Consider the following 51,895-nt stretch of genomic DNA (forward strand, 5'->3'; position numbering starts at 1 on the left):
GGGGGCAACCCAGTTCTTCGGCTTCTACCATCTGGGTGCCAAAGAGCACCTGTCAAAGTACTTCAATTTCCGAGCACTACGCAAAGGCCCAATGGGCCTGATTGATGTTGTCGTTGGGCTGTTGGAGATTATCTCCGAAGCTGCGCGTATCATTTCCTTCTCCTTCCGTCTCTTTGGCAATATCTTCGCTGGTAGCCTTGTGCTGGCCGCGTTTGCCTTTATCCTGCCATTCGTTGCCGCGATCATCTTTATTCCCTTTGAGATCTTTGTCGCGGTAATGCAGGCCTTGATCTTCTCCCTGTTAACCCTGGTCTTTATGGAGATCGGCACCACCAGCCACGAGGCTCATGAAGAGCACCTTGTCGAAGAGGAGCAGAAGGTACTACAAGGGGAGAAGGCCGCCGCGTAGTGCCTGCACCTCGCCGTCTGCGAGCCTCCTCAGCCGCCTGGCCTGGCCGGGGAGGTTCTCTTGTGAACGCGCCCGCCCGATTACTCTGAGTGCCGCGGGTTCACTCTGGCGCGGGTGCAGAACAGGCAGAGCGAGGAGGCGCCGCTTGTCTGGCCGAGCGCGGCAGCAAGGCAGGCGCCCTTGGATTGCTTGCTACCGTTCAATTCATACGTACTTTACCTGCCCGCTTGACATCAACAAACAAACAGGAACGAACCAACGAAGCTTTGTCCTTAAAGGAGGATATTCAGCTATGTCGCAGTTAGCTGTCGCATTGGCTATCGGTCTGGGGGCCATTGGCCCGGGTCTGGGTATTGGTATCGCTGCCGGTCAGGCGGCCTCGGCCATCGGGCGCAATCCCGAGGCGGAGCCGCAGATCCGTATCAATATGATCCTGGGTCTGGTCTTCGCCGAGGCCATTGCCATTTACGCCCTGGTTATCGCCATCCTGCTCCAGTTCGTGAAGTAAGGCAGCAGGGACAGGTGAGGACGAGCCGAGCACGCACACCCCTGCTCGGCGCCGGGTCTGTGCTTCGGCCAGTGAGAAGCAGTTGCGACCAGGTCTCGTTGCACATCGCTGGCGCCCGGCGCCGTTCATGGTGCCTGGCGGGCAGCTCGTCCCGCCTGCCGGAGTACATCCAGTGAGCCTGATGATGCGGGTACGTCCAATGCGTAGCGCGCGTATCAACAGCGTGACATCAGCTCTTTCCGAGAGCTATGATATTCGACAGGATCTTTCTGATCAGTCTCTCCGCTGGCTTACCCGCATTGAGGGCGCGAACCGAACGCCTTGAAGAAAGAAGGAGGGGGTCGGCGTGACTTTGATTCTCGCAGCGAGTCCGCTGGAGGGCCTGGGTATCAATACCTTTGCTTTCCTCTCGCAGCTCGTTAGCTTCATCATCGTGCTGATTCTTCTGCGCAAGTGGGCTTTGCCCATTGTTCAGCGCATGCTTGATAGACGCGCCGCCATTATCCGCGAGGGCATCGAGAACGCCGAGCGAGCGCGGGAGGAGTTGAAGAATGCCACCGCCCGCGCAGAGCAGCTGCTGGCCGAAGCGCGTCGCGAGGCCCAGGAGGTCATCGCTAACGCCCAGCGCGCCGCTGAGCGCGAGGCCCGCCGCATCGAGGAGGAGGCTCTGGCGCGCGCTCGCCAGATTGAGCAGCAGCAAATTGAGCATATCCGCCAGGAGGCCGCCCGCGCCCGCGCCGACCTGGGCCGCCTAGTGGTAAATCTCTCTATCGCTGCTGCCAGTAAGGTGATCAGTAAGTCCGTCGATAGCAGTGATAACCGCCGCCTGGTTGAAGAGTTCGTCAACGCCAGCCAGGCTACGAAGGGACAGTAATGCTTAAGGGAGCGATCGCACGCCGCTACGCTGAAGCTATCTTCAATATCGCGCGTCAGCAGCAGACGGTTGATCGCACTCTCGATGAGGTGCGTTCAATCGCAGAGCTGTTTGCCCAGCGCAAGATGGCCTATCTGCTGAGCGAGCCAAAAATTCCACTCGCGCGCAAGGAGCAGGCGCTGCGTCAGGCGCTTGCGTCGCGGGTTCTGCCGACGTCGCTCAACCTCGCATTGCTGGTGGTTCAGCGTAATCTGGTCGAGCTGATGCCGAATATCGCGCGCGAACTTGAGCAGCTCGTACTGCAGTATAAGAACCAGGCCATCGCTGAGGTGATCACGGCGGCACCTCTCGACGAGGCCGCGCTTCAGCGCGTGAAGCAAGCGCTAGAGCGAAGAACAGGGAAAGAGATTATCCTGCAGACAAAGGTTGACCCGGAGATTCTGGGAGGCATCATCGCCCGCGTTGGCGATGAGGTCATTGATGCCAGCGTTCAGCATCGGCTGGCAACGCTCCAGCAGCGCTTGCTGCAAGAGACTGCCGCCCATAGCGCTGAGCTGTTGGCTTCGCTGGAGCTTCCCGCTGAATTGGCGACGGTCAACGATCCGCCTGTCCAGGACCGCGCTGAGCCGACGCGCACTCAATAAGGGCTGCGCCTGTTCTCGTCTGGCGCGCTGGAGATCTGCTGTGCGGCACGCCAGCGCTCGCTATATATATCCTGGCGGCCAGATCTCTGATCTCCACTACCATCTTTTATCGGTTTGCTTATTCGTTTACTTCTCATTGGCTAGCTAGCTAACTTTTGTACGTACTGTAGCGCTTTGCCCATCGCTCTCTCTCGCCCGTGACGGGCCGGCTGCCCTGTCTATTGGCTTTGTCTTGATTGTCTGTCTAGTTGTCGCCTGTCTTGTTGGCGGGGGTCGACACAGCAGGCTTACTGTCAGGCTAGTCTCTGCACACCTGTTCGCTGGACCCTGTATGGATGACGTGCGGTGTGCATCTAGCTGTTCTTGTTTCGGCTGGCCTCTATGGCGAGGGGAGATTACCTGAGGAGGAAAGACGATGGCATCGTGGGCAGATGAAATTAGTGCCATCATCGAACGCAATATCGTTGGCTTCGATCAAAGCCAGCCTGCCACGGCCAGCGTTGGGACTGTGATCGCTGTCCAGGACGGCATCGCCCGCGTCTATGGCTTGCAGGATGTGAAATATCTGGAGTTGGTGGATTTCCCCCGTACCGGGCTGAAGGGGATGGCCTTTAACCTGGAGGAGGAAACTGTCGGTATCATTATCCTCGGTGACTATACGCAGCTCCGCGAGGATGATGAGGTGCGCACGACCGGTCAGGTGATTTCGGTCCCTGTCGGTGATGCCTTGATCGGGCGCGTGGTCAATGCGCTCGGAGAGCCGATCGATAATAAGGGGCCAATCATTACTAATAAGCGGCGTCCGATTGAGCGCGTCGCTCCGGGTGTGATTACGCGCCGCTCGGTGAATACGCCGGTCCAGACCGGTATTAAGGCCATCGACGCGATGATCCCCATCGGGCGCGGCCAGCGCGAGCTGATCATTGGCGACCGCCAGACCGGTAAGACGGCCATCGCCATCGATACGATCATTAATCAGAAGGGGAAAGATCTGATTTGTATCTATGTGGCCATCGGCCAGAAGAATTCTTCGGTGGCGCGCACGATTGCGACATTGGAGAAGTATGGGGCGATGGAGCATACGATTGTGGTGGTGGCCGGTGCCTCGGAGCCGGCTCCGATGAAGTATATCGCTCCTTACGCCGGCTGTGCGATGGGCGAGGAGTTCATGGAGTCTGGCCGCGATGCTCTTATCGTCTACGACGATTTGACGAAGCATGCTGAGGCTTACCGTAACATTTCGCTGATTATCCGCCGCCCGCCAGGCCGCGAAGCGTATCCCGGCGATGTCTTCTACCTGCATTCGCGCTTGCTGGAGCGCGCTGCTCGCCTGAATGATGACTACGGTGGCGGCTCGCTGACCGCTCTGCCGATCATTGAGACGAAGGCCAACGACATTTCGGCCTATATTCCGACCAACGTCATTTCGATCACTGACGGTCAGATCTTCCTGGAAACAGACCTCTTTAATGCCGGTATCCGCCCGGCCATTAACGTTGGTATCTCTGTCTCTCGCGTAGGCAGCAGTGCCCAGACGCGCGCAATGCGCCAGGTGGCTGGCTCGTTGCGCCTGGATCTGGCCCAGTTCCGCGAGTTGGCCGCTTTCGCGCAGTTTGCTTCCGACCTCGATAAGGCGACGCGCGCTCGCATCGAGCGTGGTCAACGTCTGACGGAGATCCTCAAGCAGAAGCAGTATCAGCCGCTTGAGGTGGAGAAGCAGGTGATGATTATCTATGCTGCTACACAGGGCTATCTGGATGATGTGCCTCTGGAGCTGATCCAGGAGTGGGAGGCAGCTTTCCACCGTTACATGGAGGCCAACCATCCTGAGATCGGTCAGGAGATCATTGAGAAGTCGGTGAAGCAGCGCAATAATATGTCCGAGGACCTGCTGGCACGCCTGCGGGCCGCTATTGAGGAGTTCAAGAAGACCGCCGCGCCGCAGCCGCAGAAGGCTCAGGCTGCTGCCAGCTAGCCAGGAGGCGGAGAGAGCTATGCCATCAACTCGCGAGATTCGGCGACGCATCCGGACGGTGAAGAATATTGCGCAGATTACACGCACCTTCCAGATGATCGCCAGCAGCCGTATGCGGCGGGCCCAGGAGCGCGTGCGGCGGGCACGTCCTTATGCGGAGCAGATTCGAGAGCTGGTCTCGCGCCTGGCAACGGTGGCCGGCGAGGATCTGGGCAATGAGGTTGCTTTGCTGCGCAGTCGCCCGGTGAAGCGCATTGGCATTATTGTGATCTCGCCCAATCGTGGCTTCTGCGGTGCGCTGCCAAGCAATATTAACCGTAAGGCGGCCTCGACGGCTCTGGAAGTCCAGGAGGAGATCCTGCGGGCCGAGGGCCAGCGCCCCGGGGTCTCCTTCGTGGCTATTGGTCGCAAGGGTCGCGATTTCATTGTGCGGACACAGCAGCACCTGCTGGCGGAGTTCACGCAGTTGAGTGATAACCCGTCGATGAACGATGCGTCGGCGGTGGCTCAGGTGGCGATGGACGCTTTTCTGTCCGGCGAGGTAGATGTCGTCTACCTGGTCTATGCTCGCTTTGTCAGTACGACTTCGCAGCAGCCGGTCGCGATCCAGTTGCTGCCAGTGCAGCCGCCTCAGAGCGAGGGCAGTAGTGAGCGTCAGCGTATTGACTATATCTATGAGCCGGACCCGCGGGCGATCTTCGAGGCCCTGCTGCCGCGCTATGTAGATATTCAGGTCTATCTGGCGCTCCTCGAGGCGCGGGCTAGCGAGGAGTCGGCGCGCATGGTGGCCATGAAGAATGCCACCGATAATGCGAATGAGCTAGTCGATGACCTGACGTTGGCCTACAATAAGGCGCGCCAGGCCAGCATTACGACGCAGATTCTGGAGGTGGTGGCCGGCGCGGGCGAGCTGTAGCCCCAGGGCTGCAGCATAGGAGAGCTGGCGCCTGGCCCTCCCTCGCAAATGTGGCGCAGTTCTCCGCAGGATAAGCCGCCAGCCATTGCCACAAGTGGCCACAGCCACACACGGCTCTCAAGAAAGAGAAAGAAAAGAAACAGACGCTGAACGGAAGCTGGATGGTGTAGTCTTCCCTGCCTTGCTCAGAGTGACAGAAGGAAGAAAGGGCGAGGACAGCGGCTGCATCCGTTGTCAGGGCTTCCGCAGGAGGCGAAGAGATACATGACGACAAAGACACTTGCCAAGGGGAGGGTTGTCCAAGTGCTCGGGGCGGTGGTTGATGTGGAGTTTCCCCCCGAGCAGCTGCCTCCTATCTATAATGAGCTTGTGGTCCGTCCCGCCGGCTCCGATCAGGAGCTGTCGCTGGAGGTGGAACAGCACCTGGGCAATAACTGGGTGCGCTGTGTAGCTATGGGGCCGACCGACGGCCTGCAGCGCGGTCTGGAGGTCATTGACCGCGGTCAGCCCATTTCTGTCCCCGTTGGTCCGAAGACCTTGGGGCGCATCTTCAATGTGCTTGGTCAGCCTATTGACAATAAGCCACCGGTGACCGATGCGCCTCGCCTGCCGATCCATCGTCCCCCTCCGAGCCTGGAGGAGCAGGCCAAGGAGGTGCAGGTCTTTGAGACCGGCTTGAAAGTGATTGACCTGATCTGCCCCTTCATGCGCGGTGGTAAGGTCGGCGCCTTCGGTGGCGCGGGGGTGGGCAAGACAGTGATTATTCAGGAGCTGATCAATAACGTGGCCAAGGCCCACGGCGGTTATAGCGTCTTCGCCGGCGTCGGCGAACGCACCCGCGAGGGGAATGATCTCTACCATGAGATGCAGGAAGCCGGCGTGATCGACCGCCTGACGATGGTCTTCGGTCAGATGAATGAGCCGCCTGGGGCACGCCTGCGTGTGGCCCTGACCGGCCTGACGATCGCGGAGTATTTCCGCGATGAGGAGGGTAAGGATGTGCTGCTCTTCATCGATAATATCTTCCGCTTCACGCAGGCTGGTTCTGAGGTGTCGGCTCTGCTCGGTCGTATGCCTTCGGCGGTGGGCTATCAGCCGAACCTGGCGGAGGAAATGGGCGAGCTGCAGGAGCGCATCACTTCGACGACACGCGGTTCGATCACGTCGATGCAGGCGGTCTATGTGCCAGCCGACGACTATACCGATCCGGCGCCAGCGACGACCTTCGCGCATCTGGACTCGACGATCGTGCTTGATCGCTCTATCTTTGAGCAGGCCATCTTCCCAGCGGTTGATCCGCTGGCCTCGACGAGCCGCGTGCTTGATCCTCAGTTCGTCGGCCAGGAGCATTACGATACGGCGCGTGGCGTCCAGCGCGTGCTGCAGCGCTATAAGGATCTGCAGGATATTATCGCCATCATGGGTGTTGACGAGCTGTCCGAGGAGGACAAGCTGATCGTCTCGCGGGCACGCAAGATCCAGCGCTTCTGCTCGCAGCCGATGTTTGTGGCTGAGGTCTTTACAGGTCGCCCTGGCAAGTATGTGCCGTTGAAGGAGACCGTACGCGGCTTCAAGGGCATCCTTGAAGGGAAGTACGATCATATCCGCGAGGAGCATTTCTACATGGCGGGTACGATCGACGAGGTAATCGAGCGTCACGAGCGCGAGCAGAGGTCACTCTGATATGGCAGGCAAATTACATGTCGAGGTGGTGACTGCTGAGCGGGCGCTCTACAGTGGCGAGGCGGACCAGGTCAATGCTCCCGGGACGGAGGGTCGCCTGGGTATTCTGCCACGCCACGCGCCGCTGCTGGCTGTGCTGGCCCCGGGTGAGCTGCTGATCCGGTTGGGGGAAGCAGAAGAGCCGATCTTCGTCTCAGGCGGTTTCCTGGAGGTCTTCGAAGATCAGGTTACGGTGCTGGCTGATGCCGCCGAGCACGCGGAGGAGATCGACGAGGCCCGCGCTCAGGAGGCCCGGCGGCGGGCGCTGGAGCGTCTGGCAGAGGCGCAGACGGATGCCGAGCGCGCCGAGTTGCAGGCTGCTCTAGAGCGTGCGGTGAGCCGTTTGCGCGTCGCCGAGCTGGCTCGTCGTCGCCATACGCGGCGCATTCGCCAGAGCTTTGGCGAGGAGGAGTAGCCGCAAGCGGTACGCTGCATCTCTTTTGAAATACTGAGACAGGCAATTCCGAGCGCAGTCGAGACTGTACGAGGGAGAGCGCCCTTAAACAAACCAGCGCTCTCCCTCGTTTTCTCCTCTTCCGCGCTCTGCTGTGCTTCAGAGCGGGGAATGTTAGGATCATCTAGGAATGTTAGCCAGCATCTGGGCAGGCTGGCAGCAGCTTAGCTTTAGAAGCTGCCTCCATCGCCCCCACCGAAGTCTCCACCGCCAAAGTCGCCACCACCACCGCCGCCAAAATCGCCGCCGGCACCACCGCCAAAGTCGCCGCCGCCAAAGTCAGGACCGCCACCTCCTCCAGGGTCACCGGCGAAGCCGGCTTCATGCTGGCGGGCTTCTTCTTCTCCGGCCATCTTGCCTAGCTCATAGCCGATCAGACCGCCGCCAAGAGCACCCAGGCCACCAGCCGCCCAGGGATTCATGCCACCCCCCTGATTGGGCGGGTAGTAGTTAGGTGGATAGCCTCCCTGATATGGGCCTTGATAGGGATAGCCCGGATAGCTTCCCGCTGGGGGAACTTCATACGGCTCAGAGGGTGCAGGCCTATTCCAGCCCCAACCCCAGCCCTGGCCCGAACGCCGGCGTACAACCGCGAAAACAATGCCGCCGATGATGAGCACGAGCAGGCCAATACAGCAGAGTGTACCCAAACCACCCGATAGGAAACCACCTGTTCCAGAGCTTGCCGGTGAGCCCCCTTCATTGCTGCGTGCAGCGGCCAACGAGCTTTCTAGTGAACGAATGGCCGCTAGCGTTGCGCCGGTGTAGTCGCCGTTGTTGTAATTATCTTTGAAGGCGTTGTAGGCATCCTCGGCGGCGCTATGAGAGAGCGGCACCTGCGAGCCGGACTTGATGTACATCCAGTGATGGACGGTGTCAATGGCGATGACGATGAGGCGCGAGTTGGTGACATGGCTCTGTGTACGCGCCTCAAAGTCTGCCTGGCTACCGCTGAAGGAGTTGGTTGTATAGATAGCGAGAGGGTAAGGTAGCTTTGCCCCTTCGCTCTGGACGCGAGCTTTATCCAGGACGCCAGCCCCATCGCTAATGGTTACGCTCTCGGCCAAGACAGTAGTACCTGTCAGCAGGAGCAGTAGACCGGTAAGCAGGAGCGCCAGCAGCGGGCGCAGCCAGCTAAGCCCGAGAAGGCGAGCGCGCTGGACAGCCCCCTCTCTCGACAGCTCAGCCTCTGGTCCACCTAATGGTACTTGTATGAGACTCATGAATGCGTTCCCCTCCTCTTTTTGCCCTATCATGCCGCACATTGTTGCTCCTTGCCACGCTATTTATACGGATTATGTAGCGTCAGGGTTGACAGAGTCGCCCGGTAGCAAGCAAAAAGGAGCGCTCCTATCTCTCAGGAGCTCCCACGCCAGACCTGCGCCACATCCAGTACGCCCCCTGCTTGCCTGCCAGGCTGTTGGTTAGCATCGTCTCATGGTTGACCAGCAACAAGAGAATAAGAAGATAAAATCTAGTCTTTATAGGTACAACAGCTTTACAAGAAGCAGCGATAATTTTTGGCCAGGAGGATAAACTTGGCACTCAGTGCACGATGCTGAAGATGATTCTTGCGCAGTTTTCTCCCTCGAGCACACGGAAAGGAGAGCGTTTCTCGCTATGAGAATGAACGAGTGGAACGCTCTCCTTTCCAAGGCGATCGGATGCTAACGGTGTGCTGGGAAGAATGTGCAAGTATGGGAGGCTAGCAGATGCGTGGAAGTGGATCACCGACTAGCATATCGAGGACGCGCATGCCACCGATCTCAGTGCGCAGAAAGACAAGGCCCGGCGGCTCCGCCTGAACACTGCCGATCATGGCCGCCTCGCGTCCCAGTGGATGCGCGCGCATGACTGCCAGTGCTTCTTCCGCTGCCTCAGATGCCACCACAGCTAACAGCTTGCCTTCGTTGGCAATGGTCAGCGGGTCAAGCCCCAGGATCTCGCAGGCGCCGCGCACTCCGGGATGCACCGGGATCGCCTGTTCATCCAGACCAATGGCGACCTCTGAGGCCAGGGCCATTTCATTGAGGGCGGTGGCCACGCCCCCCCGGGTGGGATCTTTGAGACAGTGCAGACGCTCGCCGACGCTCTCTAACAAGGCCGCTACCAGCGTATGCAGTGGCGCCGTATCGCTCTGAACATCGGTTTCGATGTCTAGCGCCTCGCGCGCCAACATGATGGCAATGCCGTGGTCGCCAGCACTGCCGCTGAGGAGGACAATATCGCCAGGCTGCAGACAGGTTTGCCCCAGCGGCCAGCGTGCGCGTCGCAGACCTACTCCAGCCGTGTTGATGAAGACTCCGTCGCCTTTGCCGCGCTGGACGACCTTGGTGTCGCCAGTGACAATGGCTACCCCCGCATCATTGGCCGCCTGCTGCATGGAGGCCACAATGCGACGTAGATCAGCGATGGGGAAGCCTTCCTCTAGAATAAAGCTCGCCGACAGATAGAGCGGCTGGGCTCCGGCCATCGCCAGATCGTTGATGGTGCCGTGCACGGCCAGCTTGCCAATGTCGCCGCCGGCGAAGAAGAGCGGACTGACGACATAGCTATCAGTGGTAAAGGCCAGTTGTAGGTTGCTCCCATCGAGCGAGAAGACCGCCGCATCGTCGAGCGCATCAAGCAAGGGATTCGAGAAGGTTGGGGCGAAGACGCCCTCAATCAGGTTATGGGTAGCCTTGCCACCGCTACCGTGACTGAGTGTGATGCGCTCATCGCGTAAATAGAACTTATGCCGGCGCGCCTGTCGGACGCGCTCGATTTTCTGCAGGACAGCGTCCAGTCGCGCCGCCTCCTGCTCAGAACTGGGCTTGACCTCCATTTGAATCCACCTTCCTTCCTTGTTCCGCCTGACTTCTCTTTTGCCGGTTGCCCTCAGCGGCTCATTCAAGGACAAAGCTTTGACGACCGATCGACTGACGACGAGGGAATTGGGGATCTCACTCGTGGCTGCTTAGGGCGTCTGCGAGAGGCTACGCAGGTGGTCACGCTCGGCAGCCATCGAGAAGCGACCATAATTGTAGTAGGCTGCGCAGGCGCCTTCGGGCGAAACCATACAGGTCCCAATGGGTGTTTCGGGAGTACAGGCAGTACCAAAGACTTTGCACTCCCAGGGCTTGATGACGCCTTTAAGCACCTCGCCGCACTGGCAAGCTTTGGGATCAGCCACGCGTAGACCCGGTACCTCGTAGCGTAACTCGGCATCCCAGTCGGCAAACTCGGACCGTAGCTTGAGGGCGCTATGGGTGATGAAGCCCAGGCCGCGCCATTCAAAGAAGGGTCGCAGTTCCATTGTGCGGGCCATTGCTTCGAGAGCGCGCACGTTGCCCTCGGGACGCACCACGCGCGTGTACTGGTTCTCGACCTCCGCTCTCCCCTCGCTGATCTGTTTGACCAGCATGTAAACGGCCTGGATGATGTCGAGCGGCTCGAAGCCTGCAATAACCACCGGCTTGTGATGATCACGGGCGATGAAGGTATAGGGACGCATGCCGATGACCATGCTGACATGGCCAGGACCAATGAAGCCGTCCAGGCGCAGATCGGGCGAGTCGAGAATGGCTTTGATGGCAGGGATAATGGTCACATGATTGCAGAAGACGGAGAAATTCTTGATGCCTTCCGCTTTGGCCCGCAAGAGGGTCACCGCTGTCGAGGGAGCCGTGGTCTCAAAGCCGATGGCGAAAAAGACCACCTGGCGCTCGGGATGCTGGCGTGCCAGCTTGAGGGCGTCCAGCGGCGAGTAGACGAAACGTACATCGGCTCCATCGGCCTTGGCGTCGAGGAGACTGCCTTTCGAACCGGGCACGCGCATCATATCGCCAAAGGTGGTGAAGATGACACCATCAGTACGGGCAATGGCAATGGCGTCGTCGATGCGTCCCATCGGCAGTACACAGACAGGGCAGCCTGGCCCATGCACTAGATCGATGCTGCGCGGTAGTACATCCTCGATGCCATGTTTATAGATGGTATGAGTATGACCGCCACAGACCTCCATGAATTTCAGTGGGCGCCCATCGCTGAGGCGAGCGATCTCGGCGGCGATGCGTTTGGCCAATTCAGGATCACGATATTCATCGACGAATTTCATCGCTGTTAGCTCTCACTTTCTCTGCGGCTAAATGGGCCTGCACCAGCTCGAGGAGAGCATGGTAGACGGTGGCCTGTGCCTCCTGAATGCGCGGGATATGATCGCCCGGCGAAATGATGCAGAAGTCCACTGCCGGCGAGCGTCTGGCTTTGCCGCCATCGTAGCCAGCCAGAGCCACGGTGAGTAAGCCCTGTTTTTTGGCCTGCTCGAAGGCGCGCAAGACATTGAGTGAGTTGCCACTGGTGGAGATGCCCACGGCAATGTCTCCCGGGTGCCCGAAGGCGATGATCTGACGCGTAAAGATATTCTCAAAGCCGACGTCATTGCCTATTGCGGTGACGACAGCGATGTCATTGGCGAGGGCAATAGCCGGCAAGGGGCGCCAGTGGGCAACGGGAGGATGGAGCAGATCGGTGACGAGGTCTTGGGCGTCGGTCGTGCTGCCGCCGTTGCCGAAGGCTAGCAGGGTCGCCCCAGCAGCAAAGGCGCGCGCCATCGCCGCGGCTGCCGCCAGCAGCGTTTCACGCGCGGTGGCCAGGGTAGCCCGGCGCAGGGCGATCACATCACGGCACTTCTCCAGGGTAGAATGTTGGACCTGGTTGAGGACCTCGTCAAGGCTGACCCTTCCTCCTGCAAACAGATAGGGATAAAACAGGCGATCGTACTCCGACCCCTGGGTGTCAGTGTCATTGGCCTCGTTATTGGCACGGTCAGTCATGGCTCGCTCGCTTCCTGTGTCATGCTAGCTGCTCTGCTGCCTATCGCGTACGCCTACGCGCTCTTCAGGAGCGCCACAGAACGCAACAGGAACGGGCCAGCGTTGGATAGGGCCAGGCTCTTCTCACTCAGGCAGACCCCGGTGGCTCCTGGCCAGCTTGTCAACGTCAAGGCGCTCCAGTGCGACGCCGCCATGCATGAGTAGGCGATCACCGGGCCGGACCGTGCCTAGCAAGGTGATGTCAACCATGGCCTCGCCCAGTCCAAGGCTGACGCAGGCCATGCCAGCCTCTTCATCGACGCTAAGCACAGTGACCGCAATCGCTTCATCGGCACAGGTAGGACAGTGCCCCTCGGGATCAGGCTGACAGAGCGGTCGCTGCGCTGTCAGCGGTGTCCGCTGCTTCTGTTCAGATTCCGCCATCATTGCAGTAAGCCCTCGTGTTCGAAAAAGACGTGCACTAGCTCCCACAGCACATGATACAGGGTTTCATGAATCTCTTGCACAATGAAGGGGTCATCGCTGGCTACCACAAAGCGATAGTCTACAGTCTCAGTAGTGATTAGCCCTCCATCGCCGCCGAGCATGGCCAGGGTGAGCAGTCCCATACGGCGCGCCTGCTCCAGGGCGGCCTGAACATTGGCACAGCGTCCGTCTGGCGAGAACCCCAGGGCAATATCTGATGGGCGCGCCAGCACACGTAGCTGCTCGCTAAAGGGCATCTCAGGCCGTCCGCCCGCCATCAGGCCGCTGAGGGTCGCGCTGTCGTTGGTGAGCGCCAGCGCTGGCAAGGCGCGCTTGCCCACAATGACCGGATGGACGAACTCCACCGAGACATGTTGCGCGTCGGTGGCCCAGGCCCCATTGCCAAAGGCCAACAGGCGCCCGCCCTGATGGAAGCGGCGGGCCATCGCCCAACAGGCTTCGGCTATGCGCGGCGCCTCGTGCTCAAAGAAGGTCGCTGGCAGGCTTGTACTGAGCGCAAAGCGCTGCTCCAGTATTGCCCGCAGCGGTGCCTGCTCATCGGCTGTCATGCTGCGATTCCCTCTCTCTGCTCATGCTCACTCAATCTGACTGGAGTGTAACAGTTTCAACTCATCGGTGTAGACGTCGCCCATCATCTGGAGCGCCTTGAGGGTTTCCCTCGCTTCGGCTTCATCAATTTTGCTCATGGCAAAGCCGACGTGGATAAGCACCCAGTCACCGGGGGCAATGCCTTCGGAGCGCACCAGGGCGACACTGACGTTGCGCTTGACGCCCGAGACGTCAACGCGCGCAATCGAATTGGCGTCGTCGACAATTTCAAGCACTTGACCAGGAATTCCCAGACACATCGGACTGGCTCCTCTTCTTGTGGTATTGTGGCAATCAGTACAGCACGCTACTCAGCCGCCTAAGCCGATTCGCCCGGCTGAGGACCTCAGTCAAAGGTAGTCGGCGCCATCTAGGCTTACCGCTCAGGCGCGGCGCCCTTCTCCGGCTGCCAGGCGGGCAGCGGCGACGGCCAGTTGTCCCAGACTCAGGCCGCCATCGTTGGGAGGCACACGGCGATTGAGATAGACTGCGAAGCCGCTGGCCTGCAGCTCGCTGACAAGGTCTTCGAGCAGGAGACGGTTCTGAAAGGCGCCGCCGCTGAGAGCCACCTGAGCAAGACCAGTGCGCTCCCTGATTTGTTGACAGAGGTCGGAGAATATGGCTACTAGCGAGCGATGGAAGCGCCGGGCAATGCGCGCTAGCTCATAGCCACGCTGAAGATCCTCGACCAGAGCGGCAAGCAAGGGGGCTACATCAATCTGAAGCGGTCCCTGCGGCGGGCGCAGGATGACATAGGGATAAGACGGCTGTTCGTCAGGTGGAACGCTGCTGGCGAGCATTTCCAGTTCGATGGCAGCCTGGCCCTCGTAAAGCACCTCGTCTCGCAGGCCCAGGATTGCCGCCACGGCGTCGAAGAGGCGTCCGAGGCTGGAGGTGGGCAGCGAGTTGAGGCCTCGGGCAATCATCTGCGCCAGGATGCGCCAGGTGCTGCGGTCGAGACGCCGCGCGAAGGGAATGTCCAGAGTCAGGAAGCGCTCGCCATAGGTACGCGCCAGATAGACAGCGGCCATGCGCCACGGCTGGCGGACGGCCTGCTCTCCTCCTGGCAGCGGCACATAGGCCAGATGAGCCAGACGCTCAAAGCCATAGAGATCAGCAAGCAGAACCTCGCAGCCCCAGATGGCTCCGTCGGGACCATAGCCTGTGCCGTCGGCGGCAATGCCGATCACCGGCCCATTCAGACCGTGCTCGGCCAGCACGCTGGCAATGTGGGCATGATGATGCTGAACGCCGATGCGTGGCTCCAGGCCACTGTCCAGCGCATAGCGGGTCGCCAGATAGTCGGGATGGAGATCGTAGGCCACGGCCTCGGGCACGATGTCAAAGAGGCGCTGGAAATGCTGGATGCCTTCGCGGAAGGAGGCCAGGGTCTCCAGGTTCTCCAGGTCGCCGATGTGGTGCCCTAGGAAGGCTTGCCGCCCCTTACCCAGACAGAAGGTGTTTTTGAGATGGCCGCCGCAGGCGAGCACGGGACGGGGCAGCTCAAAGGCGAGGGGGATCGGCTCAGGGACGTAGCCCCGCGAGCGCCGGAAGAGTTGCTCACCGCCAGCAACCAGACGCGTGACCGAGTCGTCGCAGCGCATGTGGATGAGGCGATTGTGGGTGAGCATGCCGTCCGCAATGGCTGCCAGACGCCGGCGAGCCTCGTCATCACGGTAGGCAATCGGTTCGTCGCTGATGTTACCGCTGGTCATGACCAGTACCGGCAGGCGCCCAGGGGCTATGGCTTGGGCGAAGGCCTGCAGCAGCAGGTGATGAAGCGGGGTGTAGGGAAGCATCAGCCCAAGTGTGCGATAGCCCGGGGCCACAGCAGGCGCTACGGGAGAGTTGGGCCGCTGCTCGAGCAGGACAATGGGACGACGCGGCGACTGCAGGAGGGCCGCCTCAGCTTCGCTGATATAGCAGAGGCGCTGCGCCGTCTCCAGGTCGGGAACCATGAGGGCAAACGGTTTGGCTTCGCGATGCTTGCGCCTCCGCAGCCGCTGGACAGCCTCGGCATTCAGGGCATCACAGGCCAGATGGTAGCCTCCCAGCCCTTTGATGGCGAGAATTGCGCCGCGCGCGAGCAAGCGGGCTACCTGCTCGATCAGCGTGGCTTCCTCGCCTATCTCACCGTTGCTCCTGGCTGCTAGCTCCAGAGCGTGCAGCTCCTCATCCCAGAGTTCCAGCGCGATCTGTGGCCCACATTGCGGGCAGGCATTGGGCTGGGCATGAAAACGTCGATTGGCTGGGTCTTCGTACTCGGCACGACAGGCCGGGCACATGCTGAAGACGCGCATCGTCGTCTGTTCACGATCGTAAGGAATATCCTGAATAATAGTGAAGCGCGGCCCGCAATTCGTACAGTTGATGAAGGGATAGCGATAGCGTCGATCTGCCGGATCAAATAGCTCACGCAGGCAAGCGGTGCAGGTGGCCATGTCAGGTGAGATCAAGGCAGCGCGCTCGTTCTCCTCCCGGCTCTCTGTGATCACAAAGGCCGTCTCCTGGCGCAGCGGAAGTGTTTCGACTGTCACACGCTCGATGCGCGCCAGCGGCGGTGCTTCCATCTGCAGGCGCGCGCGGAATTGGGTCAGCGCCTCCTCCGGCCCTTCGATCTCGATAGTCACCCCGCGGCTATCATTGAATACAAAGCCAGCCAGATGGAGACGTTGGGCCAGGCCGTAGACAAAAGGACGAAAGCCAACGCCCTGCACAAGGCCTTTCACGGTGAGACGCTGCCGCTGCCGTGCCGTCATAGTGGCTGGCGCTCCTCCTGGCACACCCTCGCTCATGATCCTGCGCCTCCCATTATGTATGGGGTCTCACGGGCGGTGGTCACGGAGCGCTTGCTGGTAAAGGCCAGCAGCCAATCACACCAGGCGTCCAATCCCTCGCCACTGCGGCAGCTCAGCGCGAAGATCTGCAGCCCTGGGTTGACGGCCAGCGCCTGAGTGCACACCCGCTCGGGATCGTAATCCACATAAGGCAAGAGATCCATCTTGTTGAGTACCAGCACCTGGGCAGCGGCGAAGATCTGCGGATACTTAGCCGGCTTCTCATCACCCTCGGTCGTGGAGACCACGACCGCCCGCAGGTCCTCGCCCAGGTCCCAGGCCGCTGGGCAGACCAGATTGCCGATGTTCTCGATGAAGAGCAGGTCTAGCCGCTGCAGATTAAGGGTCTCCAGGGCATCACGCACCATATGGGCCTCCAGGTGGCAGGCCCCACGCGTATTGATCTGCACCACCTGCGCTCCGGCGGCCTCGATGCGTTCGGCGTCCAGGCTGGTTTCAATGTCGCCTTCAATTACCCCTACAGCCAGTTGTCCGCGCAGGCGGGCAACGCTCCGTTCGAGCAGGGTGGTCTTACCCGCCCCTGGACCGCTCATCAGGTTGATGCAGCGCACTCCAGCCGCTGCCAGCCGTCGCCGCACATCTGCTGCAATCTCCTCATTGGCCGCCAGTATGTTTCTGGCAATGGTCACTCTGGGCATAAGTGCCGCTCCTCACACGGTGCTCTCCTACTCCTGGCTTCCCTGCTCGCCGTCAGCCCCGACCTCCATATCGAGGATCTGCAGCTCGGTGCCCGAGAGAATGCGCGTGGACCAGGTGCCGCAGGTGGGACAGCGCGCGACGAAGTCCATGACGGTAAAGGTACGGGCACACGGCTCACACCAGGCCCGATGCGGGGTGATTTCGATGGTCAACCGCGCTCCGGTAAGGGTAGGCGAGAGCGAAGCCAGCATCTCAAAGGCGAACTGAAGCGCGTCCACCAAAACCCCACTGGCTTCGCCCACACGCAGATGGACCGCGCGCACCCGCTCTACACCGCACTCTTCCGCCCGGGCTTCCACCGCTTCAATAATGCTCTGGGCAAGCGACAGCTCATGCATGACCGCATCTACTCCTTCATCTCAGCGCTCGCTTCGCCCAGAATGCTCCCTTTCGCCATCGTCCGAGCACCTGCTGACCTGCAGCTCCACACACGGTGGTGTACCCCTCTACATCGAGCGAATGCGCAAATATCGCTGAATATCAGGAAGCTGCTGCCTGAGTATGAGGACAAGCAGAGCCAGCACAACCACGCTCATAATCCATTTGACCATGATCAATACCTCCTTTCAGCTAGCTAGCTTTTCACCAGCATGGGCAGGCTTTGGTGTCAATTAGTAGGGGCTGTACCAGCATAGAGCTGGGCCACAATCGCATCGAGTAGCAGTAGGGCACGCTCGACCGCCGCCTGCACCGGCGGAGTCAGCCCAATCTGTAGCTCTTCTTCAACCGATTCTTCGTCAGGCGGCGTCGGTTCACAGCCCATCAGCAGGGTCGGAATGGCCGGCGCCCCAAGGGCTCGGGCATAAGCCAGCACGCGCACGGGATCAAGACTATGGGCCTCCAGTCCCAGCCTGCCAGCAGCCAGATCGGCCGCCTGGTCCTCCGGCGGCAATAGTGGCTTGAGCAGATAGAGTGTGCCCGGCCTGCCACCACGCGGCACCGCATCAATCATGATCAGCGCCTGGTAGTCATCAAGGAGGGCATAGGCTAGCTCCAGACCACGAATGCCGAAGTCAACCACCTTCACCCCCGGCGGATAGCGTCCGCGCGCTCTCTGAGCCACCACACAGCCGAAGCCGTCATCGCCGAGAAAGAGATTGCCGATGCCGGCCACCAGCAGCCGATGCAGCCCGCCGCGGGCCGCTTGTGCAAAAGCCTCCTCCAGCGCCTGTCGTAACTGCTGCTGCTCATTCCTATCCATACCCATTGCCCACCTCACTCCTCTGCAGCGAGCGGCTCCACTTCTTCTGGGAAAAAGAAGAAGCGGTGACCTGGCAGGATGCGCTCGTCCCATTGTTCTCTACCGGGGTCATCATCGAGGGTCACCACCAGGTAGAGGCGGTTCTCAAAATCCTGCTGGATGACTTCGACGCGCCCGGTGCGCCCGTCCAGCAGCAGATCAAAGGCATCGGCCAGGTGTTCCCGAGGCGCTCGCCCAGGGCAGAGGCGTACACGTGTACCTGCCCTTACCTGATGACCAGCGATCGTAATGGTCTCCGGCGGGCGGGAATCCTCCCCAGGAAAGACCCAGCCATCGTTAGCAGTCAGGCTCATGACCTGCCTCCTCCAGAGAGCGCAGTCCGCGAATGGCGCCGTGGAGCTGTCGCCACTGCTCCGGAGTCATATGCTCGATCTGCTCCAGCACAGCCTGTCCGCGAGCATCGCCACGGCGAATCTGCTCTTTCTCCTCGTCCGTCAGGGTCAAGATACGCAGGGCCAGCAACTCATCGATCTCAGTGCCGTCGAAGAGTGGAGCTGGACTTTCTGGGGCAATCTGTGGATAGTCGTAGAGGATGATTGGCGAGGAGAGCAGGCTATCACGCTGCCCCGGCTCGCCGACCAGAACCGGCCAGGTGCCGCGGTTCTGACAGGAGGCTGCGATCTGGCTCAACGCCTCGGGCGGCTCCATGAGGGAGACAAAGGCGCCTCCTTCTACCTGGAGGATAGTATGCGTCGAGACGCAGGCCGAGAGCAGCGCCTCCTGCGCGCGCAGAGTTTCCGGGGCTTCTACTGCGGTCGTGTTGACCACACTCACACGTAGCTTCCAGAGACCCTGATGTTGCGGTACCGCTTCGGCGGCCAGGCGGACCTCGCCGCTCAGTGTTCGCCCCTCGCGCACGATGCTTCCTGATCGGTCGCTCGCTCTTCCGACTGGCGTCTCCTCTATCAGGCGCCGTGCCGGAAAGGCGAAGGACAGGCGCTGTTCAGCCTGAAGCAGATCAGGCAGCGGCAACCCCATCACGCTCACGCTGCGTTCGATTCCTTCCTCCCACGTATGTTCTAAGGAACTTTGCACCCACAGCGGTGCTCTCTCTTGCGACTGGCCTGGCTCCTCTGCCCCCACGCTCTTCTCAACCTCTGCACGCCAACAGCGCATCAGATGAAGAAAGCGTACAGAGACGGCGAGGCGCGGATCAGCATCTGTCTCGGCCTCGAGCAGACATTCTGTCTGCATGCACCAGGGTTCCACCTCGCCACCCGCCTCACTGTAGGCCCGTGGATAGATGACCCCATAGGTCCAGCGCTGACGGTTCTTGAGCGCCGAGTGACGGTATGGATAGAGCAGATAGCCCTCATAGAGCACCGCTTCGGCAATAGCCTGGATCGCTTCCAGCTTCATCCTTCCCTCTCTTCCCGCTCTGCCACTTCTAGCAGGCGCAGCATGGTTTCATCCCAGGTCGGGAGTCCGTGGGCCAGTTTATAGGCAGCAAGTCGGTCGAGGATCTGGCGCTGCAGGCGAATCCAGGCGCTTCCGGGATAGAAGTGCGCGATCAGCTCTTGCCAGCAGCGCAGTGGCAGCGCAAAGGCCGCCTCCTTTGACCAGGGGACCGGAGCGACCTGGAGACGCCCGTTCTCGCTCTCGTAAAAGATCGTGCCGCTGAAGAGGAAGCGCAGCGGGATCACTCCCTCCTCGCCTTCCAGGGCAGCAAAATACTTGGTGCTGACCACCTCGAAATCGTAGGTGCAAGCGACCGGCAGATCAACCTCTATACGCCCGCTGAAAGCCGGCACGACTGTTCCGGCATGCGCCCAGAGCAGCGAGCGCAAGGTTTCGCCCCAGCGCTCTGGTTCGCCAAAGACCTCCAGCAGGCGCGCCTGAGCCGCAGGGCTGTAGCGCCGGCGCGCGGCCTCAATCTGGATCTGTGCCCGCAAGACAACGCTCTGGATCGCTTCCTCGGCCAGGCGATTGATGAGCTGCAGGCGAAAGAGTAGCATGGGAGCGGCGGCATAGGCTGGCACCTCCGCGCCTACTACGGCAAAATCAAGATCTGGCATAATGTTCCCCCTCCCCAAGGTCCGGCGCCCTTCTAGCCGCCACAATCTCAGCCCTCGCCTGCAGTTCACTGAAAAAGGTCCGCAGCGCCTGCTCCAGCTCCACGCCACCGCTCAGGCCGCGCCAGTTGGCCCGAATCAGGCCCGTCAAGCGATAGCAAATATCGATCGGCACCAGAAAAGTATCGCGCGCCCCGCCTATCCGGTTGATTAGCAGCGCCTCTACATCGGGCAGCAGCTCCTCCAGCAAGGGATAGCGCGCGACCAATCCCTGCCAGCCCTCGAGGCGCAGCAGCGACTCCGTTGCGCCCGCTGGCCCTGGATAGAAGGCCTGCATACGCCCCGCTGGAGTGCTGTAAAAGAGATAGACCAGGTTCACTGGCAAGCCCAGCGCCTCCCACTCGGGATCAGTCAGCACCAGATCAGGCAGCCAGCGAACACGCTCGGGGATCAGGCGATACTGTCCCTGACCTGGCTGGGCCGTGGCACGGAAGAGCAGCGCACAGGGATCACACACACAGAGCACCTGACGCCGTTCGGGGACAAAGAGATGACGATGGTCGGGGAGCAGCGGCGCCCGGCAAAGCTCACAGCGCTCCTGAGGGCGGCGCTGCGGCTGAACTTCGCGCTGTACGAAGCGCCGCAGCGCGCCCAAAGGGAGCGCCAGAGGGACCTGGCGAGTCTGCTGCTCACTCGCGCCGCCCGCCTCCTCACGCCAGGACAGCAGGCCAGGTCCCGACACCAACCCTTTGCCGCCCACACACCTCATCGCTGCTCACACCCCTCTCGCGCTGGTCCCCGGCTTCTGCGTCCCTACCACAGCCGGAGATCCCCCACCACGCCGGCGCGGGATAAAGACCACCGGGACTGGCGTCCCAGCCCGCGCCGGCATCTTAGCCTCCTCATCACCCTCCTCGATCTCCAATCCGCTCAGGTCGGGAGCCACACGATACACCGCCTCTTCGATCCTCTGCCGCAGGTACTGCATTGAGGCGGGACAGCCGCGACAGCTCCCACGCAAGCGCAGCGAGACCACGCCATCGGCTACACGCAGGAGCATCAGCTCAGCGCCATGTCCCCGCACCACAGGCCGCACTTCCTCGAGCGCCCGCTCGACCCTCTCCTCAAGAGGGACAGGATGTAGATCATGTAAGAGCAGCAAACCGGCCACCAACTCATCACTGATCAACAGATCGAGCAGGCGCGACTCGACACCAGGAGACGAAGCACGTGCACTCTCCACAGCCGTCAGCAGCTCCACGATGCGACGTAATCCCGCGCCATAGAGCGCCACCAGCGCCCGGACCAGCTCCTCTGCGCAAGCACGCGCATGGGGATCAGGGAGATGTTCGATCTCGGCTAACAGGCGCTCAATCTCTTGAGCAGGATGAGGCTCCTGGGGCCTCTGGTGCTCCTGCGCACCACCGCTCATGGCCTTCTCCTCCTGATTCGGCAGCCCATCAGGCGGCAATGCAGGCCGATGGGCTGCCCCAGCTCACAGACCGCAACCCCTCCTTGCTGCGACGCCACCATCTTCCTTACGACACACGCCCGAAGGTCGGAGAATGCACGACTTGCAGCTCTTTGCCGCTGCCTAGATACATATGGACCCCACAGGGGAGGCACGGATCGAAGCTGCGCACTGCGCGCATAATATCGATGCCCTTAAACTTGTCGGGGCCATTCTCCTCGAAGATCGGCGTATTCTGAACCGCATCCTCATAGGGGCCTGGCGTCCCATAGATATCGCGCACGCTGGCATTCCAGGGCGTGGGCGGATAGGGGTGATAGTTGGCAATCTTACCGTTCTCGATCACCAGATGATGCGAGAGCACCCCGCGCACGGCCTCATGGAAGCCGCAGCCGATCGCCTCCTTGGGCACCGTAAAATCGCTCCAGGTCCTCGTGCGACCCGCCCGGATCTCCGCCAGCGCCTTCTCCACGCAATAGAGGGCCACCGCCGCCGCATAGGCCTGGAAGTACGAACGGGCCCGATCGCGCTCCAGGGCATTGCTCCACTTCGGAATCTTCCACTCAAACTCGACCTCGGGTTTCAGCGCCGTCTTCGGCAAGCGGATCTTAACACTGTGCCCGGTGGCCTTAATGTAGCCCCCCAGATCGACCAGGCCAGCCAGCGCCGTCACCCACAGGCGCGCCAGCGGCCCCCCGCCGGTATCCAGCGCCAGATACTGCCCCGTGCGCTTATCGTACCAGCGCGGCGACATCACCCAGCTATACTTTCCCTTGAAATCGCGCTTCTGCGGCTTGGGAATCGTCGTTTGGTTCCAGGGATGGCGCCGATCAACCGGATTGCCTAGCGGATCACGATCGACAAAGATGCGCTCGTTCTCCCAATCCTCGTAGTAGGAGCTGCCCAGCAAAATGCGGATTCCCAGATTGATATCGACCAGGCTGGTTGTCACTAGCTCGCCATCGACCACCACACCCGGTGTCACGAACATCGCCCGCCCCCACTTATCCATCGTGCGATAATCGTAATCGCAGACGTCAGGGTCCTGGAACGAGCCCCAGCAGCCCAGCAGAACCCGCCGCTGGCCTACCTTTTCATAGCCAGGCAGGGCCTGATAGAAGAAATCGAAGAGGTCATCGTGTAAGGGGACGACCTTCTTCATGAACTCCACATACTTCATCAGGCGCACTAGATAATCGGTGAAGAGCTGGACCGTCGCCACCGTGCCCACGCCGCCGGGATAGAGCGTCGACGGATGCACATGGCGCCCCTCCATCAAGCAGAACTTCTCGCGCGTCAGGCGACTCATCTGCAGCGCCTCGCGATAGAACTCGCCCGTGAAGGGATTGAGCGCCCGCATAATATCGGCGATCGTGCGATAGCCGTGGTCTTTAGCATGTGGAGCCTCGGTCTTCTGCGCCAGCTCCCAGACCCCGGGATTGGTCTCACGCACCATCTGCTCGCAGAAATCAACCCCGACCAGATTCTCCTGAAAGATGTTGTGGTCAAACATGTACTCCGCCGCCTCGCCGAGGTTGAGAATCCACTCGCCGAGAGCCGGCGGCTTCACGCCATAGGCCATATTCTGCGCATAGACCGAGCAGGTAGCGTGGTTATCCCCGCAGATCCCACAAATGCGGCTGGTGATGAAATGCGCATCGCGCGGGTCCTTGCCCCTCAGAAAGATGCTATAGCCGCGGAAGATCGACGATGTACTGTAGCACTCTACTACCTGTCGCTTCTTAAAATCAATCTTGGTATAGATTCCCAAGCTGCCGACAATGCGCGTAATCGGGTCCCAGGCCATTTCAATTAACTGGCCAGGCTCAGCCGGGGCAGCCTGACGTCGTACCTCAGTGGTCATTGTGCTCTCTCCTTTGCTGAACAGGCACAAGCGAGCCAGAGAGAGGCTGGCCAAACTCTTCTCGCTTCCACTCAATTAGCAAGCGCCCAGACAAGCAAGCAACGCAAGAAGAGACTGCAGAGCACAGAGTGAGGCTCAGCAGGAGCAAGGCGCTGCTGCCTGTCAGAGGATTTCCGCTTGTTCTTCCCTACCAGCGCGGCTGATAACCGGTTACCAACTCCTGGCCCTTACGGCGCCACGAAGGTTCCTTATTGAGCGTCGACCTAGTAATATTGCGCAGAGCACGAATCGCACCGCCGTAGGCGCCAGCGATACCAGTTGACAACTTGGCGCCGGGTGGCTCATCCATGAAGGGCATAAACTTATCGGGGAAGCCAGGCATCGTACAACCAATGCAGATCCCGCCCACGTTAGGACAGCCGCCGATGCCGGCCATCCAACCGCGCTTTGGTACATTGCACTGTACGACTGGACCCCAGCAGCCGAGTTTCACCAGGCACTGAGGGGCCCCATACTCGGTGGCAAAGTCGCCCTGCTCATAGTAACTGCCGCGGTCGCAACCCTCATGAACGGTTTTGCCAAAGAGCCAAGTGGGGCGTCCGAGGTCATCGAGGGGGATCATTGGCGCCAGACCCACCGCCTGGTAGAGCAGGTAGAGGAGCGTCTCCATAAAGTTATCCGGTTGCACAGGGCAGCCAGGAACATTGACAATAGGGATACCGGCCCACGACTTCCAGGAATGGCCCAGGTAGTCAGCCAGGCCCATTGCTCCAGTAGGGTTACCCTGCATCGCATGGATACCGCCGTAGGTAGCACAGGTTCCGATGGCCACCACCGCCCAGGCTTTCGGCGCCAGACGATCGATCCACTCGCAGGTTGTGATCGGCTGACCGGTTGCCGGATCGGTTCCCAGCGCGGCCCAATAGCCTTCTCGCTTGATACGCTCGTTGGGGATCGAGCCTTCAACAACCAGCACAAAAGGATCAAGCTCGCCGCGTTCAGCCTGGTACCACCAGGTCATAAAGCTGTCACCGCCCAACTCATAGGCGAGGACAGGATTGTGCAAATAGACACGGGGAAGTCCCGGAATGGCTCCCAGGATCACATCTTCCAGGCTTGGCTGACTGGCCGCAGTAATGGAAACCGAGTCGCCATCACAGCCCAGGCCCGCAGTGATCCAGACGATATGGACCGCCTCCACGCGCGTCCTGGTCATAGCGGTGCCTCCTTCAACAAGAGCGCACTCACGCGCGCTCGCAGCTAGCTAGGCCAGCTCACTGACTGGCTCTCGGATGAACAACACCAGACACACGCACACACTACAGCCTCTACTGTCTGAGGATGCAGCCCCTTCCGGACTTCCTTGCTCACTGTAGCAGACCGCATCCATCCCATCGACGAAAGCGATCGATCCCTCGTCCCTATATTGAGGATAGCGAGCAGCACCAAATCACGAGCCTCCTCGCCAGCCAGACACTCAAGCACATAGTGATCACCCACCCCGAGAGAGGCGGAGGCACAAAGCACTCTCCTGCGCTGCGAGTTCACAAGACCCGGCTGACTGACTGACCTTGAGCAGACCTCTGGGTGAAAATCCTCTCTTGCAGCCGCGCCTCCCTACAACCCACCATCAGACAGAAGGGACAAGCAGCCCTTTCCTCGAGAGCGCCAGGCGCAGCCTCTCCCTGCCCTCTGAGGCAGCCAGGCAAGCGCAGCCAAAGGCAGCACCGGTCACCAGGGCAAAAGCCAGGCTGGGCGCGGAGAACACTCAGCTCGGATTGGCTTCAGACCAGCTTACAGATAGCGAGAATGAAGGGCGGACACTACAACGACGAAGACAGCAAAGCAAAGGAGCAGGCAAGAGGTTCCGATGTAAGCAGCACAGCCGGAAGGCCCTCAGCCGGTCCGTCGTCTCTCCTCCTGGGCGCAGCACAGGCTAACAACACGACATTCAAGGACCAGCTCTTCCCTGAAGCAATGGGCGTTTCCTTGTTCTGACGAGACTTGTGATAGAGACTTCCGCTCAGGGATGGACTTTCGCTTCTTCAGAAGAATTGTTGAGGTTCATGCCCGGCAAGCATCCCGAGACACAATCAACTATAGCATAGACAAATCATGAGAGTCAAGCTGGAATCCTTGCAAGGCGGACATTGGCGTTGCAGCACAGTTGCATCTGTCTCACATTGTTATACGCTGTTTCACCCAAATGGCATCTAAGATTTTCATACCGGGGGACTTGACAAACGAGCCGTGATCACCTTAGTATATAGAACATGCATTCTAGGCCCACATGGGCCGGCAAAAAAGGGGAAAGTACTCCATGACGATACAGCTTCGTCAGCCGCCCGGGGTGACCAGAAAGAGGCAGGCCATCACCGGGGAGGAGGAGGATGATGCCATCTACCTTGCGCCGCGGCTGCCGAGCAGCACACGCCGCTATCAGCCCCTGCCACCCGCACGCGCGGATGTGGCCGGCCCGTTGAGCGGTATCACTGGCGCACAGTCGGCGGTTTTCATCCAACGGCGGCGCGCCAGTAGTCAGATGAGGCCGGAATATGGCACGACCTCCAAAGCGGTGGTACCCGAGGGTCTGCGTGCGCTCGCTCCGACACGCATCAAGGCCCGGCGTACGGCTCGTTTCTGGGCCTTGCGCCTCTTCCTTCTCGGCCTCCTGCTTACTGCCCTGCTCGGTCTGGGCCTGGCTTACCTCGGCTCCTGGTGGCAGCTCCATCAGGAGGATGTCCAGTTTGGGCGCCCACGCACTTGGCAGATGGACGCCGTGGTCGGGCACAACGATAGCCCGAGCCACCCCACCCATTTTGTTTTTATCAATCTCAATCGACATGTTGAGATCATTGAATTCCCTGGTGGGGACGGCAATAACGCGCGCGTCTACAATGGTCCAGTGCTCTTTGGCTCCAATCAGGACCTGGTCCCAGTTACCGCCGAGGTGCATGATGTGAACGGCGACGGTCGGCCAGACCTGATCGTCCATATTGGCGAGCAGCGTCTTGTATTGCTGAACGATGGCAATACGTTCCGTTCCGCTACCGCCGCAGATCACATCAGTTTCTGAGCCGGGCGCCAGCCACAAGCCGTGGCCTCTGTAGCCCTTTGGGATCTTCCCTTCATTTCATTCAGAGTCAGAGGACAGAAGCAGGCTTTCACTGGCACGTGCTCTGCTACGAGCCAGCTCATCTTGCCTCTGTCCTCTGCTCTTGGCTTTGCCGCTCTCTTCAGGCCTCCGCAGCCTGAGCGGTGCCCGTTCTTTCCTTCAGCCTTCAGCCAGCTCCTGCCTCAGTTGCGGTGAGGAGAGGCTGCCGCCAGGAGTGCACAGGCTTTTGACATACTGCAGATGCCTCCGATCGTGTTCCCAATCTTCACGGTCTTGCTCGTCGCGCTTAATGGGTGTCTCCAGCACAACTGTCAGCGTGGCCAGGCGAGCATCGTTGAGCAGTGCCCGCAGCCCGGCTAGCGGGATCAGCCCCTCGCCTATGCGTGCATGCACATCGCGATGACTGCCGAGCGGCTGCCGACTATCGTTGAGATGAAGCACCTTGAGCCGAGAGAGACCTACCAGCTCCGCAAAGCGCTGCAGTACGGCCTCCACGCCTGCCGGTGAGCCGATATCATAGCCAGCCCCCCAGAGATGGGCCGTATCCAGACAGATGCCCAAGCGCTCTTCTTCCTCTGGCAAGCGGGTCAGCACGTAGGCTAGCTCCTCAAAGCGCTGCCCCAGGGTATAGCCGGCCCCGACATCATTTTCGAGCAAGAGGCGTACGCCGGCTGGCATCTTCGAGAGTACCAGCCGCAAGGCTTCGATCAGGCGCTCGATGCCTTGCTCAAGGCCCGCCCCGCGGTGACTGCCGATGTGCACTACCACATCGGAGGCTTCCAGCAGGGCCGCCCGCTCCAGCGTCCAGGAGAGCAGCCTGATCGAGGCTTGCCAGATCTCCTCACGCGGCGAGGCGAGGTTGATCAGGTAGGGAGCATGCACAATTACTGGAGCCAGGCCCCGCTCCCGCGCAGCCTGCGCAAACTCGCGCGCCGTTTCTTCTCCAGCAGTTGGCGGCTTCCAGCCTGTAGGATTGCTGGCAAAGAGCTGGACTGTCTCACAGCCCAGGAAGCAGGCTATCTCTAGTGCCCGCAGTGGCCTGCCGTTGAGAGGCATATGTCGTCCTATCCGCATCTTGCCCTTTCCTCTGCTGCTTCCAGGTCTCTGCTGCGCCGACTCAGTCTGGAGCTCGTCCTGATCCGGTGCTCTGGCTCCGGCAGGTACGGACCCTATGCTCCTAGCCTAGCCGCCGCAGTCAGGGTGCCGCTCCTCCACTAGCTAGCTAGAAGGAGTACGCTTCTCGGTCTCCGACCTCGGCTCGTGTTGTTCACCCCGCGCCGCAGAGCCTTCGCCCAAGGGCAGCCGCTCTTGCAGAGCCTGAACAGCGCGCTGCACATCCGGCAGGCCATCAATGTGAGGTAGCTCATCCAGGCTGGTTAGCCCAAACTGTTGCAGAAACTCGGGGGTGGTTGCAAAGAGTGCCGGGTGACCCACCGTCGGAGCTCGGCCCACTTCAGCGACTAGTCCATGTTGGATCAGGCTCGCCAGGGCTCGATCGCTGTTGACTCCACGAATGGCCTCGATCTGCGCGCGCGTAATCGGCTGCCGATAGCAAATGACCGCCAGCGTTTCCAGAGCGGCTGGCGTCAGCTTGGCAGTCAATGGCAGACCGAGCAATGCCGCCACATAGCGCGCATTCTCCGGCGCCGTGACTAGCTGCACCTGGCTGCCCAGACGTTGCAAGCGTAGCCCACGTCGCTGCTCTTCCAGAGCACGTGCCAACGCGTGCAGGCCCGCCTGCAGCTCCTCCTCGCTGATACCCAGAACCTTGCGCAGCTCATTCTGCTCCAGCGGGCGCCCTGCGACGAAGAGCAGGCTTTCAATCGCCGCTGCGATGCGCGCCTCATCTCCCTGTAACGCCTGCGGCAGAGTCGCTATTTCTGTCGCACTATTCGGCGCCTCCGCGCTCACCTTGTCCTGCCTCTGCATAGTGAGTGGATGGTGATGGGTGAGTGAGTGAGTGAGTCAACTGCTTGACTTGAGCAATTCGATCGGCTCCCCCCTCTCTGAGGGGATGGAGACGGTGCGGCCATTATACCATAGCCTCCCTATCCAGGATAGCCGCCATTTTTGACGCTCGCCCCAAAACTTTGATAAGATTACACTCAAATCTTCTTGCAATGAGCCACTCAATGTGGTATAGTAACAGACAAGGTAAGATGTTTGCAGACAGGGGGAGACCACAGAGCTATGAAGTTAGAGCGCTTAACCGAGAAGGCCCGCGAGGCCATCACGGATGCGTCAGAGTTAGCGCGTAGCTACAACCATAGCCAGATTGAACCGGAGCATTTGCTCTATGCCCTGCTGGAGCAGCAGGGGGGCATCACGAGCGAGATTATTCAGAAGGCCGGAGGCGATCTTGCGGCGGCGCGGCGCGTGGTGCGCAATGAGTTGGAGCGCATGCCGCGCGTCTATGGTGGCAGCGAGCCAGGTCTTTCGCCGCAACTGCGGCGGGTGCTGGAAGAGGCCTGGCGCCAGATGGGTAGCTTCAAGGATGAATATCTCAGTGTAGAGCATTTACTGCTGGCGCTTTTTGAGGTCGGCGGCGAGACGATTCAGCGGGCTTTCCGCGCCGCCGGCGTGACGCGCGATACGACTTTGCGTGCGCTGAGTGCAATTCGCGGCTCGCAACGTGTGACGGATGAGAATCCCGAAGGAAAGTATCAGGCCCTGGAGAAGTATGGGCGCAATTTGACCGCTCTGGCAGCTCAGGGGAAGCTTGATCCGGTGATCGGACGCGACGAGGAGATCCGCCGCGTGATCCAGGTCCTTAGCCGGCGTACGAAGAATAACCCTGTGTTAATCGGCGATCCTGGTGTGGGTAAGACGGCGATTGTCGAGGGCCTGGCCCAGCGCATTGTACGCGGTGATGTGCCGAAGACACTGAAGGATAAGCAGATCATCGCTCTCGATCTGGGTGCTCTGATCGCGGGCGCGAAGTACCGCGGCGAGTTCGAGGAGCGTCTGAAGGCGGTGCTGCGCGAGATCCAGAATTCGGAGGGGCGCATCATCCTCTTCATCGATGAGCTGCATACGCTGGTTGGGGCCGGCGCCGCTGAGGGAGCGATGGATGCTTCCAATATGCTGAAACCCTTGCTGGCTCGCGGCGAGCTGCACTGCATCGGCGCAACGACTCTCGATGAGTATCGTAAATATATCGAGAAAGATGCTGCTCTGGAGCGCCGCTTTCAGCCAATTATGGTTGAGGAGCCGTCGGTCGAGGATACGATCAGTATCCTGCGCGGCCTGAAGCAGCGCTATGAGGTTCACCACGGCGTCCGCATTCAGGATAGCGCTCTCGTGGCAGCGGCGATGTTGTCAAAGCGCTATATCAGTGATCGCTTCTTGCCAGACAAGGCTATCGATTTGATCGATGAAGCGGCCAGCCGGCGCCGCGTGGAGCTGGATAGTACACCAAGTGAGATCGATGCCCTGGAGCGCCGCATCCGTCAGCTCCAGGTCGAGCACGAGGCTCTCAAGAAGGAGACGGACCCGGCGAGCCGCGAGCGGCGCGAGCGAGTGGAGCAGGAGATCGCGAATTTGAATGAGCAGTTGCATAGTCTGCGCCTCTCGCTGGAGCGCGAGCGCGAGCCGGTGGAGACGCTGCGCCGCCTGAAAACAGAGCTGGAGGAGGCTCAGGTGGCTCTGGAGCGGGCCGAGCGCGAGTATAATCTGGAGGAGCAGGCACGCTTGCGCTATGGAGTCATTCCAGAATTGGAGCGCCGCATCCGCGAGATGGAGGGCAAGCTGAGCGAGATCCAGGGCGCGCGTATGTTGAAGGAGGAAGTTGACGCCGAGGATATCGCAGAGATTGTCTCAAAGTGGACACATATCCCGGTCGCGAAGTTGATGGAGGGCGAGGTCCAGAAGCTGTTGAAGATGGAGGAGCGCCTGCGCGAGCGTGTGGTTGGTCAGGACCATGCCCTGCGCGCGGTCTCGGATGCTATTCGTCGCGCCCGCGCTGGCTTGCAGGACCCCAATCGCCCGTTGGCGAGCTTCCTCTTCCTGGGCCCGACTGGCGTCGGTAAGACAGAGCTGGCCCGCGCTCTGGCCGAGTTCCTCTTCGATAATGAACAGGCGCTGGTGCGCATCGATATGTCAGAGTACATGGAGAAGCACAGTGTCTCGCGCCTGATCGGTGCTCCACCGGGCTATGTGGGCTATGAAGAGGGTGGCCAGTTGACGGAGGCCGTGCGTCGTCATCCTTACAGCGTGGTGCTCTTCGATGAGATCGAGAAGGCGGCGCCCGATGTCTTTAATGTGCTGCTGCAGTTGCTCGACGACGGTCGCTTGACAGATGGCCAGGGCCGCACCGTGGACTTTAAGAATACGGTCATTATTATGACGAGCAACGTGGGCACGAGCTGGCTGCCCGAGCTGGAGGGCCTCGACGAGGAGGAGGTACAGCGCCAGGTTCGGCAGCGCCTGCGTGAGGAGGGCTTCCGCCCAGAGTTTATTAACCGCATCGATGAGATTGTGATCTTCCATCCGCTGACACCCGAGCGGATCAAGGAGATCGTGGATATTCAGATCAATCGCCTGCGCCCGCGCCTAGCTGAGCGCCATATCACTTTGCAGGTGAGCGAGGCGGCCCGCGAGTTGCTGGCGAGTGAGGGTTACGATCCGCATTTTGGAGCGCGCCCGCTCAAGCGGGTGATCCAGCGTGAGGTCGAAAACCGGCTGGCGCGCGCTTTGCTGGACGGGACAATCCGCGAGGGCGATACGGTGCAGATCGATGCCCGCAATGGCCAGATTGTAATTGAGCCAGTGCGAGCGACAGCCCAGGTCTGAGCCAGCAGGCCTCACCGCTGGCTACTGGCTTTGGTTGGGCGGCGCCAGCCGGACCGGACCGTTAGCAGCAGGCTACGGACGGCTGGCCTGCTCTATTTTGGGGGTGCTTGCTATGCTATCACTACCGGCGGAGAGCGCTTACGTCCCTCAGCCTGAATACAGCGCAGACCTCCTTGATACTCTAAGCGCGGTCGCTGTGCAGCTCCGCACCTTGCGCACGCTCTTGAGCAAGCCTCTGACTTCCGAGCAGTTATCTACTGTGAGCCACGGCCTGGCGCTAGTAGAGGAAGAGGTGACCGCTTTGCTAGCTGAGCTGCGTCTGACGGGCGAGGCCTCCGCTAGCGAGGCGCCGGAGCACCAGACGGAAAGACTGACGGAGGCTCTGGGACGGCTAGTGGAGGAGCGTGCTGAGGCCCTTGGCGTGTCGAGTCGGGTTCAGGTGACAGGTGAGACACGACGGCTCGACCCACTGATCGCTGTGCTGCTCTACCGTCTGACGCGCGCTGCTCTCGCTATCGTCGCCCGTCATCGCTCTGTCCAGCATGTGCGCCTGGCCTTGCACTATGGCCGCGAGGGCCTGCAATTGACTCTCACTGATGATGGAGTAAGCGCTGAAGAGGAAACGGACCTGGCGGCGCCGCCTTTTGCTCCTCCTCTTGCTGCTCAAGAAACGCTCGAGGCGCTAGACCAGCAGCTACGGGCCGCCGGGGGCAGGCTGTCTATCAGCGCTGCGCCAGGTCAGGGTCATCAGATCAGCGCCAGTCTGCCCTACGAGCGCCTTCCTGGTGCCCACTTGCCCGCTTTGCGCCCCACCCAGGCTACGTCAGTACCCCAGCAGCGCCTGCGCCTGCTGGTGGTAGCTGGTCAGCCAGTGATGCGCGCTGGTCTGCGCCGTCTTTTAGAGAGCTATGCCGACCTGCAGGTCATCGGTGAGGCAACCAATGGTATCCAGGCCACCGGTGAGGCGCTCGAACTTGGACCGCAAGTCGTGATCTTTGATCTTCCGCGGCCCGATGAGCAAGCAATGGACACGCTGCGCCAGATGAAGCAGCTCAGCCCCGATACCCGCATTCTTGTACTTGCCGCCTCCGATCAACCCGAGCAGCTTGCAGCGGCTCTCCGGGCAGGGGCCGACGGTTATCTGCTCAGAGAAGTGGCTCCCGATGAGCTGGTCCAGGCAATCCGCCTGGTCGCGCAGGGCGAAACTATCGTCCAACGCCAACTAGCGGCCCGCTTGCTTACGCGCCTCAGTCGACCGACCGAGGACACCCTAGCGACAATCTCACTGACAGCGCGTGAACGTCAAGTCTTGTGGCTGTTGGCACGCGGTCTGCGCAATAAAGAAATCGCCCGTCGTCTGCAGGTCAGCGAGAGAACGGTAAACTTCCACCTGGCCAATATTTATCAGAAGCTCCACGTTTCTGGGCGTACCGAGGCACTGAGCCGAGCCTTAGAGGCGGGCCTGCTCTCGCCTGATGCTCTGACCTCGACTGAGGCATAGGACAAGCTGGCGGCTAAGCAGCGGCACGTATCCGTTGTAATCTTTGCTTACCATCGAGCGATGGACCCGGCTTGTCCAGAGTGACAACCGAAACCATCTTCCCATTCACCTTGTACTCTTGCATGAGAATATGCTATCCTCACCCTGAGACTGGAGGCGACTTTTTAGCGCGGCATGGGAGTCCTTTTCGCCCACCGGGAGCACAGGAGGCAAAACCGGCTGCCTCGCTTTTTGCCGCCAGGCCAGACCGCGCGGGCCGCACTGGAAAGGATTACGATGCTGGCATGGCAGAGAGAAAACACCAGAACTGGTTTATTCCCCTGCGTGTACGCCTGCGCAGCGGCAATGAGCCGACACGCCAGGAACGGAGCGTTCATCACGAGACTAACCATGCACGGAGTAGGGCAGCTATGACAACGTTCCCCCCGCTTAATACCTCATCGGAGCGCGAGCGCTCCACCTCACGGCCTCAGTCCGCAGTACCTACGGTGCCCGCCATAAGCTCCACGAGTGCGTCCAGTGCAACTGGCCCTGCGACTCAGGAACAGGCGCTGTATACACGCCAGGTCAAGGAGCTGATCCGCCTGGGGAACATGCTGCGCGCTGAGCTGGGTCTTGAGGAGGTGCTCCAGCAAATTGCGGCCTCAATTACCGCTTGTACCGGCTTCCGTAGCGCGGTGATCAAGCTACTGCAGGAGGACAGTGAGTATCTGAAAGCTGTGGCCTTTGCAGGTATCTCTGCTGAGGATCAGCGCCGCCTCATTGAGCATCCGATGCGGGTGGAGCAGATGCTGCGCCAGATGCGACCAGAGTTCCGCATCAGCCAGAGCTATTTTATTTCGCATGAGCACATTCATGAGTTTGCCGATGTGACTCTGGTCGGCAATATGCCGCTCAGCGACTATCGACCCGGTGGCTGGCATCCGCTCGATATGCTCATCGTGCCGCTCTATAGTCCGCGCAAGAAACAGCTCGTCGGCTTCATCTCCCTCGATGAGCCAGAGGATGGCCAGATCCCTACACTCGAGCGCATCGAGATGCTCGAACTCTTTGCAAACCAGGCAGCCATTGCGATCGATAACGCCCAGGTCTTCGCCCAACAGGAGGCTGAGCATCGCGCTCTGCAGGAGGCCATCGCCGCTCTGCGCTCCGATCTGGAGCCGCTGAGCCGCGGCGATCTGCGGGTTCGTCTGCAGGCACGGCACGCCTCGCTACAGCCGGTGGCAGAGCTGCTAAATGCCTCAATCGACCAGCTTCATGCCATTGTCTCTGAGGTTCAGAAAAGCGCGCGCACTCTGGATGATCAGGCCCATAATCTGCAGCGCAGCACTGAGCTGCTGGTACGCGATGCCGATCAACAGGAGCGCCAGGTCTACCATCTCTCCCATGAAGTTGACCAGCTGACCAGTCTTATTCGCCAGCTAGGCGAACATGCCGGTAAGCTTACGCAGATGACCTCTGAGGCCCTGGATGTGACGGCTAAAGGTCAGGAGACTGTTGACCGTGCCGTGGAGGGCATTCGTCAAGTGCGTGAGGCGACCATGCAGTCGGCGCGCCTTATGAAGCGCTTGAGCGAAAGCGGCCAGGAGATTAATGAGACGGTAACAGCCATCACTGACTTGACGGCCAGTATGAATCTGTTGGCGCTCAATGCGGCGATTGAAGCCGTGCGCGCCAGTGAGTACGGTCAGGGCTTTGCCGTGATCGCTCAGGAGATTCGCACGCTGGCTGTTCGCAGCGCTGAAGCAGCGCGCAAGGTCGCTACTCATATCCGTACAGTGCAGCATGAGACGACGGCTATCTCTCAAAGTGTGGAACGTAATACGCAGCAGGTGATCACTCAGACCGATCTAGTGACGCAGACGGGCATCGAGCTGGATGCCATCCTGACGGTGGCTGAGCAGATCGCCGATCTGGCCGATGTGATCCATGTCGATACAGAGCGTCAGAGCAAAAGCTCTCAGTTGGCCATCGCCTCTGTCGAGGAGATGTCTCGCATGAGCGCGGAGCTTAATGAGCATTTGCAGCGCTGTAAACAGACAGTCGATGCGATGGTAGGCTTGACCGAGAGCCTGCGCCGACGTGTGGCTCCCCTCAAGGTGAAAGAAGAGTTGTGAGACAGGCTTGCTGCCAGTCTGGAGGCTGCTATGAACCGCAATAGAGAAGCGGGCCAGCCCGTTGTAGCCGCATTGAGGGCCAGTTAGCGCCCATCTGGAGATGGTGTCAGCGGGTCAGGAGGGCAGGCCTGGCTCTGGTCCTGACCCCGCCTGAATCGCTGGCTAGCGCAGACAGCGCTGAGGAACGAGGGCCACCCTGCTCAGGCGCCATCTCCTTCCCGGTCAGACCTGGCGATACCAGAACTGGTCCCAGGCTTGCCAAAAGGTGGCCGCCGTTGAGACCACCATGCGTGGCCCAACAATTTCCACTCCCTGTCGGCCCTTAAAGTCGCTCGCGCGATCAGGGGTAGCTAGCTCAACCTTAAAGGTTACTGGCGTTGTGGTCGGCTTGTAGGGCTTGGGCCAGTTGCGTGTACTGAGTGCCCGCGCAACGCCTATCTCGATTAGCGAGCGGGCGTCACGTGGCGCCATATGAACAGCAGAGAAGCGGCCCAGGCCGCGCTTGACTTCGGCAGTGACTACTTGCGGGCCGAGTAGTGCTGTCACTTCGCGACAGGTGGCTACGTCCCCCGAGACAAAAACGGCGGGCACATCCCAGCAGCCAGCGATCGCGGCAAGGATGCCGCTCTCGCCAACGCGTGTCTCATTGATCCAGGCATTGTACCATGACTCAGAAGAGACGGTATGGCAGAGCACTCCGTCAGGTGTGCCGGCCATAGCATGGGCGCCCACAAACAGAATGGCGTCACAGCCACGCTCGAAGGCTTCAATGTAACGTGCCCAGGGGTGGCCCAGGACATATTGCGCCCCCGATTCCAAACGTTCGGGAAGTAAGCTCCTGAAGTTATAGGCCCCACCAGCTCCGTGGCAGTCTACTACAGTGATTTCTGCGGCGCCTGCAGCGCGCGCCCCGCGCACCGCCGCATTGATCTCCTCGGTATAAAGCTGGCGTGCCTCTTCGTAGAGCGGATGACCTGCCGTGACCTGCTCCCAGCTCTCAATGCAGGCCACTCCTTCCATATCACAAAAAATCACGACACGCATGAGGAAAAACTCTCTCTCAGACGATGTTGGAGCCGTTTATATACTCTCCGATAGGTTTGCTGTTTGCGCATAGGCTTCCTCCATCTTAATATGACGTAGCAAGGTATCAAAGGGCAAAAAAATAAGACCATCCCATCTTTCCCCGGCATTCCCCGCCCTCCGACCCGGGTCAGATAAGACATTCTAGCATTCATTCGCCAGCCACCTACTCCTCAGACAGCGCCTCAGAAGCGTCGCCGCTGCCGCTGGGCATATTTGCGCTCTAGCTCTTCTAGACGGCGCCGCTGGCGCGGACTCAACTCATATTCACGGTAGAGACGCCGCCCAATCTTCCAGCCGAAGTAGCCACAGATGCTAGCCGCCACCAGAGCAGCCAGAATCATTACTATTCGTAATAAAGCGCCACTGAGGAAATCAGTGACTGGCGAGCCAATCAGACGCGTGGCTACAGGGAGGGAGAGACTGAGCAGGAGACCGATAGTCACCCCGAGGCAGCAGCCTAACGGCCCCCCGTTGGTTTCCCACTCGGCAGTAGTAGCAGCCGCCGGCGTGGGTTGTCCACCCTCCTCAGTCCGCGCCTCGTGACCACTGGTCTGGGAAGCTGCTCTAGAGACTGTGACCTCCTCTAGAGTTGTCTCCTGACCATCGCTCTTCTGAGCCGCTCCAGAAGCTGGCTGATCAGGTTCATACTTTACATCCGACATCGCGCCCCCCGCCATCCTCCTTCCTTAGAAAGTGCCAAACTGCCGATCGCCGGCGTCACCAAGGCCAGGCAGGATAAAGCCGTAATCGTTCAAGCTCTCATCAAGAGCGGCAATATAAATGTCGATATCTGGATGAGCCTGAGAGAGCCGCAGCAGTCCGTAGGGGGCGGCGATAATGCCCACATAGCAGATACGCGGAATATGACGCTGCTTCAGAATTGCAATGGCATCGATTGCCGAGCCGCCGGTAGCCAGCATGGGGTCGACAGCATAGCAGACCTGCAGATTGACAGTACTCGGCAGCCGATTGTAGTACTCTTGGGCTCTGAGCGTCCGCTCATCGCGCCGCAAGCCCAGATGCCAGACCTGAGCGTCAGGGATGACTTCACGGAACCCCTCCGCCAGCCCCAGGCCGGCACGGAGAATCGGCGTAATACCAATACCGCCGGCCAGCCGCTGACCGATGGTTTTCTGCAGCGGTGTCTCAACTTCCACCGGCTCCAGTGAGAGCGTTGCCGTGGCCTCATAGGCGAGCAAGGCGCCGATCTCCTTGAGCAGGCGATAGAACTCGGTTGGTGGCGTGCGTTTATCGCGCAGCGCCGTCATTTTATGCGCCACCACTGGGTGATTCGATATATGCACACGCGGTAGATGAAGCACCTCTTCTCGGCGAGGCTGCGGCACTCCCTGCATTGGGAGTACGGGCTGTTCTTCGCGCCGGGTACCAACTTCTGTCATGTCGCCTTCTCCTTACATGCTCCTGGCCAAAGAAAAGTGGCCTGTATGGTTGCCTTCATGCATTCTATCAGACATAATTGAGGGCGTCGAGAGTATCCCGTTCCACCCTGCCAATGGCCAGCAAACTGCTCAGTGTTCAGCAGATGATGAGCTGACATCTGGCAAACGGCCAGGCATAGCCAGCGGCTCTGCCTACCCCAAGCTGCTTCGGCCTTGCGTCGTGCACGACAGCGAGGATGAGCATGCGTACAAGCTGCGCCGCACGGGCCTTCCTTAATCCGGCAGCAGCATCTGCGTGAGCCAAAGAGGGGCAGTGAGCGACTGAGGAGACAGCACATCAAGGCGCTATCAGGACGCTTCCCATAGGGGGAATGAGCCAGGCTGGATCGGGAACTTGAGACCGGGATAGTGAACTTGAGCAGATCGCGTTAGCTGACCGACTGTGCTATACTAGCCTCATGGTCGTGGGAGTCTGTCAAATCACATTGCATCTGCCGTCGTGCCACTCGCTCAAGGCCAAACGGCAGGTTCTCAAATCGATCATGGCGCGCGTGCGCAATCAGTTCGAGGTAGCGATCGCCGAGGTGGATGGACATGATCGCTGGCAGATCGCGCACCTGGGGCTGTGCTATGTGAGCACCAGCAGTCAACACGCCGAAGAGGTGCTTGATCATGTCTGGCGCTTCATCGAGGAGACACGCCCCGATGTGATTGTGACCGACGCCAGGACCGAAATTATGAGCTGGTGATGGTGATGCCCGCCCCCGCCAGGCTCGCCTCATCGAGCTGAGCATCAGAGAAGCAAGACAGGCATGATGTCATCACTAGAGCACGTGGCGAGCACGCCTAGCCAGAGCCGGAGGGGAATACGCTCCGTCTCTGTGCTCGGCGTGCGTATCGATCGCGTTACGCAGGAGGAGGCTCTCGCCTTTATTGAGGAGCAGATCCGCCGCCGGCGCGCCAGCGGCAACTGTTTGCCCTGTTGTCAGATCGTGACTGTCAACCCAGAGTTCGTGATGGAGGCGCAGCGTAATCCCGCCTTTCGCAGGGCTATCAATGAGGCCGCTTTGAACGTGCCTGATGGCATTGGCGTGGTCTGGGCCACACGCTACCTGGGCCAGCCCGCCCCGGAGCGCATTACAGGCACTGATCTAATTCCGGCTCTGGCGGAGCGCTGCGCCGCCCACGGTTATCGCCTCTATTTGCTAGGCGCCGCTCCCGGCGTAGCCGAGGCTACTGCCGCTCGCCTCTGCGCGCGCTTTCCCGGCTTACAGATCGCCGGTACTTACGCCGGTTCGCCTGACCCTGCCGAAGAGGAGGCGATTCTGCAGCGTCTGGCCGCCGCTCAGGCTGACCTGCTCTGCGTGGCCTACGGCGCTCCCGCTCAGGAGCTGTGGATCTGGCGCAATCTGTCGCGCTTGCCGGTGGCTGTGGCAATGGGAGTTGGCGGCGCCTTCGATTTCCTTTCGGGCCGTAAGAAGCGGGCACCCCGCGCCTGGCAGCGCCTGGGCCTGGAATGGCTCTATCGCCTCTATCGCGAGCCGTGGCGCTGGCGCCGCATGCTGGCTCTGCCCCGCTTTGCACTGGTGGTCATCTTCACGGGACGAGGAAGGCAGTCACAGGCATGATGCAGCCAGAGCTTGACTCCAGCAGGCTTGAACACCTGCGCTCTCTTATTTCCTCTTTCGCCGGCAAGCGCGTGCTGGTCATCGGCGATATGGTCGCTGATGAGTATTTGATTGGGCGCCCGACCCGCATCGCGCGTGAGGCTCCGGTCTTGATCCTCGAGCTGAGCGAGGAGCGCACAATCCCAGGCGGCGCTACCAATGTAGCCGTCAATGCGCGCGCCCTGGGAGCCGAGGTCTTTTTAGCTGGTGTGGTTGGCGATGATGCCCCCGGCGCCCGCCTTCGCCAGGCAATCCGCGATTGGGGCATCCACCAGGAAGGCCTCTTTACCGATCCCAGTCGCCCAACATCTACAAAGACACGTATTCTGGCCGGCAGTCCGCAAGTAGTGCGTCAGCACATCGTGCGCCTGGACCGCGTCGATACGTCGGAGGTCACAGAACCCTGCAAGAGCCAGATCATCGCTTATATTCAGCGCATGCTCCCCTCGATGGACGCAGTCATGGTCGCCGACTACGAGAATGGCGTCATTAGTCCCGATATCATCGCTGCTTGCTTGCCTTTGGCGCGCGAACTGGGCAAGATTATCGTGGTCGATTCGCATGGCTCGCTTTTCCGCTTCCAGGGTGTCACAGCCTTGACTCCTAACCAGCCGGAGGCCGAGGCCACGCTAGGCATGACGATCCATAATGAGGAGGAGCTGAACGAGGCAGGGCGGCGCCTACTGGAGGGCAGCCAGGCCCGCGGTGTGCTCATCACGCGCGGAAGCGAGGGTATGAGCCTGTTCGAGATCGGCAAGGAGCCGCTGCATTTGCCGGTTTATCGTCTGAATCGCCACAGCAGCGAGGTGGTTGATACCAATGGTGCTGGCGATACAGTGGCCGCAACTTTCACGCTGGCCCTGACCGCTGGCGCCACGATGGCTGAGGCCGCCTTTCTTTCGAACGTCGCCGCCGCACTGGTGGTGCGTCGCCTCGGCTGCGCCAGCAATACACCTGAAGAATTAATGGATGCTTTGCATGAGTAACTGCGGAGAATCCGATCTAACAATCGGCAGTGTCGGCATCCACAGCGCCGCAGGAGCTTCTCACTCTTCTTACGGTACTGGGGCACTGGCGGCAACACAGGCTAAGATTATGGAACGCGAGCAGTTAGCAGCGCTGGTGCATCGGCGTCAGCAAGCTGGAGAGCGCGCCGTTTTCACCAACGGCTGCTTTGATCTGCTCCACCTCGGTCATGTGCGCTATCTTCAGGAGGCTCGCGCTCTGGGTGACTTCCTGATTGTTGCTCTTAACAGCGATGAGAGTGTGCGAACGCTGAAGGGTCCTGGGCGGCCGCTGGTTCCCCAGGAAGAGCGAGCGGAGATCCTGGCTGCCCTGGCTTGTGTCGACTATGTGACTATCTTTGAGGAGCCAACGGCCTGTGACCTGGTGACCCTGCTGCGCCCAGCGATCTATGTGAAAGGAGGCGACTATGCCGCCTCCTCGACAGAGGCTAATCCCGGCCAGCCTGATTTTAGCCGCCTACCAGAAGCCAGAATAGTCCAGACCTATGGTGGCAGCGTGCGCCTGATCCCATATCTGGCACACCACTCGACAACAGAGCTGATCATGGCTATTAAGCGCCTGCCATGACCGCTGATTTTGATCAGTCGATATTGTGCTTGTTGAATTTGCTCGCACTAACCTGGTTAGCTGGCCCACGTTGACCTGAACCACCTGGTTCGGGGTACGCTCCTTAGTCAGCGTAGTCAGTAGCAGACCGCTAGCCCTGACCTACCAGTCGATTGTGCTGTGGCCTGCCAGTTAGCCAAGGCCCAAGTTTTAAATCGCATGGAGATAGGATCGGTCCAACCTATGGCAGATTATGAAGCACAGCAATCTACTCATGCAGAAAACGAAGTTGAGCGATTGCAGGCGCAGAAAGACTCTTTGCCGCTCATCACAGTAGGTATCGGCACATCTGGAACACCAGGCACGCCAGCAGCAGAAGGAGAGCTACCGCTACCAGTGGCGCTAGAGCAGGTAGAACAGCAGAGCGAGGCGAAGGCCGCGCCCGCATCCACCGTGGCAGTCTCCTCTAGCCCTCACGGCCAGGTGGCGCGCGGGGCGTCGTTGGTCATGCTCGGCAACTTGGGGAGCAGCATCATGGGAATGGTGCGCCAGATCGTGATTGCGGCCCTGGGCAAAAGTATCGCCGGGCCATTTTTGGCCGCTAGCGTCTCCATGCAGACCTTTTATGACTTTGTGATTAACGGCGCAGTCGATAAGGCTCTTATCCCTACGTTCAGTGACTACGTTGCCCCCGAGAAACGCCAGGAGTTTCGCCAGCTTGTCTTTACGCTGGTGAATGTTGTCACGCTTCTCATGCTGCTGATCGCCACGGGCTATGCCTTGCTCGCACCATTCTTCGTCAATTTCATTGCTCAGGGCTACACGGGGGCGGAGAGAACACTGACCCTGCACTACTCGCAGATCATTTTCTTCTCCCTGGTTGGCCTGGGACCATTTTCCGTGCTTTTAGCCGCTCTGTATACCTTGCGAGAGTTCGGCTGGCCAGCCTTCGCGACCGCCGCCTTCCACATCGGGATCATTATTGGCGTCATTGTCGGTGCTCTGGTGGGCGAGCAGCACTTTGGCCAGTATGGCATCGCCTGCGGCGTGCTGCTGGGAGCCGCGGGCGAGATCCTCTTGCTTTTACCAGGCATCCGGCGTCAGAAGCTCGGCTATCTCTTCACTTTTCATGTGCGCCACCCAGGCATTCCACGCATTCTAAAGCTCTATGCTCCAGTGGCTGTCAGTTATTTTGTCCTCAATGTGTTGCTGGCTAACTTCGATCTGCATCTGGCCTCGCTGACTCCCGGCGACGGGGCAGCCAATGTCACCGCTTTGCAAAACGCTACGCGCTTGCTGCAGTTTCCGGTCGGGCTGGTGGCCTCGGCCCTGGCCTTTTCGATTCTGCCGCTGCTCTCAGTGCAGGCCAATGCAGGCGAGGAGGAGCAATTCAAAGAGACGCTGATGGCCGGTATCCGCCTGGGCTTGCTGGTCATGATTCCGGCGGCCCTGGGGCTGATCATTCTGCGCCAACCGATCTGCGATCTCATTTATCGCCACGGTCGCTATACTCAGCATGATACCATTCTGGCAGCGACAGCCTTGCAGAATTACGCCTACCAGTTACCCTTTGTGGCTATTGATCAGCTACTGATGGCCGCTTTCTTTGCACGCAAAAATACCGTCGTGCCGGTTGCCGTGGGCTTCATTACGATTTTTGGGTACCTCGCTGTCGCTCTGCCGGGATACAGCACAATTGGCATGCCCGCCCTGGCTTTCGCCAATACGGTGCAAAATTCTTCGCACGCGCTGATCCTGCTCCTGATCTGGCGCATACAGCATGGCTCGCTTCGCCTGCGTAAGACTCTGCCAGCCTTGGGGAAAATCTTGCTGGCAGCCGCCATTATGAGCGTTACCGCCTGGCTGCTACAGATGGGCCTGGGACATCTGCCGCTCTTCTCGTCGGCGACGACTTTAGGCGCCTTCCTGACGGTGGTTGTCACCGGTGGGCTGGCTGTCGCAGTCTACTTTTCCTGTATTCTCGTGCTGCGAGTTGAGGAGATTCACCTACTCACCCGCGCTGTGATGGCCAAGCTGGGAAAGAAATAGGGTTCTTACCAACCTTTCTCTGGCCAGCCTCGCTCAGTCGTGCGCCCCTGCCCGGCCAGCGCGGCCAGAGCCAGCTACAGTGGTCAGGACCAGGGAAACGGGCTGAGCAGGCTCGCCAGCTCTCTCAGCTTGTAGATAACAGCCGCCAGGGATGTAGTGCCAGCAGCTCAGGTGACTCAGTCAATCAGTAAAGGCAGCCGCGCAGTGAGGTTGGCAGAGCTTCAGATCACGTAAATGTTCCCTGCACGCCAGGTATCGACGGCGTGCTCAACTGCCCGAATATAGGCTTTCTCGTCGTTGTGATCGGCAGCCGGTGCATACTTGGGTATGATCTGCTCAATGGTTACAAGCCCCCACTGGGCTACGTAAAGATTGCGAATCAGCTTGTACCACTGGAGGAACCCATCCTCCCAGCTATACATGATGGCAAAACCGTGACCGTCGGGGCTGGTACAGGGGCGAGTAGGAATACAGCGGATGTTGCCGAGCGATTTAGTTTCACGCGCCACTCCCTGGGTGCCAAAGGTACTTTCATGCATAAAGAAGGCCAGCGCGTAGACTGGGTCGATGCCATATTGCACCCCATAATCGTAGAGGGCCTTCCCTTTGCCCGCCGCAGGCGAATGATAGGCCGCCAGCACCTTATTAATAAAGTCGACGGTGATGGTTGGTTTCCCCAGAACCGAGTAGGGACCCGGATGAGAGGGAATGCTTTGTTTGGGAGGCAGCGGGCCGGTACTGGCCTCCCAGGTGTTGAAGGCATCGAAAGAACCCCCAATCTGGACAGGATAGACCTGGCCAGGTACGGTGACAAGATCGAGATGAGCGCTCCTTTCATAAAGGACGGCGCTTAGCATGACCAGCAGACCAAGCACTACAGCGCTCAGGCAGAGTAAAAAAGGCCCAAGCCAGTGCCCGTGCGCTCGTAGCAGCCCCGGAGCCGGGACAGGGCGGCTTTCTGGCAATTGAATGGTGGTCACCGGCATCGGTGATCGCCCCCGTTTATACGGGGGCTCCGTGACTACTCCATCGTCCGAGGGCAGGATGCGCGTCGCCCTGCGCCGCGGCGGCTCAAATAAGAGCGGTTGTTCTTCTGATCGGCTATTGCGTCCGTAGCTGCTCCCGTTAGCCATGCACAGGCCTCTTAGAACTTTTGTTCTTGTCTTGCAATGCAAAGGCGTGGCTATTGTAGCACAGTGCCTCGCACGGATGCAAGGAGTAACTGCATGCTGTGCAGCGATGGGTTGACATCTATTTGTACTTGTCCTGGCACTAGAGAGCATACCATAGACCTGCTAAAAATGCCAGTTGAGGCCCTTGATTACAAGGGAAGAGAGTCACTACTTTCAGGTAACTTCTGCCCTGGCTGTGCTGTCAGTAGGATTGCTGACAACTAGAGGCGCCTGTCCACCGTACTTCCCACTAGGAACTTTGCATTGCGGCAAAGCTTGTAGCCTGAGCTTGGACCAGTCTGCTTGGAGTAGACAGGGTATCAGACCTGGGCGTCTTCTGATAGAGGCCAGCTCAGGTTATGGCGCATCCAGGCGCCGACAAAAGGAAAAAAAGAGGCAAGGGAGTACATTAGCCAGGAGACGAGGAAAGAGGAAAACGGTGCTGGAATTCCTTGGTGCTATTGGCGGTATTGTTCTGATTGACCTGGTACTTAGTGGCGATAACGCTCTGGTCATCGGCGCGGCGGCGGCTCGTTTACCACGGCGAGAACGCTGGCTGGCTATTCTGCTGGGAGGTGGTGGCGCAGTGGTTTTGCGTATCCTTTTTGCAGTGGCTGCGACTCTGCTGTTGACCATACCGCTTCTACAGGCGGTGGGGGGCGCGGTGCTTCTTTACATCGCGCTTCATTTGCTGATGGAACGGATTAATCATCCGGACAAAGATGCAACGCCAGCCAGTCCTCACGGCGCCGCTCAGCCTCAGTCTGGGACCGGAGCGCCAGCGAGGGAAGGTATGCCTTCCCTGTGGCAGGCTCTGCTCACTATCATCATCGCAGATGTCACAATGAGCCTGGATAATGTGATTGCCGTCGGAGCCTTGGCTCATGGCAATCTGCTCTTGCTAGCGGCGGGTATCTTCTTGAGCCTGCTCATTCTGCTCTTTGGAAGCGCTCTGGTTGCAGAGCTGATCGGACGTCTTCCCTGGCTGCTTGATCTGGCGGCGCTGGTGCTGGGCTGGACAGCGGGACATATGATCCTGGGTGATCTGCGCCTGGGGCCATTCCTCAAGCAGGCCTGGTGGAGCGAGTATGTCATCTACGCCCTCTGTCTTGGTCTGGTGCTGGCCGTCGATGTCGCGCTGCGGCTGCGCGCCCGTCGCTCGTCTTCTCCGGTTGCCGTTTCTTCTCCATCTGCGACACCGGCAGGATCGCAGCCCGCAGCAACAGGTACCTCTCGAGATCAGGCGCTCCCCCAGCGAGGGACCAATGAACGATCTTAGCGATAAGGCACTGACCAAGTTAGTGGAGTTCTATGAGCAGTATGGTTATGCCGCCGCGCTGCTGGGAGCCTTGAGTGAGAATACGGCTCTGCTGGGGTTGTTATTGCCGGGCGGTTCCCTGGCTCTGCTGGCCGCTTTCCTGGCTCGCACGGGTCAGCTCGAGATTGTTGGTGTGTTCTTCTGTGTCTGGCTAGGTACTGTGCTCGGCTACCACTGCGACTATCTTGTGGGACGCCTGCTGTTGGTTAAGGCCTTGCATCGCCGTCTCCCCCGCTCTGTTGACCGGCGCTGGCGCCTGGCCGCTCGCTTGCGGTTGGCGCGGCGTTGGCTTCAGCGTCATGGAGGTAAGGCGATCCTGCTCTCCCATCTGGTCGGCCATATGCGCTCATTGACTGCTATGAGTGCTGGTATGCTGGCCATGCGCTACCGGCGCTTCCTGCTGTGGGAACTGCTGGCCGCCGGCTTGTGGAGCCTACTCTACTGCGGCCTCGGCTACCTGCTGGCCAGTGAGTACGCTCTGCTGAGCCGGTTGCTTCAAGGCAGCAGTTGGGCGCTTCTCTTGCTGCTGCTCGGCTTTGGCATGGCCTGGCTCACTGCCCGATCTCTGAGTCAGGGAAGCCGACGAGGTCGCAGGAACAGACAGGTAGGCTCACGCCCTCTCGCCAAGACGGAGCAGCGCTTGCCTTGATCAGTTAACCAGGCCTGGCCCGCCTCCCGTCACTGGATCAAGGGTAGCTTGCCGGTCTGCGGCTCAAGTGGCTCTTACCTGGGCTACCTTTTTGTTCTCCCCGCTTACTATCTCCTGCTCCTCTATCGCGCTCGTCTATCGCTGGCCTCTCTGTGCCAGGTTTCGCTCCAGAACGGCTGCCCTCAACCGGAGCGATGGCTTGCCCCATTTCTCTGGAGTAGACTATAATGAGAGCATAGACCGCGCCAGCCAGCCAGAGGCCAGGTCGTTGCACGAGAGGAGCGGCGTATGCACGTCAGCGAGCCTGCCGAATATGCCATTCTGGGGCTGCTGGAGGCGCGCCCCATGCATGGCTATGAGATGTTCCAGCATTTCCAGGGCGGCACGCTGGGCCAGATTGTCCACCTGGAAATGAGCCAGATGTACGCTTTTCTTAAGAAGCTGGAGCGGCTCAACTATATTGCTGCGAAGCTGGAGCCACAAGGCTCGCGCCCCCCACGGAAGGTTTTTCACCTTACCTCCGCTGGCAGGGATTATTTCCGCCACTGGTTGACAGAGCCGGTCGAGCGCCCGCGCGATATTCGTATCCTCTTCTTACTGAAGCTGTATTTTATCCGGCATGTTTTGCCTGAAGAGATGCCCGCGCTGATCGAGCGCCAGATCGCCGCTTGTCAGGCCTTCCTGCGCCATCTCGAAGAGTTACCAAAGGGCCAGGAGCAGCGCGCACCCGCTCAGGACCTGACCTTCTTCGATCGCGTCGTGCTCCGCAGCCGCATTCATCAGACACGTGCTCTGATCGCCTGGCTGCAAGAGCTGCTGCACGATTATAGTCCCGTGGGGACCTCTTCATAGGTGAAGGGGAGAGAGATCGCCGTAGTTAGACAAGCTGATCGCTGCTTTGCTCCTGGGTGCCTTAGGGCGAGCGGCTTGCGTTCTGACGCCATTCCCGCACCACTATGGTGTGCTCCTCCGTGCCACTTTCGTTCATTTGACGCCCCTCCTCAGCTATGCTACTATCTCTAATAATCAGATCCCAGCCTTACGTTGACCTCTCTTCTTTCCGCGCCTTTGATGCGCGAAAGATGTGGAAAGTGAGACGCATTGAATCAGCCAGACAGTCCTGATATGACATGATCAATGAGGTTAGCGATGCAGCTTTTCATGGTGACGGCCAGTAGCGAGACGGCGGCCTTGCAGGGGCTGGCGACGTTGTCTAAGTATCTTTTCACTACTGGCCTTTGTATGATCGGCGTCATGACGGTGGCCTATCTCTGGTATACGATCGGCACCGCTCGCTTGGCTAAGCAGGTAACCCGCCAGGTGCAGCGTCAACGGAGCAAAGACCAAAGGGTGGCTCAGAGCGCCAAGCAGACTGCTGCCGTCGCTGCAGTGGATGGTGAAGGCAGCGTCGCCACTCTGGTACGCCAGGAGGTTATTCTTAATGAGCAGCCCGACGGCGAAAAGCCGATCCCCCTGAGCCGCAGCTTGATCGCCGTTGGGCGCATTGGCACGACGGTCGGTTGGTTCGCGGCGCTGACCCTGGTTCTTTCACAAGGGCTGCGCACCATTGTAACGGGCCATGCTCCCTGGAGCAATCTTTTTGAGTTCAGCGTCAGCTTTACGGCGGCCCTGCTGCTCTGCTATCTCCTTTTCGAGGCCCGCTTCCATGAACGTGTGCGCGCCTGGGGTCTTTATGTCTGCCTGCTCTCGGTGGTGACCCTGGTTATCGCGATCTATGTCGGCACCACCTATAATCTGATTACTGGTTCGTCGCAGTTGATTCCTGCTCTTCAGGATCAGCCTATTCTGACCCTGCATGTCTCGATGGCCATCTTCGCTTATGCCCTGTTCAGTGTGGCCTTCGGGACTGGCCTGATTATCTTGCTTCAGGGCGGCAGCGGCCAGCGCATCGCCTGGTTGCCCTCCGCAGAGGCCGCTGATGAGCTTGGCTATAAGGCGGTGATCATTGGTTTTCCCTTGCTGGCCCTCAATTTGATCCTGGGCGCCTACTGGGCTAACTATGCCTGGGGCCATTTCTGGAGCTGGGACCCCAAGGAAACGTCAGCCCTTATCACGTGGCTGATCTATGCCGTCTACCTGCATGCGCGCGGCATCCGCGGCTGGCGCGGCAAGCGCATTGGTTGGCTGTTGGTCATTGGCTTCGCCGCTACGCTCTTCACCTACTACGGTGTGAGTTTCCTGGTACCCAGTCTGCATAGTTATGCTAAGTAGCAGCAGGTCATGGCCTAGCCAGTGCGATGGCCTGGCCGTAGCACAGGTTCTCTTCTATCTCCTCTGCCGCTGCTCTGGTCTCGACTGATACGAGACCAGAGCAATTTCGTTGCTGCTCCTCGTTTCTGGCATCCTCTTCAGAGCAACTCGCGCGCAAGTAGCAGCCGATAACGCGGGTTATAGGCTTTGTCGCAGAGACTGCACGAGACAGGACGACTGTAGCGGCGGGCACGCGGGTATTCTTTGCCGCAGTTGGGGCAGACATAAATATAGCGCAGAGGCGCTCGCGCCCGTCGAAGCTGCTCACGACGGGCGCTTTCTTCATGAAGTAGCCGCCTTAGCTCTTCCAGGTCATAGCCAGTGATCGCAGCCTCATCGGCGGCAATGGAATCATAGCCATGATGGCGATGGCGCCGTGGGGTTCCGCGCACGCGATCGGCGAGATGAATCAGCTCGTGAGCGACCGTGACCTCAATGGAACGCGGCTGCATATCCGGTTCAATGAAAATACAGTGCCGATGGCGTGCTAGCTCACTCGCTCCCTCCATGACTGCTGGACGAGAGAGCGACCCTTCGCTAAAGCCCGGCAGTGGGACCATCGCACTCGCACGCCTGCCCTCCGTTTGACCAGGCTTGCAACTGGCACGATCAGCCATGGAAGAGCTGACCTTCCCCGCGAATTGTACATAGCAATAGCAGCCGAGTACCATGAAGTTCAGTCGCTTGCCTGTCCAGCGCTGGTACTCACGACGATCCTGGGTCAGCGCTAACAGCGCTAGCTCGCTCTCTGGCAGCCCTAAGCGCTGCCAGTAGTGCCAAAACCAGCGCTCCACCAGCGGTGTGGCATGCAGAATGGGACCGGCTTGCACAGGCGGAAGGGCCGGCAAGCCGGGCTTGCGTTTCGCAGCCATATGATTCCGTTGCCCTTAAGTGTTTGCGTCTTGGTCAAGGCAGGCGCGCCTGCTCATAACTCGCAGCGTTGCTCTACTCTCTCAGCTAAACAAGCCGAACAGCTCGCTGTGAGCGTTGAACGCAAGCCATGCCCACCTAGTAGCCACATCAAAGCAGGTCTAGTCAGGCTCCACACAGCGTCAGGACCCTTCACCTACAACACGAGAGATAGCCCTACCGCGTTTAACTTGCCCTGCCTGCTTCTCCTTTGCTCCTCTGCGCTGCGGCTAGCTGGCAGAGTCTGACCATCAGCCTTTGCCCAGTATAGCAAGGGGAGCCAAGGGCTGCAAGTTTCCCTGTCTCAAAAGAAAAACACAGGCAGGGCCGGTCAGCCCAGCCCTACCCGCGCCTCAGAACGAGAAGGAGCGAGAAATAAGGGAGGCTTGCTTCTCCTCGCTCGTCTTCACCCTTCTCAGGCCATCGCCTTTGCATCGACCAGGCTGCGAGCAGCCTCATAGATGCGTTGGCCGCTGGGAATGACGGCGCTCTCCAACGGCTCCGAAAAGGGGGGATTGGTACATCGGGTACTCTGAGCTTTCTCATTGGAAGACCCTCACAAAAGCCTCTTTCGGCTCTGACAACGGGCTGCTCTCTGCAAATTGAATGGCCGCTTCCGCCTTCCGCTGTACCTCATCTCGCGATCTCCTCTTTGGCTACACGGAGGACCTCGATAACGTCCCTCCCATCGACAACGTATGCGGGGACATTGAAGCTTTGAGCGCGTTGAAAATGATGGGCTGTAGCGAGGGCCGCCCACTTCGGGGTCGAGTCTGCATAGAGATGGTCTTCAATCACAATCGGGAGGGGCAAGTGGAAGAGGCGAGCAACGTTCGAAGTTTCGGGAAACGTCGCATGCAGCTCTGCACGCAACGACGTGACCTGTAGTGCGCGCTCTTGACTGCAGAGGTACAAGGCCCGAGGATAGCGTGTCTGGCAGGATCACTTTGGCGCAGGGAAAACAGCCAAGCCTCACACACTCGTTCGCTTGCTTCACCGTTCCCAGTCCTCCCCAAGTGAGTTGGCTACGACGAGGCCATCTGGCTCAGCTTTATCTGTCTGCTTGTCTGTTTCAGCTCTACTCGATCCCTTATGACACTGTCAAGGCAAAGAAAGAGCTGACATGATAAACATTGACAGGCCTCCTCATGAGCAGTAAGATGAGGCACACGACACAATCAATCAGGTTGTCACCCAGATGGCGCGACTATCCTCGGATCTCCGCCCCTGTAAGGAGTACCTGTATGTCTTTCCAGGTCTTCATCAAAACAGAGAAACCCTTGCATCAACTCGCCAGCGAGATAGGTACGCTGCTCTCCCTGCCTCCCTTCACGCGACAGCGAAGCCGAGACGCGCTCTACTATCAGTTTGAAATGCTGGGTATGCTCATTCTCATTCATTACCTTGATGAAGAAGAGCGAGCGCCAGAGGTGCTCAGCTATCCCTATGTTTTCACTCTGCAGTTCGCTTTTACGGAGCATGACCTCGATACCGATGATCTGGAGTATCGTTTGCAGCCCTACTACGCGCGTCTGCTCAGCTTTCACCTGGGAGTAGAGACGGCCTATCACGAGAAGCAGCGCCTGAACCAGCGCTGGCGCGTTCGTTACCACTTCTGTCGCAAGAACCCAGACTGGAAAGGGGATATCCTTTACGGGGAACCTGGTTGGCAGCCAGCAGTGATCGAGGAACCGCCGAGCGAGTGGCGCAATCAGCTTCTCCCCGACTAAGCCTTATCTCCCCCCCAGATAGCTCTTTGCCTTTTTCCTCCTCGGTCTCGATTATTGCTCGTATGTTTCATGGCAAGATAGCAGCAGAATCGGAGTCTTCAGGTGAAGCTTGTCGAATGCTTTAGGACCCGCTTACCTGACAGCTTAGCGAGCCGCCCTATGCCGCCAGGACAAGAGCAAAGGGGGGACAGCCATGCCATTCCCCTGGCCCTTGCTTAAGCGGCTTGATCATGTTACAGTCTTTAGCGAGAGCAGTTGCTGCCGCCACCGCCCTGCTTGGCAGTCAAACTGCAAGTAAGGGCGAGCGCATGTGCTTGCTTGCGTAAGCGTGTCAGTCGGTGAGTAAGTGAGTGTGTGCTCCTCAGCCAATACCAGGGCGATCGGAGAGGATCAACCTGGTGGGACGGCGTGAGTCCACTCTCCCCAGAGTAACGAAAGGCAGGCTATGAGTAGCAGCATTGTTGAAGCAGCCATCGGTACAGAACTTCCCCCACTGGTGAAGCCGCCAATTACCCGCGAACAACTCCGTCGCTATGCCGAAGCTTCTGGCGATTACAACCCCATTCATCTGGACGACGAGGCGGCGCGCCGCGTTGGACTAGATGGGGTCATTGCTCATGGTATGCTCAGCATGGCGTTCCTCGGTCAATTTATCGAGCAGCAGATTGCTGCTTACCCCGATGCTTTGCTCACTCGCTTCAAGGTTCGCTTCGCCAACATGGTGCGTCCGGGCGATGTTTTGACTTGCCGTGGTCTGGTCACGGGGCGCAGCCGCGAGCCTGACGGGCGCGAGCAGGTCACCATCGAGTGCTGGGCCGAAAACCAGCGCGGCGAGCGAGTGACAAGCGGCGAGGCCGTTGTCTCTTTGCCATCCGCCTAAGTGAGTGACTGCACCGGTCGACTAACAAGGAGGTTTGCGCATGGTCGAAGCCAGGAACATCAGGGACATCGCCGACCTGCGGCTTCAGTACGACCTGGCGATCTACAACTGCC

At 59.7% G+C, this 51,895-nt stretch carries 49 protein-coding genes and 1 pseudogene; 23 read left to right on the forward strand and 27 right to left on the reverse strand.

The window, feature by feature from the left end:
• The 8 genes from IRZ24_RS00395 to IRZ24_RS00430 form a co-directional block, all read left to right on the forward strand.
• Positions 1–409 (forward strand): F0F1 ATP synthase subunit A (locus IRZ24_RS00395; protein WP_297159425.1); only part of this gene is annotated, 409 nt, incomplete at its 5' end.
• A gap of 292 nt (positions 410–701) precedes the next feature.
• A complete protein-coding gene (atpE, locus tag IRZ24_RS00400) occupies positions 702–917 on the forward strand; it encodes an ATP synthase F0 subunit C (RefSeq protein WP_052887544.1) in 216 nt (71 codons plus the stop codon).
• A gap of 346 nt (positions 918–1,263) precedes the next feature.
• Positions 1,264–1,791: a F0F1 ATP synthase subunit B gene (gene atpF, locus IRZ24_RS00405; protein ID WP_297159431.1), complete on the forward strand. Its 528-nt coding sequence runs from the start codon at positions 1,264–1,266 to the stop codon at positions 1,789–1,791.
• Positions 1,791–2,435 (forward strand): ATP synthase F1 subunit delta, encoded by a 645-nt coding sequence (gene atpH, locus IRZ24_RS00410; protein WP_297159434.1) that lies wholly within the window; start codon positions 1,791–1,793, stop codon positions 2,433–2,435. The genes atpF and atpH overlap by 1 nt, the downstream gene beginning before the upstream one ends.
• Before the next feature lie 415 nt (positions 2,436–2,850).
• The gene (gene atpA / locus IRZ24_RS00415) at positions 2,851–4,410 is read left to right on the forward strand and encodes a F0F1 ATP synthase subunit alpha (protein WP_297159437.1); all 1,560 of its coding nucleotides are present in this window, start codon (positions 2,851–2,853) and stop codon (positions 4,408–4,410) included.
• 19 nt (positions 4,411–4,429) lie between these two features.
• Positions 4,430–5,326 carry an ATP synthase F1 subunit gamma gene (gene atpG, locus IRZ24_RS00420; RefSeq protein WP_297159441.1) on the forward strand — a complete coding sequence of 299 codons (897 nt, stop codon included), beginning with the start codon at positions 4,430–4,432 and terminating at the stop codon, positions 5,324–5,326.
• A 264-nt stretch (positions 5,327–5,590) separates the two neighbouring features.
• On the forward strand, positions 5,591–7,009 hold the full coding sequence (gene atpD, locus IRZ24_RS00425) for a F0F1 ATP synthase subunit beta (RefSeq protein ID WP_297159444.1): 1,419 nt from the start codon (positions 5,591–5,593) through the stop codon (positions 7,007–7,009).
• A gap of 1 nt (position 7,010) precedes the next feature.
• A complete protein-coding gene (locus IRZ24_RS00430; RefSeq protein ID WP_297159447.1) occupies positions 7,011–7,463 on the forward strand; it encodes a F0F1 ATP synthase subunit epsilon in 453 nt (150 codons plus the stop codon).
• Positions 7,464–7,672: 209 nt separating this feature from the next.
• Here IRZ24_RS00430 and IRZ24_RS00435 read toward each other — a convergent pair whose 3' ends face one another.
• The 18 genes from IRZ24_RS00435 to IRZ24_RS00520 form a co-directional block, all read right to left on the reverse strand.
• Positions 7,673–8,725, reverse strand: coding sequence for a hypothetical protein (locus IRZ24_RS00435; RefSeq protein ID WP_297159449.1), 1,053 nt, complete (start codon positions 8,723–8,725; stop codon positions 7,673–7,675).
• Between the two features lie 482 nt (positions 8,726–9,207).
• Positions 9,208–10,326 (reverse strand): hydrogenase expression/formation protein HypE, encoded by a 1,119-nt coding sequence (gene hypE / locus IRZ24_RS00440; protein WP_297159453.1) that lies wholly within the window; start codon positions 10,324–10,326, stop codon positions 9,208–9,210.
• A gap of 132 nt (positions 10,327–10,458) precedes the next feature.
• Positions 10,459–11,598: a hydrogenase formation protein HypD gene (hypD, locus tag IRZ24_RS00445; RefSeq protein WP_297159456.1), complete on the reverse strand. Its 1,140-nt coding sequence runs from the start codon at positions 11,596–11,598 to the stop codon at positions 10,459–10,461.
• The gene (locus tag IRZ24_RS00450) at positions 11,582–12,316 is read right to left on the reverse strand and encodes an SIS domain-containing protein (RefSeq protein ID WP_297159459.1); all 735 of its coding nucleotides are present in this window, start codon (positions 12,314–12,316) and stop codon (positions 11,582–11,584) included. Before IRZ24_RS00450 ends, hypD begins: the two co-directional genes overlap by 17 nt.
• A gap of 123 nt (positions 12,317–12,439) precedes the next feature.
• Entirely contained in the window at positions 12,440–12,742 is a 303-nt protein-coding gene (locus tag IRZ24_RS00455; protein WP_297159462.1) for a HypC/HybG/HupF family hydrogenase formation chaperone, read from the reverse strand.
• The gene (locus tag IRZ24_RS00460) at positions 12,739–13,350 is read right to left on the reverse strand and encodes an SIS domain-containing protein (RefSeq protein WP_297159464.1); all 612 of its coding nucleotides are present in this window, start codon (positions 13,348–13,350) and stop codon (positions 12,739–12,741) included. Before IRZ24_RS00460 ends, IRZ24_RS00455 begins: the two co-directional genes overlap by 4 nt.
• A gap of 27 nt (positions 13,351–13,377) precedes the next feature.
• Complete coding sequence (locus tag IRZ24_RS00465) at positions 13,378–13,650, reverse strand: HypC/HybG/HupF family hydrogenase formation chaperone (protein ID WP_297159467.1); 273 nt, start codon at positions 13,648–13,650, stop codon at positions 13,378–13,380.
• A 123-nt stretch (positions 13,651–13,773) separates the two neighbouring features.
• Positions 13,774–16,149, reverse strand: a complete 2,376-nt coding sequence (gene hypF / locus IRZ24_RS00470) for a carbamoyltransferase HypF (protein WP_297159470.1) — start codon at positions 16,147–16,149, stop codon at positions 13,774–13,776.
• Positions 16,150–16,181: 32 nt separating this feature from the next.
• A complete protein-coding gene (gene hypB, locus IRZ24_RS00475) occupies positions 16,182–16,886 on the reverse strand; it encodes a hydrogenase nickel incorporation protein HypB (RefSeq protein ID WP_297159473.1) in 705 nt (234 codons plus the stop codon).
• Between the two features lie 27 nt (positions 16,887–16,913).
• A complete protein-coding gene (gene hypA / locus IRZ24_RS00480; protein WP_297159476.1) occupies positions 16,914–17,285 on the reverse strand; it encodes a hydrogenase maturation nickel metallochaperone HypA in 372 nt (123 codons plus the stop codon).
• A 269-nt stretch (positions 17,286–17,554) separates the two neighbouring features.
• Positions 17,555–18,154 carry a hydrogenase maturation protease gene (locus IRZ24_RS00485; protein ID WP_297159479.1) on the reverse strand — a complete coding sequence of 200 codons (600 nt, stop codon included), beginning with the start codon at positions 18,152–18,154 and terminating at the stop codon, positions 17,555–17,557.
• Between the two features lie 8 nt (positions 18,155–18,162).
• Entirely contained in the window at positions 18,163–18,501 is a 339-nt protein-coding gene (locus tag IRZ24_RS00490; RefSeq protein WP_297159482.1) for a hypothetical protein, read from the reverse strand.
• Positions 18,485–19,567, reverse strand: a complete 1,083-nt coding sequence (locus IRZ24_RS00495) for a hypothetical protein (protein WP_297159485.1) — start codon at positions 19,565–19,567, stop codon at positions 18,485–18,487. Before IRZ24_RS00495 ends, IRZ24_RS00490 begins: the two co-directional genes overlap by 17 nt.
• Positions 19,564–20,223 (reverse strand): DUF6084 family protein, encoded by a 660-nt coding sequence (locus IRZ24_RS00500; RefSeq protein WP_297159487.1) that lies wholly within the window; start codon positions 20,221–20,223, stop codon positions 19,564–19,566. The genes IRZ24_RS00495 and IRZ24_RS00500 overlap by 4 nt, the downstream gene beginning before the upstream one ends.
• Positions 20,210–20,989 carry a DUF5947 family protein gene (locus IRZ24_RS00505; protein ID WP_297159489.1) on the reverse strand — a complete coding sequence of 260 codons (780 nt, stop codon included), beginning with the start codon at positions 20,987–20,989 and terminating at the stop codon, positions 20,210–20,212. Before IRZ24_RS00505 ends, IRZ24_RS00500 begins: the two co-directional genes overlap by 14 nt.
• 6 nt (positions 20,990–20,995) lie before the next feature.
• Entirely contained in the window at positions 20,996–21,652 is a 657-nt protein-coding gene (locus IRZ24_RS00510; protein WP_297159492.1) for a NifU family protein, read from the reverse strand.
• 106 nt (positions 21,653–21,758) lie between these two features.
• On the reverse strand, positions 21,759–23,555 hold the full coding sequence (locus IRZ24_RS00515; RefSeq protein ID WP_297159495.1) for a nickel-dependent hydrogenase large subunit: 1,797 nt from the start codon (positions 23,553–23,555) through the stop codon (positions 21,759–21,761).
• Positions 23,556–23,742: 187 nt separating this feature from the next.
• Positions 23,743–24,771 carry a hypothetical protein gene (locus tag IRZ24_RS00520; RefSeq protein WP_297159498.1) on the reverse strand — a complete coding sequence of 343 codons (1,029 nt, stop codon included), beginning with the start codon at positions 24,769–24,771 and terminating at the stop codon, positions 23,743–23,745.
• Between the two features lie 1,104 nt (positions 24,772–25,875).
• Between IRZ24_RS00520 and IRZ24_RS00525 the strand changes: the two genes are divergently transcribed.
• Positions 25,876–26,631: a hypothetical protein gene (locus IRZ24_RS00525; protein ID WP_297159501.1), complete on the forward strand. Its 756-nt coding sequence runs from the start codon at positions 25,876–25,878 to the stop codon at positions 26,629–26,631.
• Between the two features lie 198 nt (positions 26,632–26,829).
• Here the strand turns inward: IRZ24_RS00525 and IRZ24_RS00530 are convergent, their stop codons facing one another.
• Positions 26,830–27,744 (reverse strand): deoxyribonuclease IV, encoded by a 915-nt coding sequence (locus IRZ24_RS00530; protein ID WP_297159504.1) that lies wholly within the window; start codon positions 27,742–27,744, stop codon positions 26,830–26,832.
• Between the two features lie 144 nt (positions 27,745–27,888).
• The gene (gene scpB / locus IRZ24_RS00535; RefSeq protein WP_297159505.1) at positions 27,889–28,581 is read right to left on the reverse strand and encodes an SMC-Scp complex subunit ScpB; all 693 of its coding nucleotides are present in this window, start codon (positions 28,579–28,581) and stop codon (positions 27,889–27,891) included.
• A gap of 279 nt (positions 28,582–28,860) precedes the next feature.
• Between scpB and clpB the strand changes: the two genes are divergently transcribed.
• From clpB to IRZ24_RS00550, 3 genes are all read left to right on the forward strand, one after another.
• The gene (clpB, locus tag IRZ24_RS00540) at positions 28,861–31,461 is read left to right on the forward strand and encodes an ATP-dependent chaperone ClpB (protein ID WP_297159508.1); all 2,601 of its coding nucleotides are present in this window, start codon (positions 28,861–28,863) and stop codon (positions 31,459–31,461) included.
• A gap of 112 nt (positions 31,462–31,573) precedes the next feature.
• Positions 31,574–32,962, forward strand: coding sequence for a response regulator transcription factor family protein (locus IRZ24_RS00545; RefSeq protein ID WP_297159511.1), 1,389 nt, complete (start codon positions 31,574–31,576; stop codon positions 32,960–32,962).
• A gap of 284 nt (positions 32,963–33,246) precedes the next feature.
• On the forward strand, positions 33,247–35,079 hold the full coding sequence (locus IRZ24_RS00550) for a methyl-accepting chemotaxis protein (RefSeq protein WP_297159514.1): 1,833 nt from the start codon (positions 33,247–33,249) through the stop codon (positions 35,077–35,079).
• A gap of 222 nt (positions 35,080–35,301) precedes the next feature.
• On the opposite strand, the gene IRZ24_RS00555 is transcribed toward IRZ24_RS00550, so the two are convergent.
• The 3 genes from IRZ24_RS00555 to upp all read right to left on the reverse strand — a co-directional run bounded on the left by IRZ24_RS00555 (position 35,302) and on the right by upp (position 37,520).
• A complete protein-coding gene (locus IRZ24_RS00555) occupies positions 35,302–36,123 on the reverse strand; it encodes a M55 family metallopeptidase (RefSeq protein ID WP_297159516.1) in 822 nt (273 codons plus the stop codon).
• Between the two features lie 224 nt (positions 36,124–36,347).
• Complete coding sequence (locus IRZ24_RS00560) at positions 36,348–36,827, reverse strand: hypothetical protein (protein ID WP_297159518.1); 480 nt, start codon at positions 36,825–36,827, stop codon at positions 36,348–36,350.
• 24 nt (positions 36,828–36,851) lie between these two features.
• On the reverse strand, positions 36,852–37,520 hold the full coding sequence (upp, locus tag IRZ24_RS00565) for a uracil phosphoribosyltransferase (protein ID WP_366914208.1): 669 nt from the start codon (positions 37,518–37,520) through the stop codon (positions 36,852–36,854).
• 503 nt (positions 37,521–38,023) lie between these two features.
• Here upp and IRZ24_RS00570 point away from each other — a divergent pair.
• The 5 genes from IRZ24_RS00570 to IRZ24_RS00590 all read left to right on the forward strand — a co-directional run bounded on the left by IRZ24_RS00570 (position 38,024) and on the right by IRZ24_RS00590 (position 42,853).
• The gene (locus IRZ24_RS00570) at positions 38,024–38,314 is read left to right on the forward strand and encodes a DUF503 domain-containing protein (protein WP_297159522.1); all 291 of its coding nucleotides are present in this window, start codon (positions 38,024–38,026) and stop codon (positions 38,312–38,314) included.
• Positions 38,315–38,377: 63 nt separating this feature from the next.
• The gene (locus IRZ24_RS00575; protein WP_297159525.1) at positions 38,378–39,193 is read left to right on the forward strand and encodes a WecB/TagA/CpsF family glycosyltransferase; all 816 of its coding nucleotides are present in this window, start codon (positions 38,378–38,380) and stop codon (positions 39,191–39,193) included.
• On the forward strand, positions 39,190–40,218 hold the full coding sequence (locus IRZ24_RS00580; RefSeq protein ID WP_297159526.1) for a bifunctional ADP-heptose synthase: 1,029 nt from the start codon (positions 39,190–39,192) through the stop codon (positions 40,216–40,218). The genes IRZ24_RS00575 and IRZ24_RS00580 overlap by 4 nt, the downstream gene beginning before the upstream one ends.
• On the forward strand, positions 40,211–40,825 hold the full coding sequence (locus tag IRZ24_RS00585) for an adenylyltransferase/cytidyltransferase family protein (RefSeq protein WP_297159533.1): 615 nt from the start codon (positions 40,211–40,213) through the stop codon (positions 40,823–40,825). The genes IRZ24_RS00580 and IRZ24_RS00585 overlap by 8 nt, the downstream gene beginning before the upstream one ends.
• Before the next feature lie 222 nt (positions 40,826–41,047).
• Positions 41,048–42,853: a lipid II flippase MurJ gene (locus IRZ24_RS00590; RefSeq protein ID WP_297159536.1), complete on the forward strand. Its 1,806-nt coding sequence runs from the start codon at positions 41,048–41,050 to the stop codon at positions 42,851–42,853.
• A 221-nt stretch (positions 42,854–43,074) separates the two neighbouring features.
• Here IRZ24_RS00590 and IRZ24_RS00595 read toward each other — a convergent pair whose 3' ends face one another.
• Entirely contained in the window at positions 43,075–43,986 is a 912-nt protein-coding gene (locus tag IRZ24_RS00595; RefSeq protein ID WP_297159538.1) for a glucosaminidase domain-containing protein, read from the reverse strand.
• A 478-nt stretch (positions 43,987–44,464) separates the two neighbouring features.
• On the opposite strand from IRZ24_RS00595, the gene IRZ24_RS00600 reads away from it, so the two are divergent.
• From IRZ24_RS00600 to ccsB, 4 genes are all read left to right on the forward strand, one after another.
• Entirely contained in the window at positions 44,465–45,304 is an 840-nt protein-coding gene (locus tag IRZ24_RS00600; protein ID WP_297159541.1) for a YjbE family putative metal transport protein, read from the forward strand.
• The gene (locus IRZ24_RS00605) at positions 45,291–45,992 is read left to right on the forward strand and encodes a VTT domain-containing protein (protein WP_297159544.1); all 702 of its coding nucleotides are present in this window, start codon (positions 45,291–45,293) and stop codon (positions 45,990–45,992) included. Before IRZ24_RS00600 ends, IRZ24_RS00605 begins: the two co-directional genes overlap by 14 nt.
• Before the next feature lie 288 nt (positions 45,993–46,280).
• Positions 46,281–46,844, forward strand: coding sequence for a PadR family transcriptional regulator (locus tag IRZ24_RS00610; RefSeq protein ID WP_297159546.1), 564 nt, complete (start codon positions 46,281–46,283; stop codon positions 46,842–46,844).
• Positions 46,845–47,141: 297 nt separating this feature from the next.
• Positions 47,142–48,224, forward strand: coding sequence for a c-type cytochrome biogenesis protein CcsB (gene ccsB, locus IRZ24_RS00615; RefSeq protein WP_297159548.1), 1,083 nt, complete (start codon positions 47,142–47,144; stop codon positions 48,222–48,224).
• A 137-nt stretch (positions 48,225–48,361) separates the two neighbouring features.
• Here ccsB and IRZ24_RS00620 read toward each other — a convergent pair whose 3' ends face one another.
• The 3 genes and pseudogenes from IRZ24_RS00620 to IRZ24_RS19720 all read right to left on the reverse strand — a co-directional run bounded on the left by IRZ24_RS00620 (position 48,362) and on the right by IRZ24_RS19720 (position 50,087).
• The gene (locus tag IRZ24_RS00620; RefSeq protein ID WP_297159551.1) at positions 48,362–49,135 is read right to left on the reverse strand and encodes a hypothetical protein; all 774 of its coding nucleotides are present in this window, start codon (positions 49,133–49,135) and stop codon (positions 48,362–48,364) included.
• A 452-nt stretch (positions 49,136–49,587) separates the two neighbouring features.
• Positions 49,588–49,724: pseudogene (locus IRZ24_RS19715) on the reverse strand (alpha-ketoacid dehydrogenase subunit beta); the annotation flags it as partial.
• A gap of 81 nt (positions 49,725–49,805) precedes the next feature.
• Positions 49,806–50,087, reverse strand: a complete 282-nt coding sequence (locus IRZ24_RS19720; protein WP_366914207.1) for a thiamine pyrophosphate-dependent enzyme — start codon at positions 50,085–50,087, stop codon at positions 49,806–49,808.
• A gap of 329 nt (positions 50,088–50,416) precedes the next feature.
• Here IRZ24_RS19720 and IRZ24_RS00625 point away from each other — a divergent pair, with 329 nt between their 5' ends.
• Both IRZ24_RS00625 and IRZ24_RS00630 read left to right on the forward strand, forming a co-directional pair.
• Positions 50,417–50,902, forward strand: coding sequence for a hypothetical protein (locus IRZ24_RS00625; RefSeq protein WP_297159554.1), 486 nt, complete (start codon positions 50,417–50,419; stop codon positions 50,900–50,902).
• Positions 50,903–51,347: 445 nt separating this feature from the next.
• On the forward strand, positions 51,348–51,782 hold the full coding sequence (locus tag IRZ24_RS00630; RefSeq protein ID WP_297159556.1) for a MaoC/PaaZ C-terminal domain-containing protein: 435 nt from the start codon (positions 51,348–51,350) through the stop codon (positions 51,780–51,782).
• The last annotated feature ends 113 nt before the right edge of the window (positions 51,783–51,895 follow it).

This window comes from Thermogemmatispora sp., assembly GCF_019683755.1.
Classification (GTDB): domain Bacteria; phylum Chloroflexota; class Ktedonobacteria; order Ktedonobacterales; family Ktedonobacteraceae; genus Thermogemmatispora.

Bases quoted from the DNA above. Each gene is read 5' to 3' on its own strand.
- hypB (WP_297159473.1), bottom strand. From the start codon at position 16,886: ATGCCCAGAGTGACCATTGCCAGAAACATACTGGCGGCCAATGAGGAG.
- IRZ24_RS00610 (WP_297159546.1), top strand. From the start codon at position 46,281: ATGCACGTCAGCGAGCCTGCCGAATATGCCATTCTGGGGCTGCTGGAG.
- IRZ24_RS00495 (WP_297159485.1), bottom strand. From the start codon at position 19,567: ATGAAGCTGGAAGCGATCCAGGCTATTGCCGAAGCGGTGCTCTATGAG.
- IRZ24_RS00515 (WP_297159495.1), bottom strand. From the start codon at position 23,555: ATGACCACTGAGGTACGACGTCAGGCTGCCCCGGCTGAGCCTGGCCAG.
- IRZ24_RS00450 (WP_297159459.1), bottom strand. From the start codon at position 12,316: ATGACTGACCGTGCCAATAACGAGGCCAATGACACTGACACCCAGGGG.
- IRZ24_RS00500 (WP_297159487.1), bottom strand. From the start codon at position 20,223: ATGCCAGATCTTGATTTTGCCGTAGTAGGCGCGGAGGTGCCAGCCTAT.
- hypA (WP_297159476.1), bottom strand. From the start codon at position 17,285: ATGCATGAGCTGTCGCTTGCCCAGAGCATTATTGAAGCGGTGGAAGCC.
- atpH (WP_297159434.1), top strand. From the start codon at position 1,791: ATGCTTAAGGGAGCGATCGCACGCCGCTACGCTGAAGCTATCTTCAAT.
- IRZ24_RS00590 (WP_297159536.1), top strand. From the start codon at position 41,048: ATGGCAGATTATGAAGCACAGCAATCTACTCATGCAGAAAACGAAGTT.
- atpG (WP_297159441.1), top strand. From the start codon at position 4,430: ATGCCATCAACTCGCGAGATTCGGCGACGCATCCGGACGGTGAAGAAT.
- IRZ24_RS00520 (WP_297159498.1), bottom strand. From the start codon at position 24,771: ATGACCAGGACGCGCGTGGAGGCGGTCCATATCGTCTGGATCACTGCG.
- IRZ24_RS00560 (WP_297159518.1), bottom strand. From the start codon at position 36,827: ATGTCGGATGTAAAGTATGAACCTGATCAGCCAGCTTCTGGAGCGGCT.
- IRZ24_RS00510 (WP_297159492.1), bottom strand. From the start codon at position 21,652: ATGAGCGGTGGTGCGCAGGAGCACCAGAGGCCCCAGGAGCCTCATCCT.
- ccsB (WP_297159548.1), top strand. From the start codon at position 47,142: ATGCAGCTTTTCATGGTGACGGCCAGTAGCGAGACGGCGGCCTTGCAG.
- IRZ24_RS00460 (WP_297159464.1), bottom strand. From the start codon at position 13,350: ATGACAGCCGATGAGCAGGCACCGCTGCGGGCAATACTGGAGCAGCGC.
- IRZ24_RS00585 (WP_297159533.1), top strand. From the start codon at position 40,211: ATGAGTAACTGCGGAGAATCCGATCTAACAATCGGCAGTGTCGGCATC.
- IRZ24_RS00465 (WP_297159467.1), bottom strand. From the start codon at position 13,650: ATGTGTCTGGGAATTCCTGGTCAAGTGCTTGAAATTGTCGACGACGCC.
- IRZ24_RS00555 (WP_297159516.1), bottom strand. From the start codon at position 36,123: ATGCGTGTCGTGATTTTTTGTGATATGGAAGGAGTGGCCTGCATTGAG.
- IRZ24_RS00545 (WP_297159511.1), top strand. From the start codon at position 31,574: ATGCTATCACTACCGGCGGAGAGCGCTTACGTCCCTCAGCCTGAATAC.
- hypE (WP_297159453.1), bottom strand. From the start codon at position 10,326: ATGGAGGTCAAGCCCAGTTCTGAGCAGGAGGCGGCGCGACTGGACGCT.
- IRZ24_RS00490 (WP_297159482.1), bottom strand. From the start codon at position 18,501: ATGAGCCTGACTGCTAACGATGGCTGGGTCTTTCCTGGGGAGGATTCC.
- atpD (WP_297159444.1), top strand. From the start codon at position 5,591: ATGACGACAAAGACACTTGCCAAGGGGAGGGTTGTCCAAGTGCTCGGG.
- IRZ24_RS00505 (WP_297159489.1), bottom strand. From the start codon at position 20,989: ATGAGGTGTGTGGGCGGCAAAGGGTTGGTGTCGGGACCTGGCCTGCTG.
- IRZ24_RS00435 (WP_297159449.1), bottom strand. From the start codon at position 8,725: ATGAGTCTCATACAAGTACCATTAGGTGGACCAGAGGCTGAGCTGTCG.
- IRZ24_RS00580 (WP_297159526.1), top strand. From the start codon at position 39,190: ATGATGCAGCCAGAGCTTGACTCCAGCAGGCTTGAACACCTGCGCTCT.
- IRZ24_RS00530 (WP_297159504.1), bottom strand. From the start codon at position 27,744: ATGCGGATAGGACGACATATGCCTCTCAACGGCAGGCCACTGCGGGCA.
- IRZ24_RS00455 (WP_297159462.1), bottom strand. From the start codon at position 12,742: ATGATGGCGGAATCTGAACAGAAGCAGCGGACACCGCTGACAGCGCAG.
- IRZ24_RS00630 (WP_297159556.1), top strand. From the start codon at position 51,348: ATGAGTAGCAGCATTGTTGAAGCAGCCATCGGTACAGAACTTCCCCCA.
- hypD (WP_297159456.1), bottom strand. From the start codon at position 11,598: ATGAAATTCGTCGATGAATATCGTGATCCTGAATTGGCCAAACGCATC.
- IRZ24_RS00625 (WP_297159554.1), top strand. From the start codon at position 50,417: ATGTCTTTCCAGGTCTTCATCAAAACAGAGAAACCCTTGCATCAACTC.
- IRZ24_RS00525 (WP_297159501.1), top strand. From the start codon at position 25,876: ATGACGATACAGCTTCGTCAGCCGCCCGGGGTGACCAGAAAGAGGCAG.
- IRZ24_RS00620 (WP_297159551.1), bottom strand. From the start codon at position 49,135: ATGGCTGCGAAACGCAAGCCCGGCTTGCCGGCCCTTCCGCCTGTGCAA.
- clpB (WP_297159508.1), top strand. From the start codon at position 28,861: ATGAAGTTAGAGCGCTTAACCGAGAAGGCCCGCGAGGCCATCACGGAT.
- IRZ24_RS00595 (WP_297159538.1), bottom strand. From the start codon at position 43,986: ATGGCTAACGGGAGCAGCTACGGACGCAATAGCCGATCAGAAGAACAA.
- hypF (WP_297159470.1), bottom strand. From the start codon at position 16,149: ATGACGGCACGGCAGCGGCAGCGTCTCACCGTGAAAGGCCTTGTGCAG.
- IRZ24_RS00570 (WP_297159522.1), top strand. From the start codon at position 38,024: ATGGTCGTGGGAGTCTGTCAAATCACATTGCATCTGCCGTCGTGCCAC.
- upp (WP_366914208.1), bottom strand. From the start codon at position 37,520: ATGCAGGGAGTGCCGCAGCCTCGCCGAGAAGAGGTGCTTCATCTACCG.
- IRZ24_RS00485 (WP_297159479.1), bottom strand. From the start codon at position 18,154: ATGGGTATGGATAGGAATGAGCAGCAGCAGTTACGACAGGCGCTGGAG.
- IRZ24_RS00605 (WP_297159544.1), top strand. From the start codon at position 45,291: ATGAACGATCTTAGCGATAAGGCACTGACCAAGTTAGTGGAGTTCTAT.
- IRZ24_RS00430 (WP_297159447.1), top strand. From the start codon at position 7,011: ATGGCAGGCAAATTACATGTCGAGGTGGTGACTGCTGAGCGGGCGCTC.
- atpE (WP_052887544.1), top strand. From the start codon at position 702: ATGTCGCAGTTAGCTGTCGCATTGGCTATCGGTCTGGGGGCCATTGGC.
- IRZ24_RS00550 (WP_297159514.1), top strand. From the start codon at position 33,247: ATGGCAGAGAGAAAACACCAGAACTGGTTTATTCCCCTGCGTGTACGC.
- atpA (WP_297159437.1), top strand. From the start codon at position 2,851: ATGGCATCGTGGGCAGATGAAATTAGTGCCATCATCGAACGCAATATC.
- IRZ24_RS00575 (WP_297159525.1), top strand. From the start codon at position 38,378: ATGATGTCATCACTAGAGCACGTGGCGAGCACGCCTAGCCAGAGCCGG.